Annotated in this window: 48 protein-coding genes, 2 tRNA genes and 2 pseudogenes (2 of these 52 only partly in view); 22 read left to right on the top strand and 30 right to left on the bottom strand. The window is 31.9% G+C overall.

Features of this window, described 5'->3' with window-relative positions:
* From JBKA6_RS05300 to JBKA6_RS05290, 3 genes are all read left to right on the top strand, one after another.
* A protein-coding gene (locus JBKA6_RS05300; RefSeq protein WP_096686576.1) for a tail fiber domain-containing protein crosses the window boundary here: on the top strand, window positions 1-579 show its final stretch. It extends 3,954 nt beyond the left edge of the window; only the last 579 of its 4,533 coding nucleotides appear in the window; the start codon falls outside the window, past its left edge; the stop codon is at window positions 577-579.
* Window positions 580-1,074: 495 nt separating this feature from the next.
* Window positions 1,075-2,955, top strand: coding sequence for a DUF5018 domain-containing protein (locus tag JBKA6_RS05295; protein WP_096686574.1), 1,881 nt, complete (start codon window positions 1,075-1,077; stop codon window positions 2,953-2,955).
* Between the two features lie 282 nt (window positions 2,956-3,237).
* Window positions 3,238-4,623, top strand: a complete 1,386-nt coding sequence (locus tag JBKA6_RS05290; protein ID WP_096686572.1) for a BspA family leucine-rich repeat surface protein — start codon at window positions 3,238-3,240, stop codon at window positions 4,621-4,623.
* 174 nt (window positions 4,624-4,797) lie between these two features.
* Here the strand turns inward: JBKA6_RS05290 and JBKA6_RS05285 are convergent, their stop codons facing one another.
* Window positions 4,798-6,093 (bottom strand): aminopeptidase P family protein, encoded by a 1,296-nt coding sequence (locus JBKA6_RS05285; RefSeq protein ID WP_096686570.1) that lies wholly within the window; start codon window positions 6,091-6,093, stop codon window positions 4,798-4,800.
* 155 nt (window positions 6,094-6,248) lie between these two features.
* Here JBKA6_RS05285 and bshB1 point away from each other — a divergent pair, with 155 nt between their 5' ends.
* The 4 genes from bshB1 (at window position 6,249) to JBKA6_RS05265 (ending at window position 8,875) form a co-directional block, all read left to right on the top strand.
* Window positions 6,249-6,965 (top strand): bacillithiol biosynthesis deacetylase BshB1, encoded by a 717-nt coding sequence (bshB1, locus tag JBKA6_RS05280; RefSeq protein ID WP_096686568.1) that lies wholly within the window; start codon window positions 6,249-6,251, stop codon window positions 6,963-6,965.
* Window positions 6,966-7,020: 55 nt separating this feature from the next.
* A complete protein-coding gene (locus tag JBKA6_RS05275; protein WP_096686566.1) occupies window positions 7,021-7,920 on the top strand; it encodes a nucleotidyltransferase family protein in 900 nt (299 codons plus the stop codon).
* Between the two features lie 125 nt (window positions 7,921-8,045).
* A complete protein-coding gene (locus JBKA6_RS05270; RefSeq protein ID WP_096686564.1) occupies window positions 8,046-8,309 on the top strand; it encodes a Sec-independent protein translocase subunit TatA/TatB in 264 nt (87 codons plus the stop codon).
* Window positions 8,310-8,314: 5 nt separating this feature from the next.
* Window positions 8,315-8,875 carry a phosphatase PAP2 family protein gene (locus JBKA6_RS05265; RefSeq protein WP_096686562.1) on the top strand — a complete coding sequence of 187 codons (561 nt, stop codon included), beginning with the start codon at window positions 8,315-8,317 and terminating at the stop codon, window positions 8,873-8,875.
* Between the two features lie 20 nt (window positions 8,876-8,895).
* Here the strand turns inward: JBKA6_RS05265 and JBKA6_RS05260 are convergent, their stop codons facing one another.
* Genes JBKA6_RS05260 through rbfA form a run of 3 tightly spaced genes read right to left on the bottom strand, consistent with a single transcriptional unit; the run spans window position 8,896 to window position 11,705 of the window.
* Window positions 8,896-10,101: an RsmB/NOP family class I SAM-dependent RNA methyltransferase gene (locus JBKA6_RS05260; protein ID WP_096686560.1), complete on the bottom strand. Its 1,206-nt coding sequence runs from the start codon at window positions 10,099-10,101 to the stop codon at window positions 8,896-8,898.
* A gap of 38 nt (window positions 10,102-10,139) precedes the next feature.
* Complete coding sequence (locus tag JBKA6_RS05255) at window positions 10,140-11,360, bottom strand: ABC transporter permease (RefSeq protein WP_096686558.1); 1,221 nt, start codon at window positions 11,358-11,360, stop codon at window positions 10,140-10,142.
* Window positions 11,361-11,705 carry a 30S ribosome-binding factor RbfA gene (rbfA, locus tag JBKA6_RS05250; RefSeq protein WP_096686556.1) on the bottom strand — a complete coding sequence of 115 codons (345 nt, stop codon included), beginning with the start codon at window positions 11,703-11,705 and terminating at the stop codon, window positions 11,361-11,363.
* A gap of 195 nt (window positions 11,706-11,900) precedes the next feature.
* On the opposite strand from rbfA, the gene rpsA reads away from it, so the two are divergent.
* Window positions 11,901-13,679, top strand: a complete 1,779-nt coding sequence (gene rpsA / locus JBKA6_RS05245) for a 30S ribosomal protein S1 (protein WP_096686554.1) — start codon at window positions 11,901-11,903, stop codon at window positions 13,677-13,679.
* A gap of 131 nt (window positions 13,680-13,810) precedes the next feature.
* On the opposite strand, the gene ribD is transcribed toward rpsA, so the two are convergent.
* The 8 genes from ribD to nusA all read right to left on the bottom strand — a co-directional run bounded on the left by ribD (window position 13,811) and on the right by nusA (window position 24,647).
* Window positions 13,811-14,875, bottom strand: coding sequence for a bifunctional diaminohydroxyphosphoribosylaminopyrimidine deaminase/5-amino-6-(5-phosphoribosylamino)uracil reductase RibD (ribD, locus tag JBKA6_RS05240; protein WP_096686552.1), 1,065 nt, complete (start codon window positions 14,873-14,875; stop codon window positions 13,811-13,813).
* A 95-nt stretch (window positions 14,876-14,970) separates the two neighbouring features.
* A complete protein-coding gene (gene rpmA / locus JBKA6_RS05235) occupies window positions 14,971-15,228 on the bottom strand; it encodes a 50S ribosomal protein L27 (protein WP_096686550.1) in 258 nt (85 codons plus the stop codon).
* 29 nt (window positions 15,229-15,257) lie between these two features.
* Complete coding sequence (gene rplU / locus JBKA6_RS05230) at window positions 15,258-15,569, bottom strand: 50S ribosomal protein L21 (RefSeq protein WP_096686548.1); 312 nt, start codon at window positions 15,567-15,569, stop codon at window positions 15,258-15,260.
* Window positions 15,570-15,634: 65 nt separating this feature from the next.
* Complete coding sequence (locus tag JBKA6_RS05225; protein WP_096686546.1) at window positions 15,635-16,291, bottom strand: YceI family protein; 657 nt, start codon at window positions 16,289-16,291, stop codon at window positions 15,635-15,637.
* A 146-nt stretch (window positions 16,292-16,437) separates the two neighbouring features.
* Window positions 16,438-18,576, bottom strand: coding sequence for a peptidylprolyl isomerase (locus JBKA6_RS05220; RefSeq protein WP_096686544.1), 2,139 nt, complete (start codon window positions 18,574-18,576; stop codon window positions 16,438-16,440).
* Between the two features lie 45 nt (window positions 18,577-18,621).
* Window positions 18,622-20,571: a DNA topoisomerase (ATP-hydrolyzing) subunit B gene (gene gyrB, locus JBKA6_RS05215; protein WP_096686542.1), complete on the bottom strand. Its 1,950-nt coding sequence runs from the start codon at window positions 20,569-20,571 to the stop codon at window positions 18,622-18,624.
* Between the two features lie 110 nt (window positions 20,572-20,681).
* Window positions 20,682-23,348 (bottom strand): translation initiation factor IF-2, encoded by a 2,667-nt coding sequence (gene infB, locus JBKA6_RS05210; protein WP_096686540.1) that lies wholly within the window; start codon window positions 23,346-23,348, stop codon window positions 20,682-20,684.
* A 54-nt stretch (window positions 23,349-23,402) separates the two neighbouring features.
* A complete protein-coding gene (nusA, locus tag JBKA6_RS05205; RefSeq protein ID WP_096686538.1) occupies window positions 23,403-24,647 on the bottom strand; it encodes a transcription termination factor NusA in 1,245 nt (414 codons plus the stop codon).
* Between the two features lie 314 nt (window positions 24,648-24,961).
* Between nusA and JBKA6_RS05200 the strand changes: the two genes are divergently transcribed.
* The 3 genes from JBKA6_RS05200 (at window position 24,962) to JBKA6_RS05190 (ending at window position 26,578) form a co-directional block, all read left to right on the top strand.
* Entirely contained in the window at window positions 24,962-25,453 is a 492-nt protein-coding gene (locus JBKA6_RS05200; RefSeq protein ID WP_096686536.1) for a dihydrofolate reductase, read from the top strand.
* A gap of 104 nt (window positions 25,454-25,557) precedes the next feature.
* Window positions 25,558-25,827 carry a DUF983 domain-containing protein gene (locus tag JBKA6_RS05195; protein WP_157776957.1) on the top strand — a complete coding sequence of 90 codons (270 nt, stop codon included), beginning with the start codon at window positions 25,558-25,560 and terminating at the stop codon, window positions 25,825-25,827.
* Window positions 25,817-26,578: a CDP-alcohol phosphatidyltransferase family protein gene (locus JBKA6_RS05190; protein ID WP_096686532.1), complete on the top strand. Its 762-nt coding sequence runs from the start codon at window positions 25,817-25,819 to the stop codon at window positions 26,576-26,578. Before JBKA6_RS05195 ends, JBKA6_RS05190 begins: the two co-directional genes overlap by 11 nt.
* Window positions 26,579-26,604: 26 nt before the next feature.
* On the opposite strand, the gene JBKA6_RS05185 is transcribed toward JBKA6_RS05190, so the two are convergent.
* From JBKA6_RS05185 to sppA, 5 genes are all read right to left on the bottom strand, one after another.
* Window positions 26,605-27,672 (bottom strand): branched-chain amino acid aminotransferase, encoded by a 1,068-nt coding sequence (locus JBKA6_RS05185; protein WP_096686530.1) that lies wholly within the window; start codon window positions 27,670-27,672, stop codon window positions 26,605-26,607.
* A 55-nt stretch (window positions 27,673-27,727) separates the two neighbouring features.
* Complete coding sequence (gene rnpA / locus JBKA6_RS05180; protein WP_096686528.1) at window positions 27,728-28,108, bottom strand: ribonuclease P protein component; 381 nt, start codon at window positions 28,106-28,108, stop codon at window positions 27,728-27,730.
* Window positions 28,109-28,110: 2 nt separating this feature from the next.
* Window positions 28,111-28,584: a hypothetical protein gene (locus tag JBKA6_RS05175; RefSeq protein WP_096686526.1), complete on the bottom strand. Its 474-nt coding sequence runs from the start codon at window positions 28,582-28,584 to the stop codon at window positions 28,111-28,113.
* Window positions 28,585-28,626: 42 nt separating this feature from the next.
* Complete coding sequence (locus JBKA6_RS05170; protein ID WP_449404346.1) at window positions 28,627-29,037, bottom strand: LNS2 domain-containing protein; 411 nt, start codon at window positions 29,035-29,037, stop codon at window positions 28,627-28,629.
* 61 nt (window positions 29,038-29,098) lie between these two features.
* On the bottom strand, window positions 29,099-30,874 hold the full coding sequence (gene sppA, locus JBKA6_RS05165) for a signal peptide peptidase SppA (protein ID WP_096686522.1): 1,776 nt from the start codon (window positions 30,872-30,874) through the stop codon (window positions 29,099-29,101).
* A gap of 219 nt (window positions 30,875-31,093) precedes the next feature.
* On the opposite strand from sppA, the gene JBKA6_RS05160 reads away from it, so the two are divergent.
* The 4 genes from JBKA6_RS05160 to JBKA6_RS05145 all read left to right on the top strand — a co-directional run bounded on the left by JBKA6_RS05160 (window position 31,094) and on the right by JBKA6_RS05145 (window position 35,267).
* Window positions 31,094-31,175: transfer RNA gene (locus JBKA6_RS05160), tRNA-Leu, on the top strand.
* 195 nt (window positions 31,176-31,370) lie between these two features.
* Window positions 31,371-33,164: a translation elongation factor 4 gene (gene lepA, locus JBKA6_RS05155; RefSeq protein ID WP_096686520.1), complete on the top strand. Its 1,794-nt coding sequence runs from the start codon at window positions 31,371-31,373 to the stop codon at window positions 33,162-33,164.
* Between the two features lie 604 nt (window positions 33,165-33,768).
* Window positions 33,769-34,521, top strand: a complete 753-nt coding sequence (locus JBKA6_RS05150) for a nucleotidyltransferase domain-containing protein (RefSeq protein ID WP_172843109.1) — start codon at window positions 33,769-33,771, stop codon at window positions 34,519-34,521.
* A gap of 2 nt (window positions 34,522-34,523) precedes the next feature.
* Entirely contained in the window at window positions 34,524-35,267 is a 744-nt protein-coding gene (locus tag JBKA6_RS05145; RefSeq protein WP_157776956.1) for a DUF6602 domain-containing protein, read from the top strand.
* Window positions 35,268-35,864: 597 nt separating this feature from the next.
* Here JBKA6_RS05145 and JBKA6_RS07560 read toward each other — a convergent pair.
* Both JBKA6_RS07560 and JBKA6_RS05140 read right to left on the bottom strand, forming a co-directional pair.
* On the bottom strand, window positions 35,865-36,074 hold the full coding sequence (locus tag JBKA6_RS07560) for a hypothetical protein (RefSeq protein WP_157776955.1): 210 nt from the start codon (window positions 36,072-36,074) through the stop codon (window positions 35,865-35,867).
* Between the two features lie 351 nt (window positions 36,075-36,425).
* Window positions 36,426-38,333, bottom strand: a complete 1,908-nt coding sequence (locus tag JBKA6_RS05140; protein WP_096686514.1) for a hypothetical protein — start codon at window positions 38,331-38,333, stop codon at window positions 36,426-36,428.
* Window positions 38,334-38,847: 514 nt separating this feature from the next.
* Here JBKA6_RS05140 and JBKA6_RS05135 point away from each other — a divergent pair.
* Window positions 38,848-41,724, top strand: coding sequence for a M16 family metallopeptidase (locus JBKA6_RS05135; protein ID WP_231952040.1), 2,877 nt, complete (start codon window positions 38,848-38,850; stop codon window positions 41,722-41,724).
* A gap of 19 nt (window positions 41,725-41,743) precedes the next feature.
* Here JBKA6_RS05135 and JBKA6_RS05130 read toward each other — a convergent pair whose 3' ends face one another.
* From JBKA6_RS05130 to rpmH, 6 genes are all read right to left on the bottom strand, one after another.
* Entirely contained in the window at window positions 41,744-42,322 is a 579-nt protein-coding gene (locus JBKA6_RS05130; protein WP_096686512.1) for a hypothetical protein, read from the bottom strand.
* Window positions 42,323-42,439: 117 nt separating this feature from the next.
* Window positions 42,440-42,901 (bottom strand): hypothetical protein, encoded by a 462-nt coding sequence (locus JBKA6_RS05125; protein WP_096686510.1) that lies wholly within the window; start codon window positions 42,899-42,901, stop codon window positions 42,440-42,442.
* Between the two features lie 389 nt (window positions 42,902-43,290).
* On the bottom strand, window positions 43,291-43,875 hold the full coding sequence (locus JBKA6_RS05120) for a hypothetical protein (RefSeq protein ID WP_096686508.1): 585 nt from the start codon (window positions 43,873-43,875) through the stop codon (window positions 43,291-43,293).
* A gap of 118 nt (window positions 43,876-43,993) precedes the next feature.
* A complete protein-coding gene (locus JBKA6_RS05115) occupies window positions 43,994-44,548 on the bottom strand; it encodes a hypothetical protein (RefSeq protein WP_096686506.1) in 555 nt (184 codons plus the stop codon).
* A gap of 291 nt (window positions 44,549-44,839) precedes the next feature.
* A complete protein-coding gene (gene carB, locus JBKA6_RS05110) occupies window positions 44,840-47,689 on the bottom strand; it encodes a carbamoyl-phosphate synthase large subunit (protein ID WP_096686504.1) in 2,850 nt (949 codons plus the stop codon).
* A gap of 69 nt (window positions 47,690-47,758) precedes the next feature.
* Window positions 47,759-47,917, bottom strand: coding sequence for a 50S ribosomal protein L34 (rpmH, locus tag JBKA6_RS05105; protein WP_096686502.1), 159 nt, complete (start codon window positions 47,915-47,917; stop codon window positions 47,759-47,761).
* Between the two features lie 264 nt (window positions 47,918-48,181).
* On the opposite strand from rpmH, the gene JBKA6_RS05100 reads away from it, so the two are divergent.
* Window positions 48,182-48,266 (top strand) — tRNA-Ser (locus JBKA6_RS05100).
* A gap of 165 nt (window positions 48,267-48,431) precedes the next feature.
* Here JBKA6_RS05100 and nadB read toward each other — a convergent pair.
* A complete protein-coding gene (gene nadB, locus JBKA6_RS05095; RefSeq protein WP_172843108.1) occupies window positions 48,432-49,970 on the bottom strand; it encodes an L-aspartate oxidase in 1,539 nt (512 codons plus the stop codon).
* A gap of 2 nt (window positions 49,971-49,972) precedes the next feature.
* The gene (nadA, locus tag JBKA6_RS05090; RefSeq protein WP_096686498.1) at window positions 49,973-50,905 is read right to left on the bottom strand and encodes a quinolinate synthase NadA; all 933 of its coding nucleotides are present in this window, start codon (window positions 50,903-50,905) and stop codon (window positions 49,973-49,975) included.
* A 125-nt stretch (window positions 50,906-51,030) separates the two neighbouring features.
* On the opposite strand from nadA, the gene hemB reads away from it, so the two are divergent.
* The gene (hemB, locus tag JBKA6_RS05085) at window positions 51,031-52,008 is read left to right on the top strand and encodes a porphobilinogen synthase (protein WP_096686496.1); all 978 of its coding nucleotides are present in this window, start codon (window positions 51,031-51,033) and stop codon (window positions 52,006-52,008) included.
* A 37-nt stretch (window positions 52,009-52,045) separates the two neighbouring features.
* On the opposite strand, the gene fsa is transcribed toward hemB, so the two are convergent.
* On the bottom strand, window positions 52,046-52,696 hold the full coding sequence (fsa, locus tag JBKA6_RS05080; RefSeq protein ID WP_096686494.1) for a fructose-6-phosphate aldolase: 651 nt from the start codon (window positions 52,694-52,696) through the stop codon (window positions 52,046-52,048).
* Between the two features lie 141 nt (window positions 52,697-52,837).
* Between fsa and JBKA6_RS07700 the strand changes: the two are divergent.
* Window positions 52,838-52,955: pseudogene (locus JBKA6_RS07700) on the top strand (IS1595-like element ISIse1 family transposase); the annotation flags it as partial.
* Between the two features lie 23 nt (window positions 52,956-52,978).
* Here JBKA6_RS07700 and JBKA6_RS05075 read toward each other — a convergent pair.
* Window positions 52,979-53,779 (bottom strand): hypothetical protein, encoded by an 801-nt coding sequence (locus tag JBKA6_RS05075; protein WP_096686492.1) that lies wholly within the window; start codon window positions 53,777-53,779, stop codon window positions 52,979-52,981.
* Between the two features lie 95 nt (window positions 53,780-53,874).
* On the opposite strand from JBKA6_RS05075, the gene JBKA6_RS05070 reads away from it, so the two are divergent.
* Complete coding sequence (locus JBKA6_RS05070) at window positions 53,875-55,173, top strand: C10 family peptidase (protein WP_096686490.1); 1,299 nt, start codon at window positions 53,875-53,877, stop codon at window positions 55,171-55,173.
* 195 nt (window positions 55,174-55,368) lie between these two features.
* Here JBKA6_RS05070 and JBKA6_RS05065 read toward each other — a convergent pair whose 3' ends face one another.
* On the bottom strand, window positions 55,369-56,154 hold the full coding sequence (locus JBKA6_RS05065; RefSeq protein ID WP_096686488.1) for a hypothetical protein: 786 nt from the start codon (window positions 56,152-56,154) through the stop codon (window positions 55,369-55,371).
* Between the two features lie 90 nt (window positions 56,155-56,244).
* On the opposite strand from JBKA6_RS05065, the gene JBKA6_RS05060 reads away from it, so the two are divergent.
* Both JBKA6_RS05060 and JBKA6_RS07805 read left to right on the top strand, forming a co-directional pair.
* Window positions 56,245-57,561: a C10 family peptidase gene (locus JBKA6_RS05060; RefSeq protein WP_096686486.1), complete on the top strand. Its 1,317-nt coding sequence runs from the start codon at window positions 56,245-56,247 to the stop codon at window positions 57,559-57,561.
* 49 nt (window positions 57,562-57,610) lie between these two features.
* Window positions 57,611-57,671: pseudogene (locus JBKA6_RS07805) on the top strand (IS1595-like element ISIse1 family transposase); its annotated part runs 100 nt beyond the window's last position; the annotation flags it as partial.

Below are 57,671 nucleotides of genomic sequence, written 5' to 3'. Positions count from 1 at the left end.
ATGAGAGATACTAATAAAATGGGTGATCAGCATTTTAAAAAAGTAATAGCTCAGCAGATAGAAGGTATAGCTCCAAATATTGTAGAAAAGAATAGTGGTGTGATTCCTAGCGTCTATGAATTTTCGAAATCGATAGAAACTATTGATAATATGATATCAATTACCACAAAAAAATCTCACGGTTTTTCTAAGGGAGACATGGTAAAATTAGTTTTGGATGATGACCAAGAGAGTTTAGTTAGAGTAAAGGAAATAAAAAGTGCTAATGCTTTTGTGGTAGAGTTAGGATATGAGGTATCTCCAAATAAAGTATTTGTATATGGTAAGCAAGTAGATGATTTAAGATCAGTAGATTACGATGGTCTTACCACTTTAAATATTTCAGCTACCCAAGCTGTTTTCAATCATGTAGCAGACTTAGAAAAAGAAAGTAGCATTCTTAAACAAGAAGTTAAGGTTCTTAAGGAAGAACTTTCTAATTCCAGAAAAGAGATTAAGAATTTAATTAATATATTAAGTAAAGCTAAGATTCTAGATGTTAAAGGTGTTAAAGATCTTAAAAGTTTAACAAAAAAATAATATCTGAAATATGTTAACTAACACTAGCCCTTAGGGATGAGGATAAATAGAGAAGGTAAATTAAACTCTGTCCAATAGATTTTTCAAAAATCATTATAAAAACTAGATAACCTAAGTTCGATTAATAATTTACTTACTAAAAATTATTGAAAGCCCTGAATTAACTGAGACTAAACAGAATAGTAGTTGTGAAAAATCGAGTGTTTTTTTTACGCAAAAATTGTTAAATTTCCGCTAAATCGCCTCATAAACATAAAAGAGCCAAAAACTAAAAGACATTTCTTTAAACGCTAATAAAATAAAATGGTTCGAGTGATTTATTAATCCAACTCAGGTTAAAAAACTCCCTCAGTTTAAATAATTACTATTACCTTGGCTCAGATATTCAGCTCTCTGTATTTTTGGGAAAAGAATAGGATAAAGCTTATGGCTAATCCTTTTAATGCTATAGCATTTAGGGGATTAGTGGTTTTTTTTAATTAAATCATTAAAATTATGTTTAAGACAATTTATTTTGTAAAGAGTATTATTTTCTCTTTTGTGTTTTTATTAGTGATTTTTTCTTCATGTAAGAAAGAAAAGGAGGTAGTTGACCTGAGCTCAGAGAAATTCATTAAATCATTTAAGTTTTTAGACTCTGATAATAAAGGTAAATATATTGGTGAGAATTTAAAGATCACTATAGATTCAATTAATTATAGAATATCCATAACTGTTGCCCATAATGCTATCCTAGAAGGATTGAAACCTAAAATAGATATTTCAGACAAAGCTAGTATCTCTCCTTCGAGTGGCGAGGAAGTAGACTTTGAATATATATTAGGTCCTAATATTTATCAAAAAACATTTAAGGTAACAGCAGAAGATGGTAGTTTTGAGAATTATACAGTAAATATTACCAAGTCTTTGTCCACCGATTTTCATATCAATTCCTTTAAATTGGTAAAGGATGTAAATGATGGTAAGGGACTTATAACAGATGTAGATGGAGTAATAGATCATGATAATCTCACTATATCTTTGACACTTCCAAGCAGCACTGTGTTAGAAGGTCTTAAGCCTAGTATAGATGCTACTGCTGATGTTTTAGTTAATCCAGCAGATCAATATCCTTTAAATTTTACTAGTGGTGAATCAGTAAGTTATACTCTAACAGCTCAAGATGGAGCAAAAAAGATTTATCAGGTAAGATTAATTAAGGAAGATGCTCCAGTTTTGACATCTTTTACAATATCTCCTAATACTTCAAAGGGTATTTCTAGTAATGTGGTTACAACTGTCTCTAATTTGAATGATGGTACTGGCACTATCCTGTTAAAGTTTCCTAAAGAAGGCGCTAATGATATTGATCTAGCTGGATTAGCTCCTACTGTTATTATTCCTGAAGAGCATAGTTTAAGTCCAGCTAGTGGTTCAGTAATATCTGAAGATATAAGCAATAAAACATTTACTCTTACAAAAACTGATACGGGCTCTCAAAGAGTTTATACTGTTAGGGCAGTTAAAGGGCCTTATATTAGTGACTTTAAATTTACTTCCAGTAATAATTCTGGAAATAGTATAACTCCTGATGACGTAGCAGGAACAATTGACCACTCTGCTGGTACTATAAAGTTAGTTGTACCTAGCGCTGTCGATTTAAATCAAAATCTAACCCCTACAATCACAGTAGCGAATGCTGAGAATATTACTGTTTCTGCTCAAAGTTTTGCTTCCGCTGTTACTTATACTGTAAGATCTAATGATACTTCAGCTCCCGATTTCACTAAAGTGTATACTGTGACAGTAAGGAAAAAATCAACTGAAGCGCAAATTAAAACATTTGCAATTAATTCTGATCAAGGTAATATTACACACCCTAGCACTGCCACTGGTGGTAAAGGAAGAATAGTTGTACCCGTGACTGCTCTTCCAGCAAATACAACTCCTACTATAACACAATCAGAATATGCTACTATAACTTCTCCAACTGGAGCTCAAACTTTTACTTCGTATGATGATTCAAAAGCATATACAGTAACATCTGAGGATACTAGTACACAAAAAACTTATGATGTTTATATATATGATTCTACTAAAACTATAACTACAGGTAATATAACTATTAATACTCCTCCTGCTGGAGCAAATATAACTTCTGTTGATGCAGGCACTAGAGTTATAACTGTCAATTTACCTTCTAGTACTACTGGTTTAAATAATTTAACACTTACTTTTGATATTACTCCTTCTCCTTCTGGTCTTACTTTAACAGTAGATCCTGCTGGACCAAATGATTTTTCTAATGAAAAAGAAGTAAAATATACTCTTAAAGACACTAGTGGTAGTAGCAGTAATGTAGTAGGGCATTATTGGGTTAAGGTTACTACAAGTTAGATTATAATTATTTACTTACCTCACTATGAAAAACAGGTAGCCGTAATAGACTGCCTGTTTCTGTTTATATAGTTTCTTATTTTGAAACTTTTTTAAAAAAAATATAATCTGGCTAAGTCAATAAGATTCTAAGTTTTTACATTTAAAAAACTGCTAAATATCAATATATCTTTATTAAAAGTTAGTTTTTTAAAAAACTTTAATTAAATTGGTTCTTATTTAGAATAACCTACTTAGGTAGACGTTTGATTATTTGTTTAACAAAAATTATAAAATAAAATCATGAAAAGAAAATTTAAACTAAATACAACTAATTTAATCTCAAAGAGTGCGTTATTACTTTTTGCAAGTATCTCTCTTTTATTTACCTCCTGTGATAAAGATCAACAAGTTACAAATGGTTCTCAAATTACGAATGGTTCTGATAAGATCCAACTATTATCAGCGTTTGACATTAGCCCGAATACTATCGGATTAGAAGAGAAAATTTCAGGAGAGATTAACCACGAAAATGGAACTATCTCATTATCAATCGAAGAGGAATTATCATATAAAAGCGAAAAATTAATAAAGAGTTTAGTTCCTTCAGTATCTATCCCTGAAGGTATTCAAATAAGCCCTTTAGCAACTGAACCCCAAGATTTTACAAATCCTGTAAAATACACCGTTACAGATGAGAAGGGGAATTCTAAAGAATATACTGTAACACTTAGTTACAACCTAAAAAAGTTTATCTCCAAATGGAATTTAAGTGCAGATAAAACGATAATATTACCTATTTACGATGGCGGAGACTATGACTTTACTGTAGATTGGGGAGATGATACAGAAAAACAAAATATTACTTCTCATAATGACCCCAATACAAGTCACATATATAAAACATCAGGTGAGAAAACTATAACTATTACAGGGAAAATAGAAGGTTTTAACTTTGGTAAAGTTTTCAGTTGTAAAAGAACTAGTCCCCCGAGTTCTGGTTGTTCTAATACAGACAAGATAATAGGTATTTCATCTTGGGGAGATTTAAAATTTGGTAACATAGGAAGTTATTTTAAACATTGCGCCAACCTAAATACTTTACCTTCAGATGCCCCAGATCTACAAGGAGTTACCGACATGTCTAATATGTTTTACGGAGCTATAAATTTTAATAGCAATATAAATAATTGGGATGTATCTAAGGTTAATAATATGAAGTCTATGTTTTCAGCAACTGAAAATTTTAATCAAAACTTAAACAATTGGGATGTATCTAAGGTTATTAATATGTCTGGTATGTTTCAATTTGCTAAAGCTTTTGATGGTAATATAAGCAATTGGATTGTTTCTAATGTTAGAGATATGTCTGGTATGTTTAACGGCGCTATATCTTTTAATCAAAATATTAGTCTCTGGACTGTTTCTAATGTTACAAACATGTTTAATATGTTTGCAGAGGCTGCTAAATTTAATTGTAACATTAAAGATTGGAAGGTTTCTAAGGTTAAATATATGTCTAACATGTTTTGCGGAGCTACATCTTTCAGTCAAAATTTAAAAAGTTGGACTTTATCTGAAGCAGCTAAAAAGAGCACAAACATGTTTCTTAATTCAGCTATGGGGACTAACAGTGATACCAATTTTACTAATAAGCCTGAGGGGATAAATAAACTAACATCAGTTTAAAATAAAAACAGTTAGTAATATCTTTTTCAACATCTAAATCTAAACTAGATTATTACTTTTACCTAAAAGCCGCTTTAGAAAATTTCTAAGCGGCTTTTTTAGCTATTAGGTACTACTAAAAAATGGTCTGTACCAAATAACACAGTTTTGGAATAACATAAAGACAATAAAATACTACCTAGCCATCATTTCCGACTCTATATCTTCTACTTCTATTGGGATATTCTTCATTAGATTAAATGGAGCCCCTTGTGATTGAATAACTACATCATCTTCTAATCTAATCCCCAAAGACTCTTCTCTTATATATATTCCAGGCTCTATGGTGAAAACCATATTTTCTTTTATAGGCTCGTGAAAAAATCCAATATCATGAGTGTCTAAACCTAAAAAGTGAGATGTCCCATGCATAAAATATTTTTTATATGCTGGATTGTCTTTAGATTGATTTTTAATATCAGTTTTATCTATTAGTTTTAGATTTAATAATTCTTTTTCCATCATCTTACCCACCTCTTTGTGATATTCACTTAATAAGAGCCCTGGCCTCAATAATTCTTCTGCACCTTTTTTAACGTTCAGCACAGCATTATAAACAGACTTTTGTCTATCGGTAAATCTTCCATTTACAGGCATACAGCGAGTCATATCAGAACAGTAATTAGCGTATTCCGCTCCAGCATCTATGAGTATCATATCTCCATCCTTACACTTATTATTATTTTCAATATAGTGTAATATACATGCATTTGCTCCAGAGGCAATAATAGGAGTATATGCGTATCCCTTCGATCTATTACATACAAATTCGTGAATCATCTCTGCCTCCAACTCGTATTCCATAACATCGGGTTTTACGAATTTCAATAATCTTCTAAAACCTTTTTCTGTTATATCACAAGCTCGTTGAAGTAATTCTAATTCTATTTTGTGTTTTACAGAACGTATTTTATGCATAATAGGAGATATCCTCCCATACTCATGCAAAGGATATTTCTCTTTACATTTTTTTATAAAATCTAACTCTCTGTTGGGAATTTCAACATTAGCTCTCAAGTGCTCATTTGTATTGAGATATATTCTGTCGGATTGGAATACTAAAATTTTGAAAACACTGTCAAAGTCACTAGTCCAATAAATAGTTTCTATACCTGATATCTCTCGAGCTTTTTGCTTTGTCAACTTTTCTCCTTCCCAAACTGCTATGTGATCGTTAGTCTCTCTCAAAAATAAAATCTCTCTGTGTTTTTCCTCTACAGCATCTGGAAACAACAACAAAATACTATCCTCCTGATTTATTCCAGATAAAAAGAAAATATCTCTGTGTTGATAAAATGGCATAGTGCTATCAGCGCCAGTGTTTACTATAGGGTTAGAATTAAACACAGCTAAAGAATTAGGCTTTATATTCTTTATAAACTCATTTCTGTTGTGTATGAATAATTCATTAGGTATGGATAGATATCTCATAGTTTTTAAAAAATTTATAAAAAAAACTTCCCGCCTAAAGACTGAGAAGACAAGGGTTTTATTAAAAAATCAGCACATAAACTGAATTTATTACTTGTGTCAAAATTAGATATTTTTGCAAAACAAATCGGATTGAAAATAATTCAAACAGTAAAATGAATCTAGATATTCTAGCCATAGGTGCTCATCCAGATGATGTAGAAATAAGTGTGGGAGCAACGCTAGCTAAAGAAATTAACAAAGGAAAAAAAATAGGAATCTTAGATCTTACTCGTGGAGAACTAGGAACACGTGGTTCATCTGAAATCCGAAACGCAGAAGCTAATAAAGCTGCAGATATCTTGGGAGTGACCATTAGAGAAAATATAAATTTAGACGACGGTTTTTTTTCAAATGATAGAGAGCATCAATTGAAAATAATAGAGATTATAAGAAAATATAAACCAAATATAGTTCTTGGCAATTCTATAACAGACAGGCATCCAGATCACGGCAGAGCTAATAAATTAATATCAACTGCTTGTTTTTTATCTGGACTAGATAAGATAAAAACTGTGTTTGAAGGTGAATTACAAAAGTCTTTCAGGCCAAAAGCAGTTTACAGCTACGTGCAGTGGATGCCTATAAAACCAGATTTTGTCGTCGATATTACAGGCTTTATGGATATCAAGATGAAGGCTATTAAAGCCTATACTTCTCAGTTTTACGACCCAAAATCTACAGAACCAGAGACACCTATATCTAAAGAAGGATTTTTAGACAGCATAGAATACAGAGCTAGAGACCTAGGAAGAATAATAGGCACTGAGTACGCTGAGGCTTTTAATGTAGAGAGATATATAGGAGTTAAATCCATCTTTGATCTGATATAATATTCTAAATCTAGAAAAACAATAAAATTAAAATTTTTTATATAAGACATATTTGATGCATAATAAAAAACCTACATTATTAGTCTTAGCGGCAGGAATGGGCAGTCGCTATGGAGGATTAAAACAAATAGATGGAATAGGGCCTAATAATGAAACAATTATGGAATATTCCATATACGACGCCATAAACGTCGGATTTGAAAAAGTAGTATTTCTAATTAGAAAAGAATTAGAACACAGCTTTAAAGAATTATTTGCCAAAAAGCTTCAAGACAAGATAGAAGTTGCATACGCCTATCAGGAAACAAATATAGAAATAGAAGGAATAAAAATCTCAGATAGAGAAAAACCATGGGGTACAGCTCACGCAATATTATCTGCTAAAGACACAATAGACACTCCTTTTCTAGTAATAAATGCCGATGATTTTTATGGAAAAAAGTCTTTTGAAATAATGAAGAATTTTTTATCTACTAAATGCTCGGAAAATAATTATGCTATGTTGGGTTTCCTCCTAGAAAAAACACTGTCTGAAAATGGACAAGTCTCTAGAGGAGTTTGTGAAATACAAAATGATCAATTAGTAAGTATTGAAGAAATCCAAAAAATATATAAACAAGAGGATTTAATAAAACACTCAAAAGATGATAAAATAGAACTCTTAAATCCTAAAGAATACGTCTCTATGAACTTTTGGGGATTACATCCTCATATTTTTAAATATCTAGAAATTGGCTTTAAGAAATTTATAAAAGAAAATCACAAGAGCATAAAATCTGAATATTTAATACCTGTAGAAATAGAAAATCTCATAAAGTCTAATCAGATAAAAGTATCTGTCTTAAAGGGTGAGTCAAATTGGTTTGGAGTAACCTATAAAGATGATAAGGAAATTGCAAAAAAAACCGTACAAAATTTCATAAAAAAAGGAGAATATCCAAATTCTCTATGGTGATTCTATATTTTAGAAATCTCACAGAGCATGTAAATATTAATAGTATTTTTATATCCAAAATCATCACTTTTAAAATTAAAAATTTGGATGTTTTTTTTTAAATTAAAGAAATAATTATAGTTAGGATGCCTTTGTTATTCATAAGTGTACCCGAGTGTGCCGTAATAATGTTGATAATAATAGTATTTTTTGGAGCTGAAAAAATTCCTGAAATAGCTAGAGGACTTGGAAAAGGGATTAGAGAATTAAAAGATGCTACCAATACTATAAAACAAGAAATATTAGACAGCTCAGACGCCTCAGAACTAATAGACGATACCAAAAAGAGTATCGATGAAATAAAAGAAGATATCAGTGAGGTAACAAATTCTATCAAAAGAATGAAATAGTTAAAATGGAAGAAATAATTTCCTTAGATAAAGAAATATTTTTATTCCTAAATAATCTAGGTAATCCCACTTGGGATGGCTTTTGGCTTTTCGTTACAAATAAATTTTCCTCGACACCTCTATACTTACTTATTTTGTTTCTAATCTTTTTTAAAAAGGGTAAAAAAAAAGGTGCTATAACTCTACTTTCAATAATACTTCTCATAACGTTTGTAGATCAGACATCCTATCACTTTTTCAAAAATGGAATACAGAGACTAAGACCTTGTCACGATATGGAAATACAAGAATTTATGCGTTTGGTGAAAGACAACTGCGGAGGAAAATTTGGGTTTATATCAGGTCATGCATCCAACTCATTTGGATTTGCAGTTTTTTCGGGATTGATATTAAAAAAATATTTTAAATACATCTTACCACTTCTAATTATGTGGGCTTGTATAGTTTCATATAGCAGAATATACATAGGAGTACATTACCCCGCAGATATAATATTCGGTGCTATTTACGGAATTATATGTGGAGGTGGATTTTTAAAACTTATAAGGCGTTTTCTACATAAATAGAATAAAACCAACTTGTCCCATTACCCTATTCTCTTTAAAACAGCTATATAAAATCCATCAAAACCAGTTTTATAAGGAGATATTTTCCTTTCTTTTATCAACTCGAAATTATCGTGTTGGCTTATGAATTTCTGTATTTGTAATTCATTTTCCGAAGGGAGAATAGAACAAGTAGCATATACCATTTTGCCTTCTATTTTCAACATTTTGCTGTATTTAGATAAAATATATTCCTGCTTGCCCTTGAGCTCATCTAGTGATTCTCGAGTTAATTTCCATTTAATATCTGGATTCCTTTTTAAAACCCCCAATCCAGAACACGGAACATCTAATAACAACCTATCTGCGCAACCATCCATTCTCTTTACAACTTTGGAAGAAGTAATACATCTGATATTAATATTGAAAGCACCATTTCTCTTAGCCCTCCTTTTCAACTCAAAAAGTTTATACTTGTCAATATCCATGGCTATAATATTTCCTTTATTATCCATTATATTGGAAATATGTAAAGTCTTACCTCCAGCCCCAGCACAAGCATCTACTACATTCATTTTGGGCTTTATGTCTAAAAACTCCGATACTAACTGAGAAGAAGCATCCTGAACTTCGAAATATCCCTTTTTGAAACATTCGGTGCTAAAAACATTTTTTCGCTCTTTTAATACCAAAGCACTTTTATATGCTTCTATCTCATAAGACTCTATCCCCTCTTTAAACAAATCGCTCCTAAGTGATGAAATAGATGTCTTAGTAGTATTAACACGTAGCACAACTTTTGCCATCTCATTTAGAGATGATACTTCTCTATCCCAACTATTTCCCAACTCTGAAAAACATAAATCATCTAACCAATCGGGAATACTCTCTCTTAATCTTCTATCTTTACTTGCATCTGCATGACGTGACTTTATTTTTCTGACAGGAGTAGTTTCAAATTCTGGCCACTCTGATAATCTATAATCATTTATAACTCTCCACGAAGCGAATAACTTCCAAATATTCTTCTTATCGTAATGAGGCTTTATATTTGAAACATAAGTCAATAATCTTCTATTTCTAACGATATCATATATGCTCTCAGCTATAAATCCCCTATCTCTACTCCCCCACTTAACATCTTTTTTTAGGGTTTTCTCTATAGCCTTATTCGCAAACACCCCTTCATTGAATATAACATAAAGGGCATCTATAACTGCTAAAACTAAATTTCTGTGTAATCTCATTAAAAAAATATCTACGAAGAATGTGATTTAAAATATCATCAAATAGTATTGGACATCATCTTCATTCTATTCACAGTTAGATAAGAAGTTATATACCCAATAATGTAAACTGTAAATAATACAATGATAAAATTATTCCATTTCCAATTTACAGGATAAGCTACCGAAGACATTTTACCCAATGTAATAAGACCGTAATAATCCTGTAAAAAACACATTATAAAACAAATGATCGTTCCAAATACAAAACCTACGCTAAGTATTATTAACCCTTCGTAAATAAATATCTTTTTTATATCTCTTAGCTCTAATCCTAGATTGAAGAGTACTCTCATATGTTCTTTTTTTTCAACTATTAAAATTGATAGAGAGCCAATAACACCAAACATTGATATTATAAGTATTAGAGTAAGCATAAAATAAGACACAAAAGACTCCATATTTATAATCTTATATATAAACTCATTTTGTTCTCTTTTGGTCTTTATATCGAAATTCTCTCCTACTATATGGTGTATTCTGGATTTTAACGAGGGAATATCAATCTCTTGATCATCTCTTAATTTAAATTCTACACCACTGTAATATTCTTCATCTAACTGAAGTATCTGTCTAACTATATCTATGGGTAAAATCACATATTTAGAATCAAAATCTCTTTCGGCAAGAAAAACACCACTAACATTTACGATATTAGATGAGAAATAATTTTCTAACACATTTACACTCTTACCCTTTTTAGGAACATAAACATTTAAATAATTGTTTCCGTCTATTGACATATCCATTTTTCTGGATAGTACAGAACCTACTATGGCTTCCTTTCTATCGTATTTGAAATATCTACCTTTATAAAGTAAAGTATCTAACCTATTTATGTTTGTATAATTATTATCTACTCCCTTTAAATAAGCTATGGATTTTTTTTCTCTATAAGTAAAAAAAGCCTTTTCAACCAAGGTTTTAGAATGATATAAAATTTCTTTTATCCCTTTTATCTCTTGCTCCTGAATAGAATCTAATGTGAAAAATTTATCTGTATTGGATGTTATTATTATATCGGGAGTTATATTATTTTGAATGTCTATACTGTACTTCTCCAAACCTGAATACACAGATAATATCAATAACATGGAAAAAGTACCTATGACTATTCCCAAAATAGAGATAGAGGTAATAATATTAACAGAATTATTATTATTTTTAGATATAAAATATCTCTTTGCTATATATACAGGTACATTTATTTTATTGAACATCTAAGTATGCTTCTTAAGAATGTTATCAATATTCTCTATGTAATCCAAAGAGTCATCTACATAAAATTTTAAATCGGGAGTTTTGCGCAATTGTTTTTTGGTACGCATTGATAATAAATGTTTAAAATAATTTTTATTAGAATCCACCATTTCTTTTATCTCGGATGTGAGATTAGATGGAAATATACTTATATAAACTTTAGCTAAAGATAGATCTTTAGTGACATAAACATTAGTCACAGTAATCATGATATTAGAAAAATTATCTTTCAACACAGTTCTAATAATTTCAGAAAGATCTCTTAAGAGTAAAGTCCCTATCTTTTTTTGTCTTATGGTTTCCATGGTTGCAAAGGTAATTTTTTAGTATTTATAATGTAAAAAATATTAAATTTGTCCCTGTGTATGGACTACTATGTTTTGTAATTTTAAATTACAGGCCAGTGTTACACAAAATATTTTTAATAACCTCTCTGAGTATTTTTCTCAAAAAAAAAGTCCTACTTGAGCATGATGCAGAGATACAAAAACTAAAATGAAATGTCAGAAGATGATATTAAATCACAAATTGATCAACAAAACCTACAACAAATAGAAGAATTTGATTGGGACGCTTATGAAGCGGGAAGCGAATCAAATGTTACAAAGGAACAAGAGTTATACACAGACAACTTTAAAAATGTAAATGAATCAGAAGTCGTTAGTGGAACTGTAAATTTTCTAACTGATAGAGAAGCCATCATAGGTATAAACTTCAAGTCTGAAGGGGTGATATCCCTGAATGAATTTCGTTACAATCCTAAATTGGCAGTGGGAGATATCGTAGACGTATTAGTAGAAAAAAAAGAAGATAAGAGCGGTCGTCTTATTCTTTCACACAGAAAAGCTAGGACCATAAATTCTTGGAACAGAGTAAACTCTGCATTTGAAAATGAAGAAATAGTAAACGGGCATATAAAGTGCAGAACAAAAGGAGGTATGATCGTCGATATTATGGGGATAGAAGCTTTCTTACCTGGTTCACAGATAGATGTGAAAGCTATTCACGATTATGATGAATACGTAGATAAAACTATGGAATTCAAAATAATAAAGATAAATAAAGAGTTTAAGAATATCATAATATCACATAAAGCTCTTATAGAAGCTGATATTGAAGATCAAAAGAAAGAGATAATATCTAACTTAGAAAAAGGTCAGGTTTTAGAAGGAGTAGTAAAGAATATAACATCATATGGATTGTTTGTAGATCTAGGTGGTATAGATGGATTAGTTCATATTACTGATATCTCTTGGAATAGGGTATCACATCCTAGTGAAGCTGTAGAATTAGGAGAAACATTAAATGTAGTTATCTTAGATTTTGATAAAGAAAAAAACCGTATTCAGTTGGGTATGAAACAATTACAACCTCACCCATGGGATACCCTAGATGAAAATATAAAAGAGGGAGATAAGATAACAGGAGAAGTTACTGTATTACTAGATTACGGAGCATTTATACAAATAGCTAAAGGAGTAGAAGGGCTTATGCATGTATCTGAGATGTCGTGGGCAACACACTTGCGTTCAGCTCAAGACTTTTTAAAAGTTGGAGACAAGGTAGAAGCAGTTATCTTATCCATAAATAGAGAAGACAGGAAGATTTCCCTTGGAATGAAACAACTATCTCCAGACCCTTGGACAGATATAACATCTAAATACCCTTTGGATTCTACTCATTTTGGAAAAGCTATAAACTTTACAAATTTTGGAGTCTTTGTAGAATTAGAGTCGGGAGTTGATGGATTAGTACATATTTCTGATTTGTCTTGGATGAGTAAAATAAAACACCCATCGGATTTTATAAAAATAGGAGACGAATTAGAAGTTAAGATCCTAGAACTAGATGTTGAAAATAGAAAATTACGTCTAGGGCACAAGCAGACGAAAGATAATCCATGGGATAAGTATGAAGATACTTATTCTGTAGGGACAATCCATACTCTCACAATAGATAATCTAATTGACAAAGGGGCAACCATTAATTTAACAGATGAAGGATTAAAGGGATTTGTACCTAGTAGGCTCTTAGTTAAAGAAGATGGTTCTAAATTAGAGAAAGGGGATTCTTCTGAATTTCTAGTAATAGAATTTAGTAAAGATTTTCACAAAGTAGTCTTATCTCATACTGATACGTTTAAAATAAAAGAAGAGAGATCTTCTAAGGATTATAATGCCAAAAATAAACAAGTAGAGAGGTCTACGTTGGGAGATTTAAAAATCCTTTCTGAATTGAAGAAAAAAACAACTGAATTAGAAGAAAATGCTGAAAAGTAATATTTTCTAAAAACTAAACTGAAAAATGGCAAACTATTAAAATATGGTTTGCCATTTTTTATATAAACAGAAGCTTTTTTTCAATAATTTCATCAAACTATTAGCATAAAATTGATCGACATAACTGAAGATTAATTAATAGAATTAGAGTAAATATTCAATATATCATCATCTACTTTATGTGTACTTTCTAATGTTGCATTTTTTATATATGGAGCTCTCACTCCTTCTTTGAGAGTTGATAAACCTATAAAACACTTAATTTCATCCCATAGTTTAGATTCAATAAAAGAATTAATTAAAACACTTCCTCCCTCAACTATGATAGACTGTACATTCTTTAAAAACAAATATTCTAATATTTGAGGTAATATCTCTTTGGAGAAATCTATCTTTTTGAAATCTGTATTATGAGTACTAGATATATCTCTATTGGTAAATATTATTGTAGACTGTGAATTATCGTATATATTATAATGCGATGGAATAGATAACTCTCTATCTAATGAGATTCTAACTGGATTTTTTCCACTCCAATATCTAGAATTCAATTTTGGATTGTCTTTTTCTACAGTAGTTTTTCCAACTGTAATGCCATATTCTTCCGTTCTCCATTTATGAACCAATTGTCTAGATAGGTCATTACTTATAGACACAGGACTTTTGTTAATCCTCTCATCTCTATTTATATCTATAAACCCATCTTTAGACTGTGCCCATTTTAAAATTATATAAGGTCTTTTTTTTTCATAAAAAATAAAAAAACGCCTGTTTAAATATCTACATTCCTCTTCTAATACCCCCATCCTAACCTCTTGACCATTTTCTTTAAATCTCTCTATACTACTCCCCTCTATATGTTTATTAGTATCTCTAGAACCTATTACTATCCTAGAAATTTTCTTCTTTAATATCAAATCACAACAAGGAGGTGTTTTGCCAAAATGTATACAAGGCTCTAAGTTCACATAAAGAGTACAATCGCTCAGAAGATCTTGGTTATCTAGATTTTTTATAGCATGGTTTATAGCTACTACTTCAGCGTGTTGGGCTCCGTATTCTCTATGCCAGCCCTCACCTATAATTCTATCATTTAAAACTAAAACCGCACCCACCATAGGATTAGGTGCTACTAAACCTACACCATTATAAGCTAATTCTATGCAACGACGCATATATTTCTCATCTGTAGACATATTGCAAAAACATATAAATAAAAAAAGGGACATAAAATATTATGTCCCTTTAGTATTAAGAATTAATTAGTAAAATGTAACTATCTGAAATGAAACTAAGTATTGAGCACCACAGAAACATAAGACTTACCTCCTTTCTTCTTATCGAAAGATACTACCCCCTCCTTTAAAGCAAAAAGAGTATGATCTTTACCTATACCCACATTTTCGCCTGGATTATGTCTAGTACCACGTTGTCTGACAATTATATTTCCTGGAATAACAGCCTGTCCTCCAAATATTTTAACCCCAAGCCTCTTACTATGTGAATCTCTACCATTCTTGGAGCTTCCAGCTCCCTTTTTATGCGCCATAATATTATATCAATAAATACAAAAATTACCTATACTAAAATATCTTTTACTTCAATCTGAGTAAACAACTGTCTATGACCATTACTCTTTTGATAACCTTTACGTCTCTTTTTCTTAAAGACAATAACTTTATCACCTTTTACATGAGACAAAATCTTAGCCTCAACTTTCACTCCATCTACAAAAGGAGCTCCCACTAGAACCTTACCACCATTATCTGATAGCATAACTTTATCAAAAGAAATATCAGTATTCTCTTGCTGGTTTATACGTCCAACAAAAACCTTATCGCCTTTCTTCACCTTATACTGATATCCCAATATATCCACAATTACATACATAACACAACAACAAACTTAAAATGTTCCAAATAAAATAATAATAATAAAATATAAAAAGACGAAAATTAAAACTTGAGCTTTATATTTAAAGTGATTGTATTTGAAATAACCTTATCACCTATTTGCCCTAAAAGACTCTCAGAATTATAATTAACAGAAAACTCTGTCCTATCTATAGCCAACTCAGCTATAGCTGTATTACTATCAGATATGCTGAGCTCAAAATCATAAGGCTTAGTAATACCCCTTATAGTCATATCTCCTGATACTAAATATAAATTTTTAGACTTCAACACTACCTCTTTACTCCTAAAATTAGATAAAGGGAACTGACCTACTGCGAAAAAATCTTCTGATTCTAAATGTCCTTTTAACTTAGATCTGCTCTCCTCATCTTCTATATCAGTAACTTCTATAGTAGACATATCCACTGCAAATTCCCCCATTTTCAGCTCACCGCCTGAGAAATTTAAAGTGCCAGATTTCAACTTAATACTTCCTTGGTGATAACTATCTATCAAGACTTTTTTACCCTGCCACTCTAACTCAGTATCATCTATATTCACATTTTTTATGCCGTCAGATATAAGAATCACATCTTCCGCCGCAGAAGATTCTGCGACAGTCTTGCTGTCTTTCACATGGCAAGACCCCTTAAAGAAATACATATAACCAGCAAGGGCACCTAAGACTATAACTAAAAATAATAATATCTTCTTCATATTGAGAAACTTTTTATTAAGAGAGCCAAATTTAGTAAAAAAAAGACAACATAACCAAAGAAATTAGAGCAATTTAGTAGAGATTATTTATAATCTACTCCTTTAAAAAAATGCCCTTTATCTTTTATAAAAAAGATTAGAACTCTTTAATAAAAACTATGTCTGTTATCCTCTACTACAACCTGATCCTTTAAGGTCTCTAGCAACTTGTAAAAATTCATAAATTTGAATCCATTACTCACTAGAGGCACCTGTTTTGCATCATCTAATTTTTCTTTATCTAAGAAATTTTTATTATTCACTCGAACTAAGAATACCCCACTATACCCTATTACAGGATTAGATAATTGACCTTGTTCCATACCTATTACAGCACCTACTACCTTAGGCTCATTTCCTATGTCAGTTACAATATTGCTGTCGAATAAGTTGATATTTACATCAATCTCTGACTCTCCCAAAGAACTAGATATACCCTTTAAATCATTAGAACCTTTTTTGATTTGATCTATAAGCTTATCTTCAAGTATCTTAGACTTTTTATTCTTTCTCAAAATACTGCTAACCTCTGACCTAACATCCTCTACCCTAGCAACCTCTTTGTCATTAATGCCCGAAATAACAGCAATTATGTAACTGTTTTCAGAATTAAATAGTTTGACCTGTTCAAACTTAGTATCACCGTTAAAGGCCCATCTTATAACTTCTCTCTGCTTACCTATACCAGGTAAATTATATTCCATCTTAGACAAACCCTCCACAACTTCAACCTTCAACTTTTGAGACTCTGAAGTAGATAAGAATTCATCTATATTATTAGATTTATTTTTAAAGTCCATAGCCTTGGAATATATATCATTTTCAGTGATTTCAGAAGGGAATATATCCATTGACACATTAGCTATCTTAAAAGCTTTTTTAAAATCTTTCTGTTGATCTATTCTAATTATGTGAAAGCCCATAGGAGTTTTTACTACCCCTATTTCATTCTTCTTATTCAGAAAACAAAAATCGTTGAATTCTAAATTAGTCATACCATACCTAAACCATCCTATATCTCCATTGTTAGATTCTTTATTAGGATCATCAGAAAACCCCTTTACAAAGCTATTAAACTTACTAGAATCCCTTTCTAATACCTTTAACAAACTATCTGCCAAAGACTTAGCTTCAGACTTAGTTCTAACATTAACTGAGTTTCTCAATTCTTTATGAGAAAGTACAATATGACTAGCTTGAACAGAATCTGGAAGATCTCTAATGTCCATAATCCTGCTTATATTGTACGAATCACCCTTTTTGTAGATCTGAGAAACAGCCCCTACCCCAGAAGTAGATACGAAATCCTTTAGCTCAGAATCTATTTCATCATTAAAAATATACTTATCGCTATAAGGAACAGCAGAATAAGTATTTACAAAAGACTTCACATCTTTGACATCCTTAAAGCTAATATCAACTCTTGCTCTTCCCTCTAAAACATCAGTTATACTATCTAATATCTTTTTTTCATCCTCTGGAGATGGAACCACATCAAACTTAACATATTGTATATCTCTTGAAATATCTCTTTTGTACATATCAGAATTTTCTGATATGTACTTTTTTATTTCATCATCGGAAATTTCTACATCTTTATTCGGTATGGAAGAATAAGGCAGATATAAAATCGAAGCATTTACATCCTTCAATCTACTAAATTTAGTGTAATCCTGATCTAATGCTGTCTTATACAAACCGAATGACAACATATCCGTATAAGTTTTTAGATATACACTTTCCTTTATCTCCTTTTCGAAGGCTAACCAATTATTCCATAGATATTTGCCATTACTAGAATTGTCACTTTTTATTTTAGATAAATATTCTTTTAATTTATTTTCATCAAAATCGCCTCCCTCCCCTTTGAAAGAAGGATTACTTATCAATTGTGGATTTTTTATTATGGATTTCCATATCTCAGAATGACCAACTATAAGACCTAATTTTTCGTACTGTGAACCGAATAGAGAATTCTTTAACTCATTTTCCCAAACCATATTCACCAATTCTGAATTCGAAATGCTCCTTGATGAACTATAGTTTTGATGTAATTTCTTAACCTTAGAGTCAAACTCTGAATAAGTTATCTGATTGCCATCTATTTTACCAATTACATTCTTTCCAGAATTAAAAATAGAACTACTAGAATTAATTACATCCGATAAAATGAAACACAACATCGCCCCTCCTATCACTACTAGCAGTAACCCTGACTTTTTTCTTATTTTTTCTAACGCAGCCATATAAGTACCTTTTTCTTTTACAAAATTATATTTAATTAATTCACTTTAAGCATCAATATTGGCATATTGAGCATTTTTTTCTATAAACTCCCTCCTAGGTAAAACATCATCACCCATAAGCATAGAAAAAACCATATCTGTCTCAGTATCATTTTCTATACTAACTCGTCTCATCTGTCTATTTTCTCTATTCATAGTAGTATCCCAAAGTTGTTCTGCATTCATCTCACCTAGACCTTTATATCTCTGTATATTAACACCTCTACCTGTTCCATCTGTAAAATCAAATACTATTTTATCTCTTTGACTATCAGTCCAAGCGTATTCTTTTTTACTTCCTTTTTTTATTAGATATAGAGGCGGTGATGCTATGTAGACGTATCCACTAAGAATTAAATCTTTCATATAACGAAATAAAAACGTGAGTATAAGGGTAGATATATGACTTCCATCCACATCTGCATCTGTCATAATAACTACTTTGTGATATCTCAATTTATCTAAATTCAAAGCTTTAGAATCATGTTCTGTGCCTATGGAAACCCCTAAAGCAGTAAATATATTTCTTATCTCTTCATTGTCGAACACCTTGTGCTGCATGGATTTCTCAACATTTAGAATCTTTCCCTTCAAAGGTAAAATAGCTTGAAATTTTCTATCTCTACCTTGCTTGGCCGTTCCACCAGCTGAATCTCCCTCGACTAGAAATATCTCACATAGAGCTGGATCTTTTTCTGAACAATCCGACAATTTACCAGGAAGACCCCCTCCGACCATAACTGTCTTTCGCTGAACCATCTCACGAGCCTTCTTAGCCGCCTGTCTGGCTCTAGCTGCTAATATCACCTTACCTACAATTAGCTTAGCTTCATGAGGATTTTCTTCTAAATAACTAGTAAGTATATCAGATACTATTTTCTCTACAGCTCTACTGACCTCTTTATTACCCAACTTAGTTTTGGTCTGACCCTCAAATTGAGGTTCCATTACCTTTACAGAAATAATAGCCGTCAATCCCTCTCTGAAATCATCACCTGCTATCTCTATTTTTTCCCTTGAAAGCATTCCAGAATCTTCAGAATACTTCTTTAAACAACGAGTCAGAGCTCTCCTAAAACCAGTTAGATGAGTTCCACCCTCATGAGTATTGATATTGTTCACATATGAATGAATGTTCTCAGTATATCCAGTGTTGTAATGCATAGCAACTTCTACTGGAATATCCTCTGCTTCACCTTCAATACATATGGTAGACTGCATTAACTTCTCCCTACTCGAATCTATATAATTCAGAAATTCTTCTAAGCCCTTTTCAGAGTAAAAAACATTCGATACATCATTACCTTCAGAGTCTTTATTTCTCTTATCATACAAGGTGAGTTTTATTTTCTTGTTGAGAAAAGATAATTCTCTCATCCTATTGGCTAAAACATCGTAATTATAAACCTCTTCAGTAAATATACTCATATCAGGTTTAAAAGTAATCGTGGTACCTGTGATATTGGACTCACCAATTTCTCTAACAGAATACTTAGGATCACCTTTGCTGTATTCTTGCTGATAGATTTTGCCATCCCTGTGAACTAATACTTCCAAATGTGTAGATAGAGCATTAACACAAGACACACCTACACCGTGTAATCCTCCTGATACTTTATAAGAGTCTTTATTGAATTTTCCTCCAGCATGCAATACTGTCATTACGACCTCTAGAGCGGACCTGCCCTCCTTTGGATGAATAGCCGTAGGAATACCCCTACCATTATCTGAAACAGTAATAGAATTATCCTCATTTATGGTTACGTGAATATCATTACAATATCCAGCTAAAGCCTCATCTATAGAATTATCTACAACTTCGTATACCAAATGATGTAATCCCCTAATACCTATATCGCCTATATACATAGCAGGACGCTTCCTAACCGCTTCTAATCCTTCTAATACCTGTATACTGCCAGCAGAGTACTCTTCTACATTATTATTTTCGTCCATTTTCAAATTTTAATTAAATTTTAACTGCTACACATTCAGCAAATTAAACAAACTACTAATCGTATTGAGCAAACAAAAAGTTCCATAAAGTTAATACTAAAAATATATGTCTATAATTTTTTTTGAACTTCTACCTCTTTATATCCCTCTATGATATCTCCAACGCGTATATCGTTGTAATTCAGTATGTTCAGACCACACTCGTATCCCTTTGCTACTTCTTTAACATCATCTTTAAACCTCTTTAGAGCTCCTAATTTCCCAGTGTGAACCACAACATTATCCCTAATAATTCTAACATTGGCATCGATAGATATCTTCCCATCTAATACCATACAGCCAGCAACAGTTCCTATTTTAGAAACTTTAAACAACTCTCTTATCTCCACATTACATACGATCTCCTCCTCAGTGACAGGAGACAACATACCTTCCATAGCAGACCTTATATCATCTATGGCATCGTATATTATAGAATAAGTTCTAATCTCTATTTTTTCTCTATCTGCCAACTGACGAGATTTAGCAGAAGGCCTAACTTGAAAACCTATAATAACCGCATCAGAAGCAGAGGCCAACAATACATCAGATTCGGTTATATGACCCACTCCTTTGTGTATTATATTAACATGTATTTCGGTTGTAGATAACTTTTGAATAGAATCTGAAAGAGCCTCTGCAGAACCTACTACATCACTTTTTAATATGACATTTAATTCCTTAAAATCTCCTACAGCTATTCTCCTACCTATCTCATCTAGAGTAATACGTTTGTTTGTTCTGACTAATTGTTCTCTCTGTAACTGCATTCTCTTCATAGCTATTTGCTTAGCCTCCCTTTCATCTTTAAATACGCTGAACTTATCTCCAGATTGAGGAGCACCATCTAAACCTAATATACTGACAGGAGTAGACGGAACCGCTTGTTTTAACATACTTCCTCTCTCATTTTGAAGTGACTTTACCTTACCACTGTACTTTCCAGCTAATATATAATCACCCACTTTAAGAGTTCCATTTTGAACTAAAACATTAGTGACATAACCCTTGCCCTTATCTAAACTAGATTCTATAACAGTTCCATAAGCATCTCTATTAGGGTTAGCCCTAAGCTCTAGCATTTCTGCCTCTAAAAGCACCTTCTCCAAAAGGTCTTTTACCCCTGTACCTACCTTTGCAGATATATTTTGAGATTGTATTTTTCCACCCCAATCTTCTACTAACAAATCCATAGAAGCTAACTGCTCTTTTATCTTATCTGGGTTAGAATTCTCTTTATCTACTTTATTTATAGCAAAAATAATAGGAACTCCAGCCACTTTAGCATGGCTTATAGATTCCTTTGTCTGAGGCATGATACTATCATCTGCAGCTATAACTATAATGACAATATCGGTCAACTGAGTACCATGAGCACGCATAGCAGTAAAAGCCTCATGACCGGGAGTATCTAAAAAAGTAATGCTCTTTTCATCCCTTAACTTCACACTATAAGCACCTATGTGCTGTGTTATTCCACCAGCTTCTCCAGAGGTGACATTATCTTTTCTTATATAATCTAATAGTGATGTCTTTCCGTGATCTACATGTCCCATAACTGTGACTATAGGAGATCTAGGTATTAAATCTTTTTCATCATCTTCTTGCTGTTCTACTACTTCTTGTATATCGCCCGTGATGAATTCTACTGTATAATTGAATTCTTCTGCAACTATAGTTAGAGTCTCTTCATCTAATCTTTGATTCACAGTAACCATTATACCTAACATCATACAAGTAGATATAACATTATTAACAGGTATATTCATCATGCCCGCTAACTCACTTACTGTAACGTACTCAGTTAACTTTAAAATAGTTTTATCCCTTTCCTCTTTTTCTAAATTAGCAATCTCTATCTCTTTTCTTAGCTCCCTCTTCTCCTTCCTATACTTAACACCTTTAAACTTAGAAGTTCGCTTGGAAGTCAATTTATCTAGAGTTTCCCTTATCTTTTTCTTTGTATTCTCTTCTTCTAACTTTAAATTTTTAGCAGATACACCTTTATCAACCTTACTTTTCTTTTCCTTAGAAAAATCTTTCTTATAACTATCTAAAGAAGGTTTCTTTACAATTCTCTTTCGTTTTTTATTATCCTCAGCCCTTTTTTCTTTTTCTTTCTTTTTTCTGTTTTCTCCCTCCTCTATACTAGTTAAATCTATCTTCTGTCCTGTTATAACAGGACCTGTAAGTTTTTGATACTTTGTACCTAGTTTTTCTACACCTCCATTATTTTTTAACTCTTCTTTCTTATCAGCTTGTTCTATTTGAATGACATTAGTCTCTTTGTCGTTTTCAATTGTATCAATAACTCCTTCTACCTCTTGCTCTTGCTTTAGAGGCGTATCTTCAGAAATCTTAGTAGAAATAGGCTTCTTATTGTATAGTTTGTCTTCAGATAGAGTTTTTAATACCTTGGGAGCTTTTAAAATATGTCTCTGTGTTGTAATAACTTTTGACTCCCTCTCCTCTTTTTTAGCCTCTATAATAGCTATCTCCTCCTCTTTTAGAGCTTGTTTTTCCCTTCTGCTTTCCTCTCCTATCTCCTCAGAAATAATCTTTTTATCCCTATCTTCCCGAAATTCTTTTAGCAAAATACCATACGCGGATTCATCTATCCTAGTATTAGGCGACTTCTCAACTTCAATACCTTTAGACCTTAAGAATTCTACAAGCCTGTGTAAGGATATATTTAACTCCTTAGTTATTTTACTTACTCTAATCTTATTTTTACTCATTTATTAAATATTTAAGTAAACACTGTGCTCCGATTTTTATATAACCAGAAAAGTTTATTCGAACTCTTTCTGAAGTATTTTATATACCTCGGCTACTGTATCTTCCTCTAAGTCTGTCCTTTTTATTAACTCTGGAATACTTAAATCCAAAACACTTTTGGCTGTATCACAACCTATACCTTTGAAAGTATTAATAACCCATTCGTCTATCTCATCACAAAACTCTGTCAACTCTACATCTTCCTCTTCACCTTCTAAAGCCTCTCTATATATCTCTACTTCATAACCAGTCAGTTTACTCGCCAACCTAATATTAAAACCTTTTTTTCCTATAGCTTTTGAAATATCCTCTGGTTTTAAATTCACAACTGCTTGTTTTTTCTCTTCATCTATAATTATGGAAGTAGGCTTTGCTGTACTCAAAGCCCTAGATATATACAACTGAGTATTTGTGGTATAATTTACCACATCTATATTTTCATTGTTTAATTCCCTCACTATGCCGTGAATCCTATTGCCTCTTATACCTACACAAGCACCTACAGGATCTATTCTATCATCGTAAGACTCTACAGCTATCTTAGCTCTTTCCCCAGGGATACGAGCCACTCCTTTTACAACGATCAAACCATCTAAAATTTCAGGAATTTCTAATTCGAATAACTTACTTAAAAACCCTTCACTAGATCTAGAAATAAAAATAAAAGGTTTTCCATTTTTTAGGACAACATCTTTGATTATAGCCCTTACAGTATCTCCTTTTCTAAATGAATCCGAAGGAATTTGATCGTTATAACCCAGTATCATTTCGTTTTGGGCATCGTCTATGACTATCACAGTCCTGTTCCTTCTATTGACAAAATGAACCTCACCTGTAATTATCTCTCCTTTTAACTCTATAAACTTATTGTAAGCTATAACACTGTCATACTCCTGTATCTTATTTGACAAACCTTGACGTAAATACAATATACCCCTCCTACCTAAGTCTTTCAAATAAACTGGTTCGACTACACTCTCTCCTATCTCAAAATCAGATTCTATCTCCTTAGCGTCAGATAGAGAAATCTCCTTATTAGAACACTCTAAGTCTTCATCTGCCACTACGACCCTATTTCTCCATATCTCCAAATCACCCTTATCGGGATTTACTATGATATCAAAATTTTCATCCGATCCGTATTTTTTACTCAACACCCCTCTGAATACTTCCTCCAATATGGACATTAGACTCTCCCTATTTATACTCTTAATATCCTTAAATTCTGCAAATGATTCTATCAATGCAATACTATTCATCTTCTATTATTTTTTTATGAATTATTTTATTCTGCACAAAACCACCACCTAAGTACACTGTGAAAATATAACTCTTTTTTATCTCATATCCCAAACTAAGAGATAAAAAAAATAGGGACAATAAAAGTCCCCATTTTTACAAAACCAAAAACCTGCGGCAAAATTACGTTTTTTTTTCAAAAAAACTAATTGATAAGCCATTCGTGCAGATGTGCCTAATCGACAAGACTTATTCATTTTTGTACTACACAAAGGCTAGATTATAATTTTAGATTTTTAGGTACTTTTGCCCAAAAGATCCTGCAAAAAAAATAATGGCACTTACGATAATAGCGGCTGTCTCAAAAAATAACGTCATAGGCAACGACAATCACTTAATATGGCATCTGCCTGAAGATTTAAAACGCTTTAAAAAACTAACCATGGGCAATTCGGTTATAATGGGCAGAAAGACATTTGATTCTCTAAATAACACCCCCTTGAAAGGAAGAAGAAATATAGTCGTAACTAGAAACGTCTCATTAGAAAAACATTCTGATTGTGATATAGTACATTCTCTACAAGAGGCTATAGAATTAGTTAAAGATGAAGAGACTACTTTCATTTTAGGAGGAGGAGAAATATACAGACAAGCATTACCAATGTGTAAAAAGATAGAATTGACCAGAGTTGATGAAAATTTTCAAGGCGATGTGTTCTTTCCAGAATTATCTCCAGAAGAATGGAAGGAAATAAAAAGAGAAGACCACAGGGCAGATAAAGAAAATAAATACCCATATAGTTTTATAACTCTCATTAGAAAATGAAATTAAAAAAAGGAAACGTACTATATGCCATACTTTTGTGCAAGTGCCCTAGATGTCATAGAGGAAACTTGTTCCCCTCTCGAAGGCTCAGTGATCTTTTTAAGATGTACGATAATTGTCCTTCTTGTAATTTAAAATACCTAATAGAGGTGGGTTTTTATTGGGGAGCCATGTATGTGAGCTACGCCATCTCTGTAGCTATAAGCATATTTTTATTTTTACTAAATATTATGTTCATAAACATATCTATCACTAATTACCTAAAGTTAAACTTTGCAGCACTATTATTGCTGTCACCAATTATATTTAGAATCTCCAGAGCTATATGGATAGCTATCTTCGTAAAGTATAACCCATGTGATAATGAAAAGTAAAAAGTTAATTAACATCCCTAATATTCTTTCCCTGGGAAATTTATTTTGTGGCTGCATTGCTATTGTATACGTGATAAATGGCAATTTTATACATTCCATAACTTTTGTATGTATAGGATTAATATTTGATTTCTTAGATGGATTTGCAGCTAGAATTTTGTCAGTTCAAGGGGAATTAGGAAAACAACTCGACTCACTGGCCGATGTAGTTACTTTCGGCGTAGCCCCTGGAATTCATATGATCAAATTAATAGAATGGAGCACTCTAAATAATGTCGATAAGACAATTTCCGAAATAATAACTTCAGATTTTGAACTAGGCTATTTACCACTGTGCGGATTATTAATACCCTTATTCTCAGCCCTTCGCTTAGCGAAGTTCAATATAGATGAAAGACAGACTACAAACTTTATCGGTCTACCAACTCCTGCCTGCACCGTATTGATCATTTCAATGCCCGTCATACTGATATATGAACCCGACAGCGTTTTATGCAATATAATTCTGAATCAATATTTTCTGTTGACACTTATAGTATTTATATCTTATCTGATGATATCAGAGATTAGATTTTTCAGCTTAAAAATTGAAAAAAGAGGCTTAAAAAACAACGCTAACAAAATCCGCCTGTTATTCTTATTGGTTAGTATAATTCTATTTCTTGCAGTACATGTTGTATCTATACCCTTAACAATGACCCTTTACATAGGAACTTCCATCCTATTGCAAATTTTAGACGTAGATATATAAAGAGGCTAAACCTACCTCTTTATACCTTAGGATAATTCAGGTTCTGTTACTTGGGTTACCCAATTGAAAATGTCTTCGCCCTCCCCATTTTGGATACTTAGAAGTTCCTTTTTAAGGATCTCTGCATAGCTATCGCTATCCTTGATCTCAGGCAATTTATACTCTACACCTCTATGAGATATCACAGATATTCTACTAACAGTAGCTGCTGTTCCAGATCCAAAAGCCTCTATAAGAGTATTTTCTTTAAAGGCATTTATCAACTCTGTGACTGTCAATATCCTTACCTCTACATCTATACCTTTATGTTTAGCTAAATCTATTAAGCTTTTTCTAGTGATTCCATCTAATATTCTATCACTGCTAGGAGGCGTTATCAACTTATCATTTATTCTAAAAAATAAATTCATAGTTCCAGCTTCTTCTATATTCTCATGTGTAGAATCATCAGTCCAAATAATTTGATCACATCCTTGTTTAGCAGCTTGATTTACAGGATAAAAAGATGCTGCATAATTTCCTGCCGCTTTAGCATATCCCACACCTCCATTTGCAGCCCTACTGTATTTCTCAGCTATCTGAACCTTTAGTGGATTGGAATAATACTTTTTAACAGGAGAACATATAATCATAAACCTATATGAATTAGACGGACGAGCAGCTATTATTTTCTCAGTAGAAATCATAAAAGGCCTGATGTATAAAGAGCCTCCTAAACTAGTGGGAATCCAATCCTTATCTAACCACAATAAGTTGACTAGCGCTTGGTGAAACTCCTCTTTTGGAAATGCTGGCATCATTAGACGCTCTGCAGAGATATTTATTCTATTGTAATTTTCATACGGTCTAAAAAGAAATACTTTGCCCTTATCGTTTTTATAAGCTTTCATACCCTCAAACACTGCCTGAGCATAATGAAACACATGAGATGCTGGAGATAACTCTATATTTTTAAAAGGTTCTATTTTGCCATGTGTCCATTTACCATCTATAAAATCACACATGTACATGTGATCTGTAAAAACACTCCCAAACAAACTGTCTTCAACATTTGTTTGAGATAATCTAGATTTTAAACACTTTTCTATTTTCATTAACTTTTTTTTAAAAAAATAAATACCATGCCAAACACAGTCTTACCTAGAATAACTAGGCTTTTAATTTGCGGCTAAAATTATCTAATAATTTTTTAACAACTTCATTTATTTCTTTAAAATCTGAAGGCTTATCACTTAGATATAAAAACATTATGAAATAATTGAATTCTAAATTTTGAATATTCACCTTATTCAACCTATAAGACTCTCTTAATAATCTTTTTATTTGGTTTCTATCTACGGCTTTTCTAATATTTTTCTTGGGAACAGAAAACATCAACTTATTGACTCTATCATCAAGCCGATCATTCTTGACATAGAACATCTTTATGGGATACGTAAATAGAGCTTTTCTGTTGATGAATATCTCTTTTATATCATTCTTGTTTTTCAGTCTTTCTGATTTAGAGAATCCAAATGTTTTCCCTCGCATTACTATGGTAAATAATTAGATGCCCAACTGTCTTTTGCACATATTTGCCAATTTGTATAGAGTTCTTTTTTTGTAGAAATGGAATTATTAAATATAATTTGTTGCGGATTTATATTCACTTTTATATCCTCTATTTTACATGTTTTAATTGTGTTATTCCTATCTATATATGCTATATTTTCCCTATTTAGGAGAGACAGTCCAAAGGACAATTCTAGTTTTTTTATAAACCTAAATAACTCATCTGCAGCACAGCCAGTGACTCTCTGTTTGCTCTCATCTGCAGCTACTATTATAAACCTATTTTTTAGTATTATGTATCTGGAAAAGATCTCTTTGTTATGAGCCTTCCACAAAAGTAGAAACCCATCTATCTCTTGTCTAATAAGAGGTCCTTTATTTGAATCTATATCTTCTAAAGATTGAAATATCCATAATTTAGACTCTTGAGAAATACTATCAAAATCTACCGACATAATTATTGAAATTCATGTTGCGTTTTTCATTTAAAAAAAAACCTAACTTTGAAATACTTTTATTTTTACTTTTTTCTCTACTAGTTCGGTGAATTTTCCCTCATAACGAGTGGCCTTGACCAAGTGATTATCTATCCAATGATAATTACCGCCTCTAGGCTTGTTCATCAGCAGGCCATGATATTTGAATCCATTATCATCTAACCACTTCTCCGTGACTTGTCTGTGTCTTTCTAACCTAGAAGTAAAAAAAGTTATGATATGTCCTGCATCGTACCATTTGTTCAAGATTTCTCTAGCATCTGGATATACTTTAGCACTAGACATCCTCTCTTCTTCTTCATTTGGGATATCATCACATATGGTTCCGTCTATATCTATCAGATAGTTTTTAATATCTTCTGGGAACACTGGACTTATATTCACACCATCATAACTTGCATTCATTAACATGTTATCAATTTGATCTTCTTTTTTTTTCATGACTATTTCTATTTGATAGATTTTTAAAAAATTATTTTATTTCTATTTCAAAAGGAAGTTGGGCCTTTATATCAATTTTATTATCCTTCATTTTTTTTTCAATATCTAAATATTGTTTTAACTCTGGACTTAAAACATTGAATTTAGCCATAGTTTTTACGCTATGTAAAAAACTAGAAAAGAAATCTTTTGGATCTACTTTAGGATAATTAACCAAACTGTAATTATCTAAGTTTGAGGCCGTGGCAATCATTTTCACTGCGTCATCTAAATTTCCAAGGGCGTCTACTAATTTTTTTTCCAGAGCATCTTTACCTACCCATATTCTGCCTTGAGCTATTTCATCTACAGCCTTCTTATTTATGCCTCTACCTTTTGAGACCCTATCGATAAAGGTGTCGTATATATTGTCTAACTGTTGTTCTATCTCTTTTTTATGATTTTTTGTAGCTCCTCTCGATATATTGAAGACAAAAGAGTTTTTATTTGTAACCACACTATCAGTCGTTATTCCAACTAAACCAAAAAAATTCTCTGCATTAGGTATGACAGCAAAAACGCCTATAGATCCTGTTATAGTAGACGATGAAGCTATTATTTTATCCGCAGCTGTAGAGATGTAATACCCTCCTGAAGCTGCGAAATCACCCATAGATACATATAAAGGTTTTTTCCTTTTTAGCAACATCAACTCTCTCCATATCAACTCTGAGGCTAATGGACTACCGCCTGTAGAATTAACTCTCAAAACAACAGCTTTTATATTGTCATCATCAGCAATATCTCTAATAGCTTTTATAAATGATAAATGACCTATTTCGTATTTTTCACTTCCTTCTTTGAAATGTATATTTCCCTGTGCATAGAGTATAGCTATTTTATCTTTTTTTACGGAATAATAATCTCTGTTGACGTATACATAATCTTCCAATGAAACCTTTTTGACCTCAACAGAGGTTCCTACCTCATTTTTTATTTTATCGATAAATTCATCTTCATAAGCTATTTGATCTATGAACATCTCAGCTTCTGCCTCACTTGGAAATTTAACTTTTACCTCTTCTGCAATATCGTCTAATTTGTCCACACTTATATTCCTACTCTCAGACACTTCAACTAAAACATCTTTCCATAATAAGTCTAACATCCTCTGTATTTGTAATTTATTTTCCTCACTTAGTTTTTCATTTAAAAAAGGTTCAGCTGCTCCTTTAAATTTCCCTTGACGGAATACATTCATATGGATCCCAATGTTATTCTGTAACCTCTTAAAAAATAATATATGTGTGTATAATCCTCTCCAATCCAACATACCCAGTGGATTTAAAAACACTTTATCCGAAACAGAGGACAAATAATATCCCTTATTTGTATACTGTTCTGAATATGAAAAAATAAACTTACCGCCTTGTTTAAATTCCTTTAGCTTATCCCTTATGGACTTCAATTGAGTAAATCCAGCCTTAGGGTTTCCAGATCTGAGTTCTATTCCAACTATATGGGAATCTGTTTTAGCTTTTTCTATACTGCTTACTATGTCATCTAGACCTATAACCTTCCTATCACTATCTGAAATCATCTCTGATATTAGATAATCAACTGCGTTTTTTTGTACATTATCTACAACAACTTTATTATCTAGAGATATTTTCAGAACAGTATTCTCACTTATAGTTGTTATACGATCGCTAGTAATAGAAGAAGAATAAACGGCCAGAACGATAATACCAATTATAATAGGTGCGATTAAAAACACTATACTAGTCCCTATTATAGAAGATAATATTTGAAGTAAAAATTTTTTCATAATTATGAGGTAATATTTATATTGAGGTGATATTTATATTTAGGATTAAAAGTATAACCTGCGACAGGGTGATGCAGTCGCGAATTTATATAAAAATAAAAATAGAATTAGATTATTTTCAGGAGTATTTTAATATGATTTGAGGTAAACGAAAAAAAATCTGTGATAGTATATTATTTTTCACGTAGTAATATTATCTTTGTCGAGATTTTTTCTAATGCCCAGATGGCGGAATTGGTAGACGCGCTGGTCTCAAACACCAGTGGAGAAATCCATGCCGGTTCGATCCCGGCTCTGGGTACTTTACTTTACGCATTAGTTTGTTTAAAACAATACTTATTTGAGTATTGTTCTTGTTTGAAAAATCACCATAATGGAGTTGTTCTATTTATAAGTGATGACAAATATTTTTTTCAAAGTGATTTTAACTTTGACGTGTGGCCTCTTGGGCATCTTTTCAATATACCTTCAAAAAAGAATCGATAATTATCAATAAATGACCAACATAAGGAATTTCTGTATCATAGCGCATATAGATCACGGCAAAAGCACTTTAGCCGATAGGTTATTAGAGTTCACTTCTACTGTATCGAGTAGAGATAGAAAAGATCAATTATTGGATAATATGGACTTGGAAAGAGAAAGAGGCATCACCATAAAAAGTCATGCCATACAGATGGACCACACTTATGAAGGTAAAAATTACATATTAAATTTAATAGATACCCCAGGTCATGTAGATTTTTCTTACGAAGTTTCTAGATCTATAATTGCTTGTGAGGGGGTCTTGTTAGTTGTAGATGCCACTCAGAGCATACAGGCTCAGACTATTTCTAATTTATATCTGGCCTTAGATAATAATCTAGAGATCATACCTGTACTCAATAAAATAGACCTACCAAGCGCAAATATAGAAGAGGTAAAAGACGATATAATCGATTTAATAGGTTGTGACAAAGATGATATAATATCTGTCAGTGCAAAAGACGGCATAGGCATAGATAGAGTGTTAAAAGAGGTAATAGAAAAAATCCCAGCACCTGTAGGCGACCCCAAAGGCAAACTTCAAGCCTTAATTTTTGATTCAGTTTATAATTCTTTTAGGGGTATAGAAGTATACTTTAGGGTTATGAATGGTTTCATAAAAAAGGGAGATAAGATAAAATTCATGGCTACTGGAAAAGTATATGGAGCTGATGAAGTTGGAACTTTAAAATTACATCAAGTTCCAAAAGATGAAATAAAAACGGGTGATGTAGGTTATCTAATATCTGGAATAAAAGACGCTCGAGAGATAAAAGTTGGAGATACCATAACTCTAGAATCAAATCCTTCGGATGAGCCCATAGAGGGCTTTGAAAATGTAAAACCGATGGTTTTTGCAGGAATCTACCCAGTAGACACAGATGATTATGAAGATTTGAAAGCTTCTATGTTTAAGCTGCAGTTAAACGATGCTTCTCTTAGTTTCTCTCCAGAATCCTCTGCAGCATTGGGCTTTGGATTTAGATGTGGATTTTTAGGCATGTTACACTTAGAAATTATTCAAGAACGTTTGAGTAGAGAGTATAATATGACTGTAATAACTACAGTTCCCAATGTATCTTATAGGTCTTATGATAAAAAGACAGGTGATATTTTAATAATAAATAACCCTTCGGATTTACCCGATGTAACTAAGATAGATAGGATAGAAGAACCTTATATAAGTGCTTCTATAATAACTCAATCCGAGTATATAGGATCTATAATAAATTTATGTATATCCAAGCGGGGAGAGTTGAAAAATCAAGTGTATTTGACTAAAAACAGAGTAGAATTGAATTTAGATATGCCATTGGCAGAAATCGTATTTGATTTTTATGATAAGTTAAAAACAGTATCTAAGGGATATGCTTCTTTTGATTATTCTCCTACAGGGTTTAGAGAGTCTAACCTGATAAAATTAAATATTCTTATAAATGGTGATAATGTTGATGCTTTATCTGCATTAATACATAGAGATAATGCTTATAACATAGGAAAGAAGATGTGTAATAAGTTGAGAGAATTAATCCCTCGTCAGCAATTTGACATTGCAATACAAGCCAGTATAGGAGCTAAAATCATAGCTAGAGAAACAGTTAAGGCTTTGCGTAAAGATGTAACGGCTAAATGTTATGGAGGAGATATTACCAGAAAGAGAAAGCTACTAGAAAAACAAAAGAAAGGAAAGAAAAGGATGAGGCAGGTGGGTAATGTAGAAATTCCACAACAAGCGTTTTTGGCAGTATTGAAGTTAGATAGTTGAAAGATAGAGTTCAGACACTATCCCATAAAGTGTATAAATAAGGATTCTGGTCGTTATTTTTCTATCGAAAAATCCACCACCCAAGTTATTTCTTTTTCTAAACGGTTTCTTTAGGAAAATGTGAATTTATAAACATTAACCCGGATTATTCATGGTTTTATTTCAATATTTGATATGAGGTGTTAATTTTAAAGGGTTTTAACGAAATCTAGACCACTTTAGATATTCCCCAAAAATGAGGAATAAAAATACATTGTTTATAAACAGAGTTAGATGGATAATTCCTTAGAAATACTGAATAAGACAATACTTTTAATCTGAAAAATTCATATGACTATGAATAATCCAGGTTAAAATAGGAGTGCAAAATCACCCCTATTTGCAATAATTAAAGCTGTTTTAGCTGCCTTTTGAATGAAAGGCTCCACTTAGGAATTTAAATCGTTTTAGCTCTCTTTAAGTAAGGCTTCTCTGCCAAACAAAATAAAAATTAAAAATGAAGAAAATTAAAAGGTAGCTTTGCACTCTTTAAGAAACAGTGTCTAAAAAGCTCTATCCCAATTGGAAAAAGAACTAAATACAAACTTGAAAAATTGATGGTATGATGTCAGATAAATACATTAAAGGCGTTATCAAAAAGCGAAAAGCCGCAAGTATTTTAATCTTGGATATACGATTAACCCAAGTGAAAAGTATAATCCGCGACTGGGCAGACACAATGCTTTCCAGTATTACTTTATCGGGTTCAACTGCGAAAGGCACGGCAATTCACGGAAGGGCTGATTGTGACTTGTTTATCTCGTTGAAATCAGATACTTCTGAAACGCTGAAGAAGATTTATGACTCCTTATATAATATATTTAAACAGAATGGTTACTTCACAAGAAGACAGAACGTTTCTATTGGTATTCAAGATAATGGTTTGCATATAGATTTAGTTCCAGCCAAGAATTGTGTTGGCAACACAAACTATCATACCTTATACGTTCGTAAAAAAGACTCTTGGACAAAGACAAATGTTAAAAATCACATTAACCTGGTTACTGGTTCTGGCAGGGTGGAAGAAATTTTAGCAACTAAGATTTGGAGAGAGTGTCACGAGTTGGATTTCCCCTCTTTATATATAGAGCTATTGGTTTTAAGAGCATTGAAAAATAAAAAGAAGGGAGATTTGGCAAACAATTTCTTGGCAGTACTTGAATTTATTAGAGATTCAATTGAAACGGCAGCCTTTACAGACCCATCAAACACAGCAAATTCAATTTCAAGCATGCTTACGAAAGCAGAAAAAACTACTCTTAAGAATGCGGCTACTAACAGCTTGTCAAAACAATATTGGTCAAATATAATTTGGTAAAGATGAGCACACAAAAGAACTTGAAAGATATATTCCACAATCTGCAAAAACAAATGCTTACAAGGTTGAACACAGATAAGGACGTTTTGGACCATGCACCTACTAAAGGGGCAGCTGCTGAGGTTAATTGGATAGACTGGCTTAAATTATATCTTCCGAGCAGATACGAAGTCGACCAAGCATTCATTATTGACCACGAAGGGAATGTAAGCGAACAAATTGATTTAGTTATATATGACCAACAATATTCACCTTTTGTATTCAATCAAGATACAGCCATTTTTATACCCGCAGAAAGTGTTTATGCAGTATTTGAAATCAAGCCAGAATTGGACAAAGGTAATTTTGAATACGCCCAACAGAAGATAAATTCAGTGCGTTCACTCAAAAGAACTTCTGTTCCTATAGTACAAGCTGGCGGAGATATCCCAAATCCGAAACCACCAAATTACATCATTGGCGGGGTGCTGACATCGTCTTCTGGGTGGAAACCACCATTTGGAGATTCTTTAAAAAGTTTGATTAGTGGTTCAACTGATGACAACCGAATTGATATAGGATGTTGTTTAAAGCACGGTGGATTTGAAGTGATGTATGAAGATGGTAAGGCCCCTTCGGTGCTACATAGCACTGATGAAGAGTCTCTGATATATTTCTTTCTAAGACTGCTGGACCGTTTACAAAGAATAGGAACGGTTAGAGCACTCGATATTAATGAATATGCAAAAGCACTTGACAGTATTTAATTATGGTAATTACATTTTATTATAAGTCCGATAAGTATGAGACTAATATCAAGTATCAGAGAAATGCTTGGTTGACTGTTTCCTTAGCAATAATAGGAATTGGAAGTTCAATCTTAGCTCCCAATATTTATGAGTTTGTTATAGGGAACCTTCTCGATTATAATGATATGTAGTACTCGCCATTGTATGGTTTCATTTGTATTTTTCTTGGTATATCTGTTTTGGCTATTTATCAAACAGTCGTGCGGAAACGAAACGAAAAACTACAGCTGCGAAATAAGAATTCAATTCATGACACTTGCAATAGGTGAATCCATCAACAAAGAAATCAAGGAAAGAGAGTTGCTGGATGTTTTATCAAATCTAAAAGACGACCATTCTATTTGGAGAGACCAAACCAATTACTTAATTAACCCGTATTATTCATAGTCATATTAAAATAGATTAGACGTGATATTTTTCCCTTAACTTTTTTGTCAATAGAAAATAATCCTTCTTCTTTGTCGTTTTTTTGTACCATTTTTTAGCACGATAATGATCTTTTTTAGTGTTTTTACATGGTTTTTTAACGACAGGACGTAACTATCCCAAGGTTGTTCATTTCACAAATAAACAACCGCTACTGGGTAATAATTTCCCGAACCCCTTGTAAACAAAAGATTTAGATAACTGGTAATAGATTCGCCTTTTGGTAATTTTAATCGTTGCTCCTACCTTCAAAAGGTATGTTCTAATTGAACTGATTAACCATTTTTTTGCTACTTCAAATCTTGTTTTCTTTATCTTCTGTTTCAGTAATAAAAACATTTCATAGGAAGACTACTTATCCTGGATTATTCATGGTTTGTATTTCAATTTGAATATAAAGTGTTATTTTTAAAGGGTTTCAGCCAAATCTAGACCACTTTAGATATTCCCCAAAAATGAGGAATAAAAATATACCATTTATAACTCTGAGTTCATCAATGACTGCTTATAAATACTGGATAAAGCGATAGATTCTATCCGAAAAATTCATACGACTATGAATAATCCAGGTTAAAGAAGAGTATGGTATTATTTTACCATTAAAGGTATGATCAGTAGAGTGTGCAATACTGCCACTTTGTTTATCAATTATAAATGATGAAATCTTAACTTCAGTTGATTTTTCCCTTTCTACTTTGTTACTGTCACAGTATATTCTTTGGTGAAATTAGGAACTGACGTATCATCAGATGTTATAGTAAAAGTAACAGCAGAAGCAAAACTTTGAGCAGAACCAGTAATATTTACAGCATTCGCTACTGTGATTGTAGGAGTTAACTCTGCTGTATTTAAATCGACCGCACTAGGAACAACTAATTTTATAGTACTTTGAGCATGATCAATTACCCCAGTTACATCGGCAGTTATACCTGTATTAGTAGAACTTCCGCCAGAAGAAATAGCGGCAGCAAATTTAAAGGTTTCAATATAAGGCCCTTTAACTGCTTTCACTGTATAAGTTCTCTTAGAGCCTGTATCAGTTTTTGTAAGAGTAAATGTTTGACCATGAATACTTTGTCCAGTTAATGGAGAAGCAGGGGTTAAAGTATACCCCCCCCCAGGTTCACTAGTATAACTTAATCCCGTTAAATCAAAAGCATGTTCATTATTCTTTGGAAATTTCAACTTTATTATCCCAGTATTATCACTACTGGGATGCGTAAATTCAGCACTTACCTCATTTTGAATACCCTTATTAGTATCAGCCCCTATTGTAAATACTGTCAATTGCGGCACTGCTTCTTTAGTTACAGTAACTGTATATACCTTAGTAAAATCTGTAGCTGAAGTATCATTAGATGTTACAGTATAAGTAATAGCAGAAGCAAAACTTTGAGCAGAACCAGTAATATTTACAGCATTCGCTACTGTGATTGTAGGAGTTAGATTTTGATCTAAATCGACCGTGCTAGGCACAACTAACTTTATAGTACCAGCAGAGTGGTCAATTATTCCTGTTACGTCATTAACAGTTATACCATTTGCGGTATTGTCACTGGAAGTAAATTTAAAGGTTTCAATATATGGCCCTTTAACTGCTTTGACTGTATAAGTTCTCTTAGAGCCTGTATCAGTTTTTGTAAGAGTAAATGTTTTATTGCTTATATCTTCAGATATTACTGAACCACTAGTCGGACTTAGACTATGCCCCTCAGGAATAATAACAGTAGGAGCCAATCCAGCTAGATTAATATCATTAGTGCCTTCTTTAGGAAACTTTAACAGAATAGTACCAGTACCATCATTCAAATTAGAGACAGTTGTAACCACATTACTAGAAATACCCTTTGAAGTATTAGGAGATATTGTAAAAGATGTCAAAACTGGAGTATCTTCCTTAATTAATCTCACCTGATAAATCTTTTTTGCTCCATCTTGAGCTGTTACAATATACCTTACTGATTCACCACTAGTAAAATCTAAAGGATATTGATCTGCTGGATTAACTAAAACACCAACAGTAGCATCTATACTAGGTTTAAGACCTGTTAACACAGTGCTGCTTGGAAGTGTAAAAGATATAGTGAGGTTATTAGAATCTATTACTCCATGTACATCTGTTATAAGTCCCTTATCACCATTTATATCCTTTACCAATTTAAAGGAATGGATATGAAAATTGGTAGACAAAGACTTGGTAATATTTACTGTATAATTCTCAAAACTACCATCTTCTGCTGTTACTTTAAATATCTTTTGATAAATATTAGGACCTAATATAAATTCAAAGTCTACTTCCTCACCACTCGAAGGAGAGATACTAGCTTTGTCTGAAATATCTATTTTAGGTTTCAATCCTTTTAGTATAGCATTATGAGCAACAGTTATGGATATTCTATAATTAATTGAATCTATAGTGATCTTTAAATTCTCACCAACATATTTACCTTCATTATCAGAGTCTAAAAACTTGAATGATTTAATGAATTTCTCTGAGCTCTTAAGGTCTACTTCCCTTTTCTCGTTCTTACATGAAGAAAAAAACACTAATAAAAACACAAAAGAGAACAATGCTCTTAAAGAATATTTTGCTTTCATTATAACTGTATTTTAATGTTTAACTTTTCTAAAAACTCAAGCTCTATTTTGTAAGTAAAATTTTAAAAAAAACAAAACGTGATTTGCACCACAATAATTCCAAAAAAAAAATGCTAGTAAAGAATAAAAATTCAACCAGTTCTGTTTTTTTTATCTAAAAAGACAGAAAACAACATAAGATCCTAAAGTTAATATTTATTTTAATAATAAACTAGTTTAATCGACTAAGCTGTTTTTGGAAAAAATAAGTTTAATAGCTGCTACTCGGTCAATATTGTATAGTCTACATAGAGAAATTTGAAATTACAAACAACTGAAAAATATATATTTTTGCGCCCCTGTGATATCTGTTTTTCCTCTGCTGACCTAAGAACTATCTTATACAAATAGACAGATAAAAAGAGAGCAACAGAGATAAAAAATCCTTTTAAAAAAATTAGCTAAATCTAAGATTTTCAAGATTTAGATATTACAGATTTTCATAACAAATCATAAACAAGTAAAGCAAAATACTGTGGAGAAAACAAACAATAGTGTAGATCCTAATGGATATGAGTATCAAACTGTTATCAATGACCCTACTCGATTGAGATTGTATACTTTGAAAAATGGCTTAAAGGTATACATGAGTAAAAATCTAGACGAACCTAAAATACAGACCTATATAGCTGTAAAGGCTGGATCTAGTTACGATCCTAAAGACAATACGGGATTAGCTCATTATTTGGAACATATGCTCTTTAAAGGAACCTCTAAAATAGGAACCTTAGATTGGGAAAAAGAAAAGGTATTATTGAAACGTATATCTGATCTTTACGAAAAACATAAGGCAGAGAGTGATCCAAAAAAGAAATCCAAGATATATGAAGAGATAGATAGAGTATCTTTAGAAGCTTCTAATTACAGCATAGCGAGTGAATACGATAAACTCATATCTCATATGGGTGCCACAGGCACAAATGCACATACTTGGGTAGATGAAACCATATACTACAACAAGATTCCTTCCAACGAACTAAACAATTGGCTTTATTTAGAAAGCGAGCGTTTTGGTCAACTAGTATTGAGGTTGTTTCACACAGAGTTAGAAACCGTTTACGAAGAGTTTAACAGAGCCCAAGATATGGATGAAAGAAAAGTTATAGATGCTCTATACAGCGGATTATTTCCCACTCATCCCTACGGCCAACAGACCACTCTTGGAAAGGCAGAGCATCTCAGAAATCCTTCTATGATAGCCATACACGAGTACTTTAATAAATATTACGTGCCCAATAATATGGCTCTAATATTAGTTGGAGACTTAGATTTTGACAAGACCATAGCGGAGGTGGATGCCACTTTCGGACAATTTAAAAGAGGTGAAGCCTTAAGTCTAGAATTACCAAAGGAAAAAGCTATTACTGCTCCCCTTATAAAAGAGGTCTTTGGTCCTAGTGCCCAAGAGGTTCATATAGCTTTCCGTTGTCAAGGCGCAAAGTCTGAAGAAGAAAAATTTGTAACCCTGGCCAATATGATTCTATACAATGAAAAAGCTGGGCTAATAGATATTAATCTGATTCAAAAACAACTGATTCAAAAAGCCATGAGTAGTTATATATCCTATAACGATTATGGCGATCACTCCTTATTTGCCGTGCCTAAAGAAGGGCAAACACTACAACAGGCAAAAGATCTGTTATTAGAACAAATTGAAAAACTAAAGAGAGGAGAATTCGAAGAGTGGATGATAGAAGCCGTGGTAAATGATCTAAAAGTTTCTCAAATGAAGAAATACCAAGACAATACATCTTTGGCTAAGGCATACTATAAAGCCTTTATTCACAATAGAGAATGGATCGATAAGCTCAACTTTTTAGATGAGTTAAAAAAAATAACCAAAGAGGAGTTAGTAGATTTCGCAAATAAGTTCTACAGAGATAATTACGTATGTGTCTTTAAGAGAAAAGGCGAGGATAAATCTATTTTAAAGGTTAAAAACCCAAATGTTAGTCCTATAAATCTAAACAGGGATAACAATTCTGATTTCGCTATAGATTTTTATACTAGAAAATCTACAGAGCTAAAACCAAAATTCATCGACTATTCTTTGGCCATACAGAAAAAATATACCAAAAGCGCAATAGAGGTGTCTTATATAGATAATAAGATCAACGACCTATTTGAGCTAGATATCATTTTTGATATGGGAAAAAACAACAATAGAAAATTACCTCTGGCCATCAGATATACAAAGTATTTAGGAACGGATAAATATTCTCCCGAAGACTTAAAAAAAGAGTTCTATAAAATAGGTATTAAATACAGTACTATATCTTCAAAAGATAGATCGGGATTGAGATTGACAGGATTACAGGAAAATCTTCATAAAGGATTAGAGTTGTTAGAACACTTCTGTAACAATTTAGTGCCTAATCAAGAGCATTACGACAATTACGTATTGAAGATAGATAAGAATAGAAAAGATTCTGTAGACAGTAAAGAGGATATTATAGAAGGCTTAATAGAATATTCTACTTATGGAGAAAATTCTAGTTTGAGGGATATTTTCAGTATGGATGAGTTAAAGAGTATTTCTCCTGGTGAATTAGTAGATTTATTCAAAGGCATGATGTCTTATAAGCACAGAATCTTCTACTATGGAAAAGATGTAGACAGCACTTTGTCAGTTCTAGATAAATATCATATTGTATCGCATGCAAATAAGCTGAAAGATTATCCTAAGGCAAAGGAATATTTAGAGTTAGAGACAGGCAACAATGTGTATTTCGCTCAATACGATATGGTGCAATGCATGATATTATTTTTGGCTAAAGGGGAAAAGTTTAGCATAGATAATATGATTGTTTCAAAATTGTTCAACAGTTATTTCGGGATGGGCTTGTCTTCTATTGTGTTCCAAGAGATAAGGGAAGCTAGATCATTGGCTTACTCAGCTTATTTTGCATATTCAAATCCTTCGCATGAGCAAAAGTCTAACTATTTGGTTTCTTTCGTGGGCACTCAGACGGATAAGATGACTCAGGCCATAGAGGCAATGACCGATTTGATACGCAATATGCCCGAATCTGAAAAGAGCTTCAATACGGCAAAAGAGTCTGTCTTGAAGGACGTAGCATCCAAACGCATAACTAAATCAAATATATTTTGGGAATACGAGAGGCTCAATAAACTAGGCATTAGCTCAGACCTCACAGAGCAGATCTATGATAGAATAAAAGACATGACTATTGAAGATTTGAGGAATTTCTTTGAAGTTCAAATTAAAAGTGGTTCATACGACATTATGGTAATAGGAAACAAAAGCGATATAAACATGAGTTATCTAAATAACTTGGGTAATCTAAAAGAGATTGATATACATGATTTGTTCAATTATGAGAAGGCCTAAAGTAGATTGAGATAGTGTCTTAAAAAGCGTAACCAATAGAAAATAGGCTCATCACCCCCCCACCATATTGATAAATATTATTTTTACTAAATCCAACCCCATATCTAATTCCTAATGCTATATCGATATAGATACTAGTGCCCGTTATAATATCTTGATATCCAACTAGTAAGTCTGAGTTTAATAAATCTCTCTTCTCCTTGTTATCTTCCTTATCTTCCTTATAACTCTTCCCATACCCTAAAGAAGGAAACAAGTAAAAACCTATAGGAGCACCACTTGAAAAATAATATCTAAAACCGCCATTTGCTCCCCAATAGGAATAGAAATAATCATAAAGTCTAGGCATCCTAATATCAGCTAGTATTTCAATATTTAAAGATAATTTATCATTTATAACCCTTTCATATCCAGAGGTTATATTTAGAGTATTCTCATCAAAAAATAAAGAGTTCATTATAGAAAATAATATACCACCTGCATTAACTTTAATTATGTTTTTAGCTTTTATTTCCACATTATCACTAGGATTATTTTGGGCATTTATAAATGAATTGAAAATAAATAAGACTGTGAGTAACAAAAATATTTTTCTCATAATATGTTTTTTAAAAAAGACTTTGAATGAAAACTTACCTTATAATCGAGTTGTGAGATTAATAACATATTCTGTTTACGATAAATAACTGAAAATTTAGTTTTGTGAATTATACTTCTAAAAAAGATAACCGACAGAAAACAAACCCGTTGACCCAATAGGTCGTTCACGATACTCTCCATAATGATACTTTTCATAATAACGTATAGCTCTATATCTATATTTAATTCCTAATGCAAAATCAAAATAAATATTAGTATTAGGTATAATATTCTGATATCCAACTAGTAAGTTTAAATCAAATAAATCTGTGATATTATACTCCTGTAGCTCTAAAGAAGGGGATAAATAAAAACCTATAGGAGCACTATTTGATAAATAATATCTAAAAGCGACATCTACATTTAATTTGTAATAATCAGAAATCGTAGTTTTTTCAGAAAGAATACTAATGTCTGTCATTACCTCAATATAAAGAGAGAATTTATTATTTATAACCCTTTCATAACTAAGTGGTGGTATAAATAATTTAAAACTATTGGCAGGCAATCCTCCTCTTGTAGGAGATACTATGCCCAATACACTAGTCTTAATTATATTTTTAGCTTTTGTATCTATACTATTAGTAGGGTGGTTATCTTGGGCATTTATAGATGAATTAAAAACAAATAAAGACTGCGAGTAATAAAAATATTTTTCTCATAATACGTTTTTAAAAAAAGACTTTGAGTGAAAATCAAATCTATAAGTTTAATATACTATAGATTTAGATCATTAGATTTTACTGCAATTTTATTAAAAAAATAGATAAATTATAAAAAAGAGTAGAAATCTGAGTTTGATTAATAATAAGTATACAAAAGCGATATAAACATGAGTTATCCAAAATAACTTGGGTAATCTAAAAGAGATTGATATACATGATTTGTTCAATTATGAGAAGGCTTAAAGTAGATTGAGATAGTGTCTTAAAAAGCGTAACCAATGGAAAATAGGTTTATCATCCCCCCACCATATTTATAAATATCATTTTTAGTAAATCCAACTCCATATCTAATTCCTAATGCCATATCGATATAGATACTAGTGCCTGTTATAATATGTTGATATCCAACTAATAAGTCTGAGTTTAATAAATCTCTCTTCTCCTTGTTATCTTTCTTATCTTCCTCATAAATCTTCCCATACCCTAAAGAAGGAAATAAATAAAAACCTATAGGAGCACTATTTGAAAAATAATATCTAAAACCGCCATTTGCTCCCCAATAGGAATAGAAATAGTCATAAAGTCTAGGTGCAGATATCCTAATATGAGATCGTATTTCAATATTGAGAGATAATTTATCACTTATAACCCTTTCATATCTAGGGGTTATATCTAGAATTTTCTCATTAGAAAATAAAGATTTTACTATAGAAAATAATATACCACTTGCACTAACCTTAATTATATTTTTAGCTTTTGTTTCCACATTATCACTAGGATTATTTTGGGCATTTATAGATGAATTAAAAATAAATAAGACTGTGAGTAATAAAAATATTTTTCTCATAATACGTTTTTAAAAAAAAGAATTTGAATGAAAACTTACCTTATAATCGAGTTGTGAGATTAATAACATATTCTGTTTACGATAAATAACCGAAAATTTAGTTTTGTGAATTATATTCCTAAAAAGGATAACCGACAGAAAACAAACCCGTTGGCCCAATAGGATCACGATCATATCTATAACGTATAGCCCATCTATATTTAATTCCTAATGCCAAATCAAAATAAATATCAGTACCAGGTATAATATTCTGATATCCAAATAATAAGTTTAATTCAACTAAATCTGTGAAATCATCCCTATATAGCTGTAAAGAAGGGGATAAATAAACACCTATGGGAGCACTATCTGACAAATAATATCTAAAAGCGACATCTACATTTAAATTGTAATAATCAGAAATCGCAGTTTTTTCAGTAAGAATATGAATCTCTGTCTTTACCTCAATATAAAGGGAGAATTTATTATTTATAACCCTTTCATAACTAAGTGGTGGTAGAAGTAAGTCAAAACTATTGGCAGATAAGTCTCTTGTAGGAGTTAATATGCCAAATACATTAGTTTTAATTATATTCTTAGCTTTTGTATCTATACTATTACTAGGATTATCTTGGGCATTTATCGATGAATTAAAAACAAATAAGAAAACAAAAAATAAAAATATTTTTCTCATAATAGTTTTTTTAAAAAAAGACTTTGACTGAAAATCAAGTCTATAAATTTAATCTAATATGCTATATATTTAGATTATTACATTTTACTCAGGGCTATTAGAATTAGACAAATTCTAATAAAGAATAGAAATCTAAGTTCGATTAATAAATGGATTAATTAAAATGCCTTTTAATCCCTAAATTAAAAGATTCAAGAGTTTTTAGTAATCGGGTTTAGGTTTAGAGCTAATAAAAAGCCGTTTAGAATTTTTATTCCAAACGGCTTTTTTATTTTATGCTAATCTTAAAAATTACTTGCTTAGATACATTTTCCTACGAGAGTAAATTTCAGTGAAAGTATCGTCTTTTAAATCATCTATAAATAATATTTGCTCTCCTGTAGATTTCATCTCAGGGCCAAGAGATTTATCTACATTTGGAAACTTATCAAAAGAAAATACAGGTTGCTTTATAGCGTATCCATTCAAATTAGGATTAAAATCAAAGTCTTTAATTTTATTGTGTCCTAACATTATCTTAGTGGCGTAGTTTACATATGGTTCTCCATAGGCCTTAGAGATAAAAGGAACTGTTCTAGATGCTCTAGGATTTGCCTCTATCACGTATACCTTTTCATCTTTTATAGCGAACTGTATGTTTATAAGACCAACTGTATTGAGAGCCATAGCTATCTTTTTAGTGTGATCTATTATCTGTTGCACCACGGATTCTCCCAAATCAAATGGAGGAAGTGTAGAATTAGAATCTCCAGAATGAACTCCACAAGGTTCTATATGTTCCATGATTCCAATTATATAAACCTCTTGTCCATCACAAATAGCATCTGTTTCAGCCTCTATAGCTCCATCTAAATACTGATCTAGCAAAACTCTATTATTAGGATAATTTTTGAATAATTCTATTATGTGATATTCTAATTCTTCCTCATTTATGACTATCTTCATGCCTTGCCCGCCCAAAACATAAGAAGGACGAACCAATATTGGAAAAGATAATTCACGTGATAGAGATATAGCTTCAGTAGCATTTTCAACCACACCAAACCTAGGATAAGGAATATTCTGTTGCTTTAGCAAATTAGAGAAACTCCCTCTATCTTCAGCTAAATCTAGATATTTAAAATCAGTACCTATTATTTTTATATCGTGTTCGTAGAGCTTTTGAGCTAATTTTAAAGCTGTCTGTCCCCCTAGCTGAACTATTACCCCTTGGGGATTTTCGTGTTTTATGATATCGTATATGTATTCCCAAGATATGGGCTCGAAATACAATTTGTCTGAAATATCAAAGTCTGTCGATACGGTCTCTGGATTACAATTTATCATAATAGTTTCATAACCACACTCCGATGCAGCTATGACTCCGTGTACACAACAGTAGTCAAATTCTATGCCCTGCCCTATTCGATTTGGGCCAGAACCCAATACGACTATCTTTTTGTTATGTCGTGATGGAATACTTTCATTATCGACTTGTTCTACCTCCCCCGACCTCTTCATATAATTTTCGAATGTAGAATAATAATAAGGGGTTTTAGCTTCGAATTCTGCAGCACAGGTGTCGACTAACTTATATAACCTATTTACACCTAATTCTACTCTTTTTTTAGAAACATCCAATTCAGAACATTTTAGAAAGTCTGATAACTGTATATCTAAAAATCCCTTCATTTTAGATTCCAACAATACATTTCTTGGAATATTATCTATGGTGTATTTGCACAATTCATTTTCCAATAGATATAGCTGTTCGTATTCTTTCAAAAACCACATATCTATTTGTGTTATGGAGTAAATACGATCTAAGGGGATTCCAGCTTTAATAGCATCGTATATCACAAATACTCTATCCCAACTAGGATTAGCCAACTTATCTAATATGATATCAGTATCTAAATTTTCTCTTTGAGATGTAAGACTTTCTGTGTTTATCTCTAAGGATTGGGTGGCTTTATGTAATGCTTCTTGAAAAGATCTGCCTATGCCCATAACCTCTCCTACAGATTTCATCTGTAAGCCCAATACCTTTTCTGAACCTTCGAATTTATCGAAATTCCATCTAGGTATTTTTACTATCACATAATCTAAAGAAGGTTCAAAAAGAGATGAAGTAGATTTAGTAACTTGATTATCCAATTCATCTAGGGTATAGCCAATGGCAAGCTTAGTAGCTATTTTTGCAATGGGATATCCCGTAGCCTTAGAAGCTAAGGCAGAAGATCTAGAAACTCTAGGATTTATCTCTATAGCAACTATATCTTCCCTTTCATCTGGACTCATAGCGAACTGCACATTACATCCACCTACAAAATCTCCTATGGAACGCATCATCTTTATAGCTAAATCACGCATTCTATTGTAGGTGACATCTGATAATGTCATAGATGGAGCTACAGTTATAGAATCTCCTGTGTGGATTCCCATAGGATCCATATTTTCTATAGTGGCAATGATAATTACGTTATCATTTTTATCTCTTAAGAGCTCTAATTCATATTCCTTCCACCCCAAAAGGGCTTTGTCTATTATCACCTCGTGTATTGGAGATGCTTCTAGACCTCTGGTCAACAACTTGTCAAAATCATCTTTTTCATAAACAAAAGAAGCTCCAGTACCTCCTAAGGTAAAAGAAGGCCTAATAACTAAAGGAAACCCTATCTCCTGGGCTATCTCTTTACCTTCTAAAAATGAAGTTGCTATCTTTGACGGTGCTATATCTACACCTATAGATGTCATTAGACTACCAAATTTTTCTCTGTCTTCAGTAATTTTAATAGCATCTATGTCTACTCCTATAATTTTAACATTATATTTTTCCCATATCCCTTTATCATTTGCTTCTATACAGAGATTAAGAGCTGTCTGCCCGCCCATAGTTGGAAGAACAGCATCTATATGGTGCTTAGATAAAATTGTTTCTATAGAGTGTGTGGTGAGGGGCTTTAGATAGACAAAATCAGCGATGCTAGGATCTGTCATAATCGTAGCCGGATTTGAGTTTATCAAAATAACTTGAATCCCCTCCTCCTTTAAGGATCTAATAGATTGTGTTCCAGAATAATCAAACTCACATGCTTGTCCTATCACAATAGGACCACTACCTATTATTAATACAGAAGTTATATCTTGGTTTCTAGGCATTTTTGCGTTATACAAAAAAAGTGTCACAATACAGCAACACCTTTTTTTATTTTCTTTCAGAAAGTACTTTTATCCTTTATGTCTACCCTCATCTGACACAGTCAGTCTAGCTCTACCTTTAGCTCGTCTCTTAGCTAATACTCTCCTACCATTGGGAGTAGACATTCTCTCCCTAAAACCATGCTTATTTCTTCTTTTTCTGTTCGATGGCTGAAATGTTCTTTTCATATCAAAATTCTAAATATTATGACCCCATTGACTAAGTAGGGTAACGGTTGCAAAGTTATATTTTTTTATTTAACTTTTCACTATAAATTAAGGTTTAAAACTTTTTTATCATTCCCATATTATAAAATCATAACAAACAAAATACCACAACCATAAGATCAGATTATATTTAGAATCAAAATAGCTTGAATAGTTTTTTTTATTACTCGCATTTTAAAAAAATATTACCTTTGCCCAGTCAATAAGTAAAATTGATTAAAGCACGGAGAGATGGCAGAGTGGTCGAATGCGACGGTCTTGAAAACCGTTGAGGGTCACACCTCCGGGGGTTCGAATCCCTCTCTCTCCGCTCTTATTACTTCAAAGCGTTCAAAGGCCTTAGGAAGGTCTTAAATTCTCTCAAGAGACAACCAATTTTATTATATAACTTGAAAATGCTCTCCAAAAGAGCTTTTTAAGCTGATAAATATTTATTTCACCTCGTATAAACACTTTAGTTTTTTGTTCTAAAAGTTTATTTAATTAAATCTACATTGTAGAATACCCCTGTATTTTCTTTTCTAAGGAGAGTATCATTTATCATCAGTTCTGCTACACATAGCATATTCTTAGTTTCAAAACTGCGAACACTAGGTGTTTTAAATATACTTTTGTACTTTTCACATAATTCAGACAACTCTTCTTTTGCTTTTCTTATCTCATGTGAACGTTTTTCTATTCCTAGATTTTCATTTAAAATATTTTTTATCTGATCTTTTATTTCGATCATACTCAAATCAGTCTCACACTCACATTTTATATGAGGGTAATTTTCAGAATCGTTTTCAAGATCAGATATGTCGTTTATTTTTTTAGAAGAGTGTTTAAATATCTGTTGAGAAAAAACAATAGCTTCTAACAGAGAGTTAGAGGCTAATCTATTGCTGCCGTGCATACCCGTGTGTGCACACTCACCACAAGCGTATAGATTTTCTATACTAGTTTCTCCGTTTATATTAACCTTTATGCCTCCACACACATAGTGACTAGCTGTAGTGACAGGAATTAATCCCTCCTCTAAAAAAGATGGAATATCCTTACACACATTGAAGATATTAGGGAATTTTTCTTGAAAATCAACTATACTAGATACGTCCAGATATACGTATTTCGTATTTTCTTTTCTCATCTCGTTTAGGTTAGCTCTAGCTACTACATCTCTTGGAGCGAGATCTTTTTTCTCACTGTACCGATGCATATATGCCTCTCCTCTAAGGTTTCTTAGTATTGCGCCTTCTCCTCTAACTGCCTCTGATATTAAAAAGTAATTTTGTTTATCTTTTTGATATAAAGTCGTAGGGTGAAACTGTATTAGAGATATATCTTCAATTTTTGCACCAGCCCTATGTGCTATGGCTATACCATCACCAGTAGATATTTCAGGATTAGTAGTATACTTGTACAATTGTCCTACACCTCCAGATGCTATGACTGTAATTTTCGATTTGAATGCTATAGTTTTTTTGTTGTCTATATCAAAGGCGTAAATGCCATTGCATATAGATTTTTTTTGCTCTCTTTTTTCAATTATTAAATCTAAAGCCCAGTAATATTCCAACATAGATATATTGTCAAAAGTACTGGCCTTTGACAATAATTTTTCTTGTATCTCTCTTCCAGTAAAATCTTTGTGATGTAATATTCTCTTTTTACTGTGCCCTCCTTCTAAATTCTTAAGAAATTTTCCTCTTTTATCTCTGTCGAAATCTACTCCCCAATCTATTAAAGCTTGTATAGCATTAGATGATTCTTTAACTACTAATTCTACAGTTTTTTTATTGTTTTTAAAATCACCTGCGATAAATGTATCTTCTATGTGTTTTTCTATTTCGTCGGGTTTATAAGGAATCAAAACTCCCGCTATGCCCCCTTGTGCATATTGAGTATTAGACTGTTTGAACTTTCCTTTGGTTATTACAGTAATGCTCTTTTGGGGGAATTCTTCGGCTACTTTTATAGCATAAGATAATCCAGCTATTCCACCTCCTATGATTAGAAAGTCGGTATTTATCATTCTTAAGATAATTCTAACATTTTTTCTATGCACGGAAGGGCTCTCTCGATAGTATTCTCATCTAAGAGTATTTCTGGAGATTCATTTTTCATACATAAATAGAGTTTTTCTAAAGTATTCATCTTCATAAAAGCACACTCACTGCAGCTACAATCGTTATCGTCTTGTGTTGGAATAGGTATGAATGTTTTGTGGGGAGCTACTTTTTCCATCTCGTGGAAAATACCTATTTCTGTGCCTACTAAATACTCTTTGGAATCGTCTTGTTCTACATATTTTAACAGTGCAGAGGTGGAACCTATAAAATCTGCCAATTCTAATACTTTTAAATTTGACTCGGGATGCGCTATGACTTTAGCCTTAGGATATTGAATGAGAATATTCTGTAATTTCTCTAAAGAGAATGCTTCATGAACAATACAAACTCCGTCCCATAGGAGCATATTTCTGCCCATTTTTTTATTTAAATAAGCCCCAAGATTTTTATCTGGAGCAAAAAGTATCTTCTCATCTTTAGGGAAAGTATTTATTATTTTTTCAGCGTTAGAAGAAGTTACAGCTATATCTGTCAATGTCTTGACTCCAGCAGAAGTATTTATATACGATACTACTTTATAATCTGGATGTTTCTTTTTGAATTTTAGTAGTTCTTCGGGATCACAGGATTCTGCCAGAGAACAACCTGCTTTTAAATCAGGGAGTATGACTTTTTTATCTGGGTTGAGTATTTTGGCTGTTTCTGCCATAAAGTGTACTCCACAAAAAACTATTATGTCGGCATTAGTACTTTTAGCCTTTTGAGCTAAAAATAAGCTATCTCCGACAAAATCACCTAACTCCTGTATCTCTGGAGTTTGGTAATAATGAGCCAATATTACAGCGTTTTTTTCCTTTTTTAAGCGCTCTATATCTTGTATTTGTTCTTTTTGTTTCATTTGTATAAAACATATTAATACATAGATTTACCACACAAAAGTACTAATTTGTTTTCCAACAGACATAAGATTAGTGTTTAAAAGGAATATTAGAGTTTAATCTATTTTCATAAATTTGTCAGATTATGTATCCATTAATAAGAGGCAGAAGACTTAGGAAAAGTGAATCTGTGAGAGACATTGTAAGGGAAGTGTCTATCTTTCCTTGCGATTTTGTAGTTCCTCTATTTATTAGAGATGGAGTCGGTATCAAAGACTCTATACCTTCTATGCCTGATTACTATTGTCAATCTTTAGATTTTGTTGAAAAAGAGGTCAAATACCTTTACAGCATAGGCATTAGAGCTGTTTTACTATTTGTGAAAGTTCCAGATAATCTTAAAAGTAACGATGGAGCAGAAGCTTTAAATCCTAAAGGGCTGATGCAACGCAGTATTAGCCTTATAAAGGATACTGTTCCAGATATGTTAGTTATGACTGATGTGGCCTTAGATCCGTATTCATCTTTTGGTCACGATGGTTTAGTAGAACGAGGAGTTATACTAAATGATAAAACAAATGACATTTTGGCTCAAATGGCTCTCAGCCATGCAGAGTCAGGATGCGATGTAGTAGCGCCATCAGATATGATGGATGGTCGCATTTCATCAATCAGAAATATTTTGGAAAAAGAAGGTTATACAGATACGATAATCATGTCTTATAGTGTTAAATATGCATCTTCTTTTTACGGTCCGTTTAGGGATGTTCTAGATTCATCCCCCTCTTTTGGGGATAAAAAGACATATCAAATGGATTTTTATAACGGCAGCAGGGAAGCTATAAAGGAAACCTTGATGGACATAAGAGAAGGCGCTGATATTGTTATGATAAAACCAGCTGGAAGCTATCTAGATATAATAAAAAGTATAAGAGAGGAAATAAACGTTCCTATAGCTTCTTATCAGGTATCTGGAGAATATTCTATGATTAAAGCAGCCGCTAAAAATAAGTGGATAGATGAAAAAAAAGCTGCACTAGAATCTCTTGTAGCAATAAAAAGAGCCGGAGCAGATATAATAGTCAGCTATTTCGCTAAATCTATAGTAGAAAACTTAAGGTAAGATTTTTAAAATCTTACCTGAGCACTCATACTACTTCTTATATCTTAGAGTAATCAGATAGAAAAGTCTCCAATCCAGAAGTTGTAAGTGGATGTTTTATCATATTTTCTATAGATGATAAAGGAGATGTAATAGCATCAACACCTATCTCTGCACAGTTTGCTATATGTATAGTATCTCTTATAGAAGCTGCCAAAATCTCTGTTTCAAAAGCATAATTATCATACACTAAACGAATTTTTTGTATCAGCTCTATTCCATAACTAGAAATGTCGTCTAATCTACCTATAAATGGAGATACATATGTAGCACCAGCCTTAGCTGCTAAAATAGCTTGATTAACAGAAAACACCAAGGTGCAATTGGTTTTAATCCCCTTACTAGATAAGTGTGCAATAGCTTTTATTCCATCTTTAATCATCGGGATTTTAACTACAATTTGTGGGTCTATATCAGATAGTTTTTCACCCTCTATTATCATGTTTTCGTAATCAACAGATAACACCTCTGCACTTACATCCCCATCTACTATCTCACATATCTTCTTATAATGAGACAATACATTATCATCACCTTTTATACCTTCTTTAGCCATAAGAGATGGATTAGTTGTCACTCCATCTAAAATCCCCATGTCTTGGGCTTGTTTTATCTCAGATAAATTTGCTGTGTCTATAAAAAATTTCATAAATCGTACTTTAAATAAAGTGACAAAATTACTAAAATAAAACTCAGATAATCGTTCAAATAGACATTTAAAATATCAATCACTTAGGAATTAAATTTGGTTCAAGACAACTAAGGCAAATTTACATACGTGTAAACCCTTGTGTTATCTATGAAAAATGAGTATATAATTCGTTTGAGAATTTCGAAAGCAAAATTCAGGTGTATTTTACGATTATTTTGCCTGGGTATGGCAAGCGACAAAAGTTAGTAAACTTACCTTAAGTTGTTTTGAACCTAAATTTTATAAACTATGTAGATATATCAGAGTTTTAACGTCAGTTTCATTTATGATAAATATCTTTCCTATATCTTCTGGTTTTTTACTAAAGTAATCCTCTAAATTTTTTCCTGAATTATCCCATATCTTTTCATGAATTGTAGTCTTTTTAGCAACCCCTTCCATCTCAAATATTTCTGTTTCTAAATACTCTATTCTCTTTTCTAGTTTTTTTTCTGTTTTTACTGTAAAGTTTTTATTGAAAATAATAATAGAATCATTTTTAAATATTTTTAGATTAAAAGTTCTTTTAATCCCTCTTAAATTTCTGTTTTCCTTTCCTTTATAGCCATTATAAAAATCCCAATTTGGATCACCATGTTTACTATAATTGTCATTGTTTTCATCGAAAAATATACCCCATAAAGAACGATAAGTTACATCATTTACTTCAAGGAATTCACCTTCTATTGTACTGTCTGTATTTTCTATAAAATTATTGTTATCTATCTTGGATGAGTAATTATTATGAGGTAGAAATATTATATGTAATCTATTTCTATAATATGTACCTGTGTTTTTACTGAGATAAAAGAAAGATCCAATTGTTTTTGTTTTATCTACAGCTTTTATTTCCGCTTTTAGACGATCACTTTTATTAAAATCTAGGTTTATTAATACAAACCCTAACTTATAAAAAGGCTGTGGTGGTCTTGTATCTCCTCCTATTGGTTGATCTTCTTGAGTATTCACACAACCTTTAGTAAAAACGATAATTATAAAAATTATGGACAAGATACATGTAAATTTTGTAAACTCTTTCATTTTTTTTGTGTATATTCATACAAGTCCTGAAAAATCAACTTGAATCGTTGTAATGATATATAAAATTATTACAATATTCTTAAAAAATCTTAGTCATGTATAAATATAATAATAGCTTGTTTCTTTTTTTCGTCCTTTTTTTTATATGCAGTTGTAATAAAGATCATTTCATTGATTCTAATTTATCGGATGTTCCCGATAAAAAAAAGATTGAAGATATTGATAAAGTATCTGATGCCTTAAAATATTTAAATACTACTTTCTTACAATATAATTCTGAGAATTCAAATACTGCAACCTATTCTCGTAATTCTAATGTGTTAAGTAATCCTCTTAGGATATCTGATATTGATACTATTTACGATTTTAGATTAACTCAACACGAACCATTATTAAAGCTAATTTGCCTCAAAAAAAATGGTTATTTTCTAACTAGTTATTTAGATTTAAATATAAATAAAGTGCCCCCTGTTTTATTTTATTCTGAAAATAAATTTAACCCCAATAACGTAAATGCTGGTCTTATTGACTATATAAACTCATTTGTTGAAGGTAAAATAGCTCAGGATAAATATTTAGCATCTAATCCTTCAATGAAATTTAGTCTGTTTCCAATGATAATAGGTGGTGGTGGTATAGACCCGAGAGCTGACAGGGTGAATCCCCTACTTAAAACCTATTGGAGTCAGGATAAAGAAAAGGGGTTTTTCGTAATGATTAATGGTAAAAAAATGACTGTTGGGTGCGTACCTGTTGCAATAGGTCAAACTCTTTTTTATTATTACTACAATAACCCTAACAGACCTAAGAAGCTTGATAATTTTGATTTTCATTATCCTAATTTTAGTGCAATGAAACTTACTGAAGGAACCGAAGCTACTCGTAAATTTCTTCATATGATAGGATATTATACAAATGCTGAATGGGGAGTAAATTCTACCTCGGCTTATACAGGAGGATCTCTAGGACTATTTGAAGCAATGGAAATAGATGCTAATTACTATGATTATAACCCTGGTGATGTTGTGCATTCTTTAGCTGATGGACGTCCTGTTGTATTAAGGGGATCTATGGAAAGGAAAGTTAAAGGTGCTCATTTGTTTGGTATTATTTATTGGCCTATTAATAATAGTAGTATTCGTTATACCTATAGCGGAGGTCATGCTTGGGTTTGTGATGGTTACTTTTATTCAAAATATGGCTATCTTTTTTTACATATGAACTGGGGTTGGGGGGAATCTTATTCAAAAAGTGGTTCCAATATACTTCATGGAGCAGGTTGGACTTATTACACAGATTGGAAAACCGGTAATTTGATAGTCGGTGAGGCAAGTTACAATTATTTAAAAAGAATGGTAATAACAAAACCTAGATTTCCTTGGAAGAAAAAATGATTAATAAAAGGTTCAAGACAACTTAAGGTAAATTTACATGCGTGTAAACCCTTGTGTTATCTATGAAAAATGAGTATATAACTCGTTTGAGAATTCTGGAAACAAAATTCATGTATATTTTACGATTATTTTGCCTGGGTATGGCAGTAGACAAAAGTTAGCAAACTTACCTTAAGTTGTCTTGAACCTAAATTTTTATAAACTATGTAGATATATCAGAGTTTTAACGTCAGTTTCATTTATGATAAATATCTTTCCTATATCTTCTGGATTTTTACTAAAGTAATCCTCTAAATTTTTCCCTGAGTAACGCCATAATTTTTCATGAGATGTAGTCTTTTTAGTCCCCCCTTCCATCTCAAATATTTCTGTTTCTAAATACTCTATTCTCTTTTCTAGATTTTTTTCTGTTTTTACTGTGAAGTTTTTATTGAAAATAATAATAGAATCATTTTTAAATATTTTTAGATTGAAAGTTCTCTTTATACCTCTTAAATTTCGGTTTTCTCTTCCTTTATAACCAGTTATCTTATGCCAATTAGGGTCGCTACGTTTATCATGACTATCATTGTTTTCATCCCAAAATACACCCCATAAAGAATGATCAATATCATCATTTACTTCAAGGAATTCACCTTCTATTGTACTGTCTGTATTCTCTATAAAATTATTGCCATTATCTATAGACGAATAATTATTATGAGGTAAGAATATTATATGTAATCTGTTCTTATAATATTTGCCTGTGTTTTTACTTAGGAAAAAAAAAGATCCAATTGTTTTTATTTTATCTACAGCTTTTATTTCCACTTTTAAACTATCGTTTTTATTAAAATCTAGGTTTATTAATATAAAATCTAAATCATAAAAAAGCTGTGGTGGACGATGTCCTATTATATTTCTATCTGAACACTTGTTGGCAATAACAACAAGTATAGTTATTGTAGATATAATTCCTATTAGTTTTATAAAATCTTTCATTTTGTATATATTTTATTTTTATATATTGCGGGTTGCAGAAGCAATTAACTTCGTCGTAATATTAATATATTTTTTAAAAAAAAACAAACTATGTACAAGTGCAAAAACACCTTACTACTTTACTTCACCTTTTTTATTCTTTTTAGTTGTAATAAGGACCATTTAGATACTCCTAACTTATCGAGTATAGGAAATAAAAAAAATATTCAAGGTATAAACAAAATATCCGATGCTTTAAAATATTTAAATACTACTTTTTTACAGCGTAACGACAATTCAAATACTGCAACCTATTCTCGTAATTCTAATGTATTCAATGCCCCTCTTAGGATATCTGATATTGATACCGTTTACGATTTTAGATTAACCGAACACAAACCTTTATTGAAGTTAGTTTGTCTTAAAGAAAATGGTTATTTCTTAACTAGTTATTTGGATTTAAACATAAATAATGCACCTCCTGTTTTATTTTATTCTGAAAATAAGTTTGATCTTAAAGATGTAAATCCTGGACTTATTGATTATATAAATTCTTTTGCTGAAGGTAAAATAGCTCAGGATAAATATTTAGCATCTAATCCTTCAATGAAATTTGATAGACTTCCAGACGAGATAATTGACGGACTTTACAAGAAACACCTGAAATCTGGTAGGGTGAATCCGCTGCTTAAAACTAGTTGGAGCCAAAATAGAGAGATAGATAGATTTTATCAGCTGTATAATGGTGAAGAAGCTCTAGTTGGATGTGTTCCAATAGCTATAGGTCAAGTAACCTTTCATTATTATTATAGAAATCCTAATAAACCTAGCAGTCTTACATTAGATAGACATCCTTTTACTCATTACCCCCATTTTGATTTTATGAAATTTAAAAGAGCAACTCCAGAGACTCGTAATTTTCTTTCTATGATTGGTTATTACGTAGATGCTGATTATGGATTAGATGCTACTGGAGCATATACAAAAGATTCTAAACGCTTTTTTGACCATATGAAAATTGATTCTAAGTATCATCGTTACTATGATAGTGACATAATCACTGAATCTCTTAATGATAATCGCCCTGTTATTCTAGGGGGATATTCAATCAGGAATAAGATTTCTTGGTGGAATCCTGCTGGCTGGTTTGGTGATGGTTATACCTATAGCTCAGGTCATGCTTGGGTTTGTGATGGTTACTTTTACAGCAAACCTTCTTATTATGACGACACTCTTTTTTTACATATGAATTGGGGCTGGGGAAACGGACACAATGGTTGGAACCATCATGTTGATTGGAATGCTAATAATTCTACTTCTAATCCTAGAAGTAATAATTATTATTCTAAAACTAGAAGTGATAATTATAGGTATAAAAAAGATATGCTAACAACAAAACCTAGATTTCCTTGGAAGAGAAAATATTAATAAAAGGTTCAAGATAACATAAGGTAAAATTAATATAACTTAAAGCCTTGTGCTATCTATGAAAAATGAGTATATAATTCGTTTGAGAATTTCGAAAGCAAAATTCAGGT

Origin of the sequence: Ichthyobacterium seriolicida (genome assembly GCF_002369955.1) — a bacterium.
In the GTDB taxonomy this organism is placed as follows: domain Bacteria; phylum Bacteroidota; class Bacteroidia; order Flavobacteriales; family Ichthyobacteriaceae; genus Ichthyobacterium; species Ichthyobacterium seriolicida.
This window is presented reverse-complemented; position numbering and strand designations above follow the sequence as displayed.

Coding starts and splice junctions, on each gene's coding strand:
- rnpA (WP_096686528.1), bottom strand. CDS start 28,108: ATGCGAGGGAAAACATTTGGATTCTCTAAATCAGAAAGACTGAAAAAC.
- JBKA6_RS05065 (WP_096686488.1), bottom strand. CDS start 56,154: ATGAAAGATTTTATAAAACTAATAGGAATTATATCTACAATAACTATA.
- JBKA6_RS05295 (WP_096686574.1), top strand. CDS start 1,075: ATGTTTAAGACAATTTATTTTGTAAAGAGTATTATTTTCTCTTTTGTG.
- JBKA6_RS05275 (WP_096686566.1), top strand. CDS start 7,021: ATGCATAATAAAAAACCTACATTATTAGTCTTAGCGGCAGGAATGGGC.
- lepA (WP_096686520.1), top strand. CDS start 31,371: ATGACCAACATAAGGAATTTCTGTATCATAGCGCATATAGATCACGGC.
- rpmH (WP_096686502.1), bottom strand. CDS start 47,917: ATGAAAAGAACATTTCAGCCATCGAACAGAAAAAGAAGAAATAAGCAT.
- rbfA (WP_096686556.1), bottom strand. CDS start 11,705: ATGGAAACCATAAGACAAAAAAAGATAGGGACTTTACTCTTAAGAGAT.
- rplU (WP_096686548.1), bottom strand. CDS start 15,569: ATGTATGTAATTGTGGATATATTGGGATATCAGTATAAGGTGAAGAAA.
- JBKA6_RS05255 (WP_096686558.1), bottom strand. CDS start 11,360: ATGTTCAATAAAATAAATGTACCTGTATATATAGCAAAGAGATATTTT.
- JBKA6_RS05060 (WP_096686486.1), top strand. CDS start 56,245: ATGTACAAGTGCAAAAACACCTTACTACTTTACTTCACCTTTTTTATT.
- JBKA6_RS05190 (WP_096686532.1), top strand. CDS start 25,817: ATGAAAAGTAAAAAGTTAATTAACATCCCTAATATTCTTTCCCTGGGA.
- infB (WP_096686540.1), bottom strand. CDS start 23,348: ATGAGTAAAAATAAGATTAGAGTAAGTAAAATAACTAAGGAGTTAAAT.
- ribD (WP_096686552.1), bottom strand. CDS start 14,875: ATGTCTACAGATGAGAAATATATGCGTCGTTGCATAGAATTAGCTTAT.
- JBKA6_RS05145 (WP_157776956.1), top strand. CDS start 34,524: ATGAGCACACAAAAGAACTTGAAAGATATATTCCACAATCTGCAAAAA.
- JBKA6_RS05195 (WP_157776957.1), top strand. CDS start 25,558: ATGTACGATAATTGTCCTTCTTGTAATTTAAAATACCTAATAGAGGTG.
- JBKA6_RS05225 (WP_096686546.1), bottom strand. CDS start 16,291: ATGAAGAAGATATTATTATTTTTAGTTATAGTCTTAGGTGCCCTTGCT.
- JBKA6_RS05075 (WP_096686492.1), bottom strand. CDS start 53,779: ATGAAAGAGTTTACAAAATTTACATGTATCTTGTCCATAATTTTTATA.
- JBKA6_RS05150 (WP_172843109.1), top strand. CDS start 33,769: ATGTCAGATAAATACATTAAAGGCGTTATCAAAAAGCGAAAAGCCGCA.
- JBKA6_RS05270 (WP_096686564.1), top strand. CDS start 8,046: ATGCCTTTGTTATTCATAAGTGTACCCGAGTGTGCCGTAATAATGTTG.
- bshB1 (WP_096686568.1), top strand. CDS start 6,249: ATGAATCTAGATATTCTAGCCATAGGTGCTCATCCAGATGATGTAGAA.
- JBKA6_RS05130 (WP_096686512.1), bottom strand. CDS start 42,322: ATGAGAAAAATATTTTTGTTACTCACAGTCTTATTTATTTTCAATTCA.
- gyrB (WP_096686542.1), bottom strand. CDS start 20,571: ATGGACGAAAATAATAATGTAGAAGAGTACTCTGCTGGCAGTATACAG.
- JBKA6_RS05175 (WP_096686526.1), bottom strand. CDS start 28,584: ATGTCGGTAGATTTTGATAGTATTTCTCAAGAGTCTAAATTATGGATA.
- JBKA6_RS05265 (WP_096686562.1), top strand. CDS start 8,315: ATGGAAGAAATAATTTCCTTAGATAAAGAAATATTTTTATTCCTAAAT.
- hemB (WP_096686496.1), top strand. CDS start 51,031: ATGTATCCATTAATAAGAGGCAGAAGACTTAGGAAAAGTGAATCTGTG.
- JBKA6_RS05285 (WP_096686570.1), bottom strand. CDS start 6,093: ATGAGATATCTATCCATACCTAATGAATTATTCATACACAACAGAAAT.
- carB (WP_096686504.1), bottom strand. CDS start 47,689: ATGCCTAGAAACCAAGATATAACTTCTGTATTAATAATAGGTAGTGGT.
- nadA (WP_096686498.1), bottom strand. CDS start 50,905: ATGAAACAAAAAGAACAAATACAAGATATAGAGCGCTTAAAAAAGGAA.
- JBKA6_RS05220 (WP_096686544.1), bottom strand. CDS start 18,576: ATGGCTGCGTTAGAAAAAATAAGAAAAAAGTCAGGGTTACTGCTAGTA.
- JBKA6_RS05140 (WP_096686514.1), bottom strand. CDS start 38,333: ATGAAAGCAAAATATTCTTTAAGAGCATTGTTCTCTTTTGTGTTTTTA.
- JBKA6_RS05290 (WP_096686572.1), top strand. CDS start 3,238: ATGAAAAGAAAATTTAAACTAAATACAACTAATTTAATCTCAAAGAGT.
- nadB (WP_172843108.1), bottom strand. CDS start 49,970: ATGATAAATACCGACTTTCTAATCATAGGAGGTGGAATAGCTGGATTA.
- JBKA6_RS07560 (WP_157776955.1), bottom strand. CDS start 36,074: ATGTTTTTATTACTGAAACAGAAGATAAAGAAAACAAGATTTGAAGTA.
- JBKA6_RS05185 (WP_096686530.1), bottom strand. CDS start 27,672: ATGAAAATAGAAAAGTGTTTAAAATCTAGATTATCTCAAACAAATGTT.
- fsa (WP_096686494.1), bottom strand. CDS start 52,696: ATGAAATTTTTTATAGACACAGCAAATTTATCTGAGATAAAACAAGCC.
- rpsA (WP_096686554.1), top strand. CDS start 11,901: ATGTCAGAAGATGATATTAAATCACAAATTGATCAACAAAACCTACAA.
- JBKA6_RS05200 (WP_096686536.1), top strand. CDS start 24,962: ATGGCACTTACGATAATAGCGGCTGTCTCAAAAAATAACGTCATAGGC.
- rpmA (WP_096686550.1), bottom strand. CDS start 15,228: ATGGCGCATAAAAAGGGAGCTGGAAGCTCCAAGAATGGTAGAGATTCA.
- nusA (WP_096686538.1), bottom strand. CDS start 24,647: ATGAATAGTATTGCATTGATAGAATCATTTGCAGAATTTAAGGATATT.
- JBKA6_RS05115 (WP_096686506.1), bottom strand. CDS start 44,548: ATGAGAAAAATATTTTTATTTTTTGTTTTCTTATTTGTTTTTAATTCA.
- JBKA6_RS05120 (WP_096686508.1), bottom strand. CDS start 43,875: ATGAGAAAAATATTTTTATTACTCACAGTCTTATTTATTTTTAATTCA.
- JBKA6_RS05260 (WP_096686560.1), bottom strand. CDS start 10,101: ATGAGATTACACAGAAATTTAGTTTTAGCAGTTATAGATGCCCTTTAT.
- JBKA6_RS05170 (WP_449404346.1), bottom strand. CDS start 29,037: ATGTTAATGAATGCAAGTTATGATGGTGTGAATATAAGTCCAGTGTTC.
- JBKA6_RS05070 (WP_096686490.1), top strand. CDS start 53,875: ATGTATAAATATAATAATAGCTTGTTTCTTTTTTTCGTCCTTTTTTTT.
- sppA (WP_096686522.1), bottom strand. CDS start 30,874: ATGAAAAAATTTTTACTTCAAATATTATCTTCTATAATAGGGACTAGT.